Here is a 57,671-nt window from a genome sequence, read left to right as displayed (position 1 = left end):
CGTAGTACAACAGTTTGGTACGGTCTCCATCGGTAAATTATTCGGCCCTATCATGGTGATCTGGTTCTCCATGCTGGGCATACTCGGTCTGTCACACATCGTAGACGATGTATCCGTATTTAAGGCTTTCAGCCCGCATTACGCTATTAAACTGCTAACCACCTATCCACGTGGTTTTATGATATTGGGCGCCGTATTCCTCTGTACCACAGGGGCAGAAGCACTCTATTCCGACCTCGGCCACTGTGGAAAAGGGAATATACGCGTCTCCTGGACCTTCGTTAAAGCCTGCCTGATCCTGAACTACCTCGGACAAGGTGCATGGCTGTTGACACAGAAAGGTCAGATCATTCCAAAAGATACTAACCCATTCTTCGCAATTATGCCCGAATGGTTTGTCATCTTTGGGGTGTTGATTGCCACCCTGGCCTCCATTATTGCCAGTCAGGCCCTGATATCGGGATCCTTTACCCTCATCTCAGAAGCCATGCGACTCAACCTCTGGCCTAAATTAAAGATCAACTATCCCACAGAAATGCGCGGACAGCTCTACATCCCCGGTATCAATACCATGCTGTTTGTAGGTTGTGTAGCCATCGTACTGATCTTTAAAGAGTCCAGCGCCATGGAAGCTGCCTACGGTCTCTCCATCACCATCTGTATGCTGATGACCTCCTGTCTCTTCGCCTTCTATCTTTATACACGAAGGGTCAGGCTGAGCCTCATCCTGATCTATCTGGTGATCTATTTTACGCTCGAATTCTCCTTCCTTTTCGCTAACCTGGTGAAGTTCATGCACGGTGGTTATGTGACCGTTATCGTGGCCGGAATCCTCTTCCTGATCATGATGGTATGGTACAAATCCCGTAAGATCAAAAACCGGTACGTAGAGTTTGTCAGACTGGAAGATCATCTGCCGGTTATTCAGGAACTGAGCAATGACAGCACAATCCCTAAATATGCCACCCACCTGGTATATATGAGCAGTGCCGACAATCCAAAGGAGATAGAACATAAGATTATCTATTCCATTCTGAATAAAAAGCCAAAAAGAGCAGATATCTATTGGTTCGTACATGTGGACGTAGTAGATGAGCCTTACCTGAGTGAATACTCCGTACAAACCATCATTCCAAATGAGGTGATCAGGGTAGAATTCAGACTTGGTTTCAAAGTGGAACAACGTATTAACCTCATGTTCCGTATGGTGGTGGAAGATATGGTGCGTAACAAGGAAGTGAATATCACCAGCCGTTATGAATCACTGAGTAAGAACAATGTAGTAGGAGACTTCCAGTTTATTGTGATGGAGAAATTCCTGTCACACGACAACGATCTGCCATTGTACGAGCGACTGGTAATGCGCATGTACTTCTTCCTGAAGAAGATCAGTTTGTCAGAAGAGCGTGGTTTCGGACTGGATTCCAGTTACGTGACCATCGAGAAATATCCTCTGGTAGTGGCGCCTGTCACAAACCTGCAATTGCGACGAATCATACATTCTTAATAAAAAGAAAGGCCGGCATCATGACAATGCCGGCCTTCTTATTTTTTAGTCAATATAGAACCCAAATTTTCCCATCCTCTCATCACGCATCGCTTCCATAATTTCTGTCTGCGTATTCATCACATACGGTCCGTGCCATGCTACCGGCTCATTCAACGGTTCGCCGTCACAATACAATATGATCGCATCAGTATCAGCAGTAACATTGATCTCATCACCATCATTATCAAACAGTACCAGTGACCTGTCACCTGCTGCTTTATCATTCACTTTCACATCTCCCTTCAGCACATAAAACAGCACGTTTCTGCCTTGTGCTACCTGAATATCCGTCTTACTGCCGGCCTGCATTTTTATCAGCGAGGCATTGATATTCGTCAGTGAACTGATAGCGCCTTTATGGCCATTAAAACTACCACCGGCAACAGCTACCTGTACCTTATCGTCATCCGTTTTTACAACAGGAATATCCTGTTGCTGCAGACCTGTATATTTTGCCGGCGTCATCTTCAGCTTTGCCGGAAGATTGATCCACAGCTGTAAGATTTCCAGATCACCACCTTCTTCTTTAAAAGAGTTCTCTACATATTCATTGTGGATAAGTCCTCTGGCAGCAGACATCCATTGTATACCACCTTCATCGATCCTGCTATGATAACCATGAGAATCTTTATGCACCACATGTCCGCTGATGATCCAGGTAACTGTTTCGAACCCTCTATGAGGATGCGGTCCGAATGGCATACCACTGTTGTTGGGAGGTAGTGTCATTGGTCCATGGTGGTGTAATAACAGGAATGGGTCCGTTGCCTTACCGTCCTGATAGGGCAAAGGACTGTAAAAGTAATAATCGCTCAAAGAGCCGTTTATCGGATGGTTGTTTACAACCTTGTTTACTGTCTTTTGCATATAGCAAATTTACGACAGCAAAACAGTGTAAGGAATGGATAGAAGTCTGCAAAGGGTGGATGATTTTTTAATTATAGGTTATCCCGAAATCAATCGCCACATTATTGGTTTTTTCAGGTTCAACCGTGATCGTTGAATAATAAAACTTGTTGCTTAGCGATCGTGGTACTGTTGCTGCGGGAGACTGCTGATAAATATCAAATAATATCCGGCTGCTAAAGGAACTGAGTGAGTCTTCCATCTCTTTTCTCTGGTTTATCAGATTAACATAGTCATGAGTCGCACTGACATCTTTCACAAGAAGTGCGCGTATGCTATCTCTGAGTGTATTGAAATGGGCGGTAAAATTCAGCTTGCTTAAATCATGTTTAGTAACATAATTCACTTCAGCAAAATGATCAATGATATTCTGCAGATGATCTTTCGGTGATGCATTTGTGCTTTTCGAAGTGACTACAAGTATATAGTTGCCAACATTAATTTTATCAAACTTAAAATTGCCGTTTACGTCACATGTCGCCTTGTGTTTTATAGTATCCTTTGTTGAATATAATGCAACCGTTGCACCAGCATCAGGTTTATTACCAACATAGTCGTTGTATTTCCAAAATACATTGCCGGCCACATTGCCGGTTTTCGGTTTACAGGATGACACTGATATTATCAGTAATACTATGAATAATTGAATCTGGAATTTCATATCCGGGTTAGATTTTCTTTAAAGGTTATTTCTTCTCCTCCGCAATAACCGGATCATACTTCAAGGCTGCGTTCATCAACTGTTCTCCATAATCATAAATATCATCCACACTGCCAATTTCAATCCGCTCTTCATTGTCTTTATCAAACAGTGAAAGGTATTTCCGCTTACCGTTCAGATGTACTCTGCATAAGGGTTTTCTGTTATTATCATCCAGCAGAATACCAAAGTAGGACTGTGTATCTCTGAATACAATACGACCCGCACTTATCTTCTGTCTCAGCATAGAACGAACAATGTGAAATGCTTCAAGCTCTTCTTCTGTTGTGACGATTTTCGCATCATCACCGGTGAGCATTTCTGTTTCTACAGTCTCTTCTCTTACTTCCTGTTGTTGTTGTGTATTGAGTGCGGATTTTAGTCTTTCGTTGATGGTATCATTAATAAACTGATGATAGGATTTCTTGAGTAATCCTTTGAACTGCTCCAGTACTTTTGCGGTAACAGAGGAAGGATACACAAGCCTCGCGAAATAGCGTGTGAAATCGTCAGAGGGTTCATTGAGATCACTGGCGATGATGTTTTTTATTTCATTGGTGTATTTGAGTTCGCTGGCAGTTGTTAATATCTTGTCCAGATCGAAGTAGCTCTTATGAAATTCCTTCAGCTTTTCTGTCTGATTTTCTTTCAGATCATCGATGTAGAATTCGAAGAAGGGTTTCTCATCCATTTTATTAGGTTCTACCAGATCGGTGTAGAACTTATAATGAATGCCATTGGTCAGGATGCTGAATCTCGCGCTGGTACAATGGAAATAGCGGAACAACTGGCTATTATGCGGATTCAGATCTGTAGACCAGTGTTTGCATTCCACAAGGATAGTGGGTTTACCATTTTGCATAATGGCATAGTCTACTTTTTCACCTTTTTTAATACCGATGTCAGCGATGAATTCCGGTGTGACTTCCAATGGATTGAATACATCATATCCAAGGCATTGGATGAAGGGCATGATGAAAGCATTTTTAGTGGCTTCTTCTGTCAGTATCTGATCTTTTAGTCTGGCAACTCTGTCGCCCAGTTGTTTGAGCTGATCTTTAAAATCCATAGGAGGAGTTTTTTAATAATGAGGTCATAATGTTTAAAACGTTGCGGGGCCGAAGCATTACGACATCAAAAGTCAGCATATCCGTAAGGGAGAATTGTTAAACAGCTGTTAACAAGGAAAAATCCTCTCCTTCGACAGGGGATTTTTCCCCTTTTATAATAGAATCAGGAACGGCCTTTGCTGCTTTCTTCAAAACTCCCGCATATGGCTGAAACCAGACAAAAAGGAAGCGCAAGCGATCATCTTGCCAATGAGCGTACACTCCTTGCATGGACAAGGACCAGTATCGGCATTATGGCATTCGGCTTTGTAGTGGTCAAATTTTCGCTTTTCGTGAAGCAGCTATCTCTTGCATTAGGAAAGGAGTATATCATCCCTTCCAGGGGTTATTCTGCGATTGCAGGCATATTACTGGTTGCCGTCGGTGCAAGTACGACGGTATTTTCTTATATCAGGTATAAACGGACGGAGAAACAGTTAACGGAAGGGGTGTATAATCATTCTTCGCTGTTGATCACGTTATTAACAGCTTTCATTTTTCTGGTGAGCATGTTACTGATCGTGTATCTCGTAGAAAGTGCATAAAAAAAGTCCTCCGGGGAACCGGAGGACTTTCTTTAACACAACTAAAAAACAATCAAACGTCCGAATAGATCAATCGGGTTTTTTCCCATCTAAAAAGGTATTAATCGTATTGATTTCTGCCTGGTTATTCTGACCATCGGAAACAGTATAGTTAGAGTAGAAATTCTCTGCAGAACCTGCGCCGTTATCGAGATTGATATTGCGGCGGATGTAAGCAGGGATGTTTTCCATCTCAGCATTATTCTCTATGCCTTTCACGTTGAAGCTGATGCTGCGGAGTTTTGCCACGCGTTCAGCCTGTTTGCGTTTCTGCTCTTCCAGTTGTTCTTCAAATGCGTGCAGATGAATTTCTGAAGGAGCTCCTGGCGCCTGATCTTCTTCTCTGAAAACGATTTTCATTTCAGCGTCGGAAGCAGGAGTGTTGTTACCCGGTTCAATGTAGATGTAAGCGGGACCGGAAGGGTATCCACCTGCAGCCGGATTAGGCTGTATCACATTTACATTGCCGGCATTGTAACCTGCTACTGGTTGCTGGTGAGTTGTAACCGGCTCAACGTTGAGCGTATAGTTTTGTCTCTCCGGCTGTGCAGGTTGCACTGGCGGGTAAGTCGTTACTGGCTGGGTCACCACAGGTTCTACCAGACGGGGAGCCATATGGTCCGCTGGTTCGACGAACAACGGCGTACTTTGACGTGCGGTATTGTTCATCTTGTTTTCATCACCGTTCTGGCCCAGTTGCATTACGATTTTGGGCTGATTGAGGGAAGGATCCTGTGGCGTCATTTTTACCTGCTGGATCGGTTTCTGTTCAAAACCGGTAGCGATAATGGTAACGCCCAGTCTGCGGTCGAGGCTGTCATCATAGCCAACACCGAGGATCACATCGCAATCCTCACCTGCCTGGCTTTGAACGTATGCCTGGATCGTATCCATTTCATCCAGGGTGTGTTCGAACTCACCTTCCTGAGATGCAATGTTGATAAGGATCCATTTCGCACCGCGAATATCGTTGTCGTTCAGCAGTGGAGATGTCAGTGCATCTTCGATTGCTTTCTGTGCGCGGTTTTCACCTTCTGCAACAGCGGCACCGAGGATGGCTACACCACCATTACGCATTACTGTACATACATCGGCAAAGTCCACGTTGATCTGACCGGTGGAGTTGATCACATCTGTGATACATTTAGCCGCTGTAGCAAGTACGTTATCTGCTTTTTCGAAAGCTGCCTTGAATTTCAGATCGCCGTATTTCTGGCGCAGTTTGTCATTAGAGATGATCAGGAGTGTATCAACAGACTCTTTCAGTCTGGAGATGCCTTCATCTGCCTGTGCCATCCTTTTCTTCCCTTCGTAGGAGAAGGGCGTTGTAACAATACCCACCGTAAGAATACCCAGTTCCTTACATATACGTGCGATGATAGGTGCGCCACCGGTACCGGTACCACCACCCATGCCCGCAGTAATGAAGGCCATTTTGGTATTCACCTCTAAGATCTTTTTGATTTCTTCAAAGGATTCTTCCGTCGCCTGTTCACCGATGCGGGGATTGGCTCCCGCACCCAGACCCTGCGTCAAATGCGGTCCTAACTGAATCTTGTTAGGCACCGGGCTGTTCGAAATAGCCTGTGCATCGGTATTGCAGATGATAAAATTCACACCCTCGATGTGCTGGTTGAACATGTGGTTCACCGCATTGCTACCGCCACCACCAATGCCTATCACTTTGATGATGGAAGATTTTTCTTTGGGAAGATCAAAATGTATCATGACTCTATCTCTTTTATGGGTTAGTTTGTATAATTAATAATGCGCCCCACAGTTCATCTTACGTTATTAATTATCCGCTATTAATTATTTGATTTTTAAATCGTTTGTGGCTGCAACAATTGCGCCATATCCGATAATACCCCTGTTAAAGTTTCGCATCTTCTTCTTCCGTGAACATGTCTATGATCTTTGTCTTCATCCTGTCCAGGAATGTTTTCAGCGAAGCATTCCGTTCTTTAGCTTTTCTTTCCTGAATCTGCTCAACAGTAGGTTCATCGTCTTCCCAGCTCTCTTCCGGAAGATTGACAGTTTTAGCTGCCTGCTCTTTCGCAACGTAACTGGTGTTGATCTTTACATAGTTTTCTTCCAGTGCTCTGCGATCGTTCTCATAATCATTGTAACCTTTGAGTATGAGACCCACACAGGTAGCGTACATTGGTCTTGTCAGTTCATCGATATGACCGCTTGCCAGATGTTCGTTCGGATAACCGATACGTGCGCTTACACCAGTAGTATATTCTGTTAACTGTATCAGGTGTTTCAGCTGAGAACCACCACCGGTCAGGATAATACCGCCATTCAGCATTTTATTATCCATACCGATCTGTTTCAGATGATACACCACGAAGTCCATGATCTCACTCATACGTGCCTGTATGATGTGGGCCAGGTTCTTCACAGAGATCTCTTTCGGGCTTTGTCCACGCAGACCGGGAATGGTGATGTAGGCGTTGCTCTTGGCTTCATCAGCCAGTGCGTAACCGAACTGCACCTTCATTTGTTCTGCCTGTGTTTTCAGTACACCCAGACCGTTTTTGATATCGTTGGTGATGTTTTCACCACCGTATGGAATCACGGCTGTGTGCTTCAGTATACCTTCATAGAATACGGCGAGGTCTGTCGTACCACCACCGATATCTACGATCGCTACACCTGCTTCGAAGTCCATGTCACACATAACGGCTGCTGCGGATGCCAGTGGCTGCAGCACGAGGTCATGTATTTTCAGACCGGATTTCTCCACGCTACGGTTGATGTTACGGATAGCGTTCTTATCGCCGGTAATGATGTGGAAATTAGCGCCCACCTTCACACCTGACATACCAATAGGGTAGGTGATGTTCTGGAGGCTATCCACAATATACTGTTGTGGTATCACGTCAATGATCTGGTCACTGGCAGGGATCACCGTTTTATACTGGTCATTGATCAGCTGATCAATGTCTTTTTGCGAAATTTCTGCATCCGTATCGCTACGAACGATGTCGCCGCGTGTCTGCAAACTTTTTATATGATGACCTGCGATACCAACGTATACTTCATTGATCTCGAGATTCGGATTAGAAGCGTAGCAATTTTCGAGTGCTTGACGGATAGCCTTGATCGTCTGATCGATATTCAGCACCATACCGTGCTGTACTCCGAAAGACGGGGCTTTACCGAATCCCAGGATTTCCAGTTTCCCGTATTCATTCTTTCTTCCTGCTATGGCAGCAATCTTTGTAGTGCCAATATCGAGACCTACAATGATGGGAGCTTCCTGATTCATGGCGTTCTATTGTTTTTTGTTGTGTTGACAGATTTTTTAACCGGTTTATACACAGCCTTCGGAGCCTTCTTTTTATCTGACGCCGTTTCCTTTTGTACTTTCGGTTTTGAAAGCGAGGGCCTTGCTGTTACAACTCTGGCCGGCGCTTTCTCACTTGTTGTTGTTTCCGTGCGCTTTACGTCATCGCGGTGTATCAGATATCCGTCGGAAGAATCACTTAGTCTGGCAATACGTGCGCTGTCTTCTGTTGCCAGTTTTTTCGACAACTCTTCTCCTGTCCTTCTTGTACATACTACCTCATTGTCATAAGCAACATTAATCCTGGCGTAATTGTTCCAGCCTACTTTATTCAGTCCTTCTTTATAGAACGCCAGCAGTTTGCTGAACTTCTTTTCCACGTCAGTCCCGTCTCCGAATACGATCACATGATCGCCCAGTTTTGGGATTAGTTCAAACTCACGCCCCGGAGTGATCGTTATCTGTTCTATCTGTGCAGACCAGAACGGATCTTCCTGAATAAAGGTGCCGAGTGCCATGATCCCTGCTGCTACTGTGCTGTCTGCAGATGCAAGTTTTGCAGCATCAGTCGGGAAGTCTGTGAACACCGGTACGCGGGCGGCGTAACGGGTGGATACCGGTATACGGTCTCCGTCCCTGTCAAAGTAAAAGCTGTTGCCGCTTGTCGTGAATACACGTGCCAGTGGTTCCCGCTGTGTTACTTTGATATTCAGCCTGCGCTGATTGTCTATGAATATCTCCGCTTTTTTTACCCATGGATCACGTGATACGATCTGTTCCAGGCTGGCGGTGTTGATATCCTTGATAGCCTTGCCGACAGGGTTTTGTGCCTTGTCTGCAGCTACCAGTGCTTTGATATCTTTTTCTTCTACAAAAAAGTTAGCGTCATCTTCTCCCTGGAGTTTCACCACAATGCCTGTACACTTGCCGTCATTCTTGTCATGCACCGCCGATACCAGCAAGATGACAAAACCAGCCAGCACACCCATCCAGAGGAGGGTAGTACCGATTCGTCTTAATACCTTACGGGTCTTTGTTTGCATTGGGTGTTTCCTACAGTTTTAAGCTTTCTTTTTTACTTCTTCGTTTTCTACGATACCTTTTCCGTTCAGTATTTCCTCTACAGGCTCCCGGAACTGATCGATGTCTCCGGCACCTGCTGTGATAAATAGTGGTGCGCTGTTCGCTTTTACCCAGGAGAGCACATCTTCTTTCTGTACTACCTGAACGGGCTTTGTGATCATCCTCGCTATCATCTCACTGTGTACGCCTTCAATAGGCAGTTCACGTGCGGGATAGATTGGCAGCAGCAGTACTTCATCAGCCAGTGACAGACTCTCTGCAAAACCTGTTGCAAAGTCGCGTGTGCGTGTATACAGGTGAGGCTGAAACAGCACGACACATTTTCTGTCCGGGAACAATGCACGTGCACTGCTGATCAGCGCGCGCAGTTCTTCCGGGTGATGTGCATAATCGTCGATGTATATCTGGTAGTCATTTTTTACCAGGTATTCAAAGCGACGTTTGATGCCTTTGAAGTCAGCGATAGCTGCTTTGATCTTTTCATCTGTAATACCCAGCAGGTGTGCTACTGCAATCGCTGCTACTGTATTCTCGATGTTGTGTGTACCACCAATCGGAAGATAGATGTCTGTCAGTGTCCAGTTGTGCTGTATTACATCAAATCTGTATCCACCTTCATCCGGGCGTATATTGGCTGCATATATGTCAGCTTTGTTGTCTTCGAGGTGATACCATATGTGATTGTCCCCTTTCAGTTCTGCTGCGCGGTGTAATCCCAGCTTAGCCACCAGTGTGCCTTTCGCTTTGATGTTGCGGGTATACTGTATAAATGCTTCCTGTACTTCTTCTTCTGTGCCGTAGATATCCAGATGATCTGCGTCAATGGCAGTCAGTACTGCCACATCGGGATGCAGTTTCAGGAATGAACGGTCATATTCATCAGCTTCTATCACAGCGACCTGTTTGTCACTACTCCAGAAGTTACGGTCATAGTTGGCGCTGATACCTCCGAGGAAGGCGTTACAACCATAACCTGTATGTCTGAGTATATGGGCGATCAGTGTAGAGGTGGTGGTTTTACCATGTGTACCTCCAACGGTGATTGCATATAATTCTTTAGTGATCACCTGCAGCACATCGCTACGTTTCACTACTTCGAAACCTTTCTCACGGAACCAGATCAATTCTGAATGTGAAGCAGGGATAGCAGGGGTGTACACGATCAGGTCTGCCTGCTGGTCTGCCAGCTGCACATCATCTGTATAGTGGATCTGCATGCCTTCTTCTGCCAGCTGGCGTGTAAGCGCCGTTTCGGTACGGTCATAGCCGCTTACCTGCATACCCTTCTCATTAAAGAAGCGTGCAATAGCGCTCATGCCGATGCCTCCTATGCCAATGAAGTAGACGCGTTTTATTTTGTTCAGATCCATTTTCTCAATACGTGATTTACCCTATTAATGCCATTACCTGTTTTGCGATGACCATGTCAGCGTTGGTATTGCCCAGTTTTCCTATGTTCTCTTCCAGTTGTTCCATCAGTGCTTTGTTCTGCACCAGACTGAATAATGTTGTCCCCAGTTGTGTCGCCGCTTCATCATTTTTAATAATGAGGGCTGCCTTTTTATTCACTAAACTCTGCGCATTGAAGGTCTGATGATCTTCTGCCGCAAACGGATATGGTACGAATATGACCGGTTTTTTCACCACACATAATTCAGCAATTGCCAGCGCACCCGCACGTGATATCACCACGTCTGCGGCTTTGTAGGCAAAGTCCATGAGGTTGATGAACTCAAACACTTTTACGTGTGATGCATATGCGGCGGCTGCACTCTTTGCTGTTTCGAAATACGGCTTACCTGTCTGCCAGATCAGCTGAATATCCTTTTCCACAAAACTCGCCAGCATAGGATGCAGTGCTTCGTTGATGGCTTTAGCCCCAAGGCTGCCACCTACTGCAAATACGGTTGTTTTACCGCTCTGCAGACCGAAATGCTGCGCTGCTTCTTCACGTGTCACGGATGACTGTGTAATGTTGCCTCTTACAGGATTACCGGTTACCACGATCTTATCAGCAGGGAAGAATTTTTCCATGCCATCGTAGCCGGTACAGATCTTTTTTGCTTTCTTACCCAGCGACATATTAGCCTTGCCGGCGAAAGAGTTCTGTTCCTGTATCAGTGTGGGAATGCCTTTACTCTGCGCTTTTCGCATGATCGGAAAGCTGGCGTACCCACCTACACCAACCACTGCCTGTGGCTGGAATTGATCGATGATACGACGTGCCTGTCCGAGGCTCTTTAATATCTTAAACGGTAATAACAGGTTTTTCAACATGTTACTACGATTGAAACCAGCTATTTCCAGTCCTTCGATCTTGTAGCCCGCCTGTGGCACTTTCTCCATCTCCATCTTTCCTTTGGCGCCTACAAAAAGGATCTCCGTTTCCGGATCTATCTTCTTCAACGCATTGGCAATGGCAATGGCCGGGAAGATATGTCCTCCTGTACCGCCACCTGCTATGATAATTCTGCGTTGCATCTGTTTTTATTTACTTTTTTTAGTTCTTTTTAAGCTGCTGGTTGCATACCATTCTGTTCCATCACTTTCGCTATTCTTTCCTGTTCTATCCTTTTGCCTTCAAGGTCTTCTACGTTGCGCGATACACTCAGTATAATACCTATTGCAAGACTGGTAAATATCACGGACGAACCACCCATACTCACCAACGGAAGCGTAACACCTGTTACGGGAAAGAGCCCTACATTCACCGCCATGTTAGTCAGTGCCTGTATGGCAAGTGTGACGCTGAGACCTACTGCCAGAAATGCGCCAAATGCATAGGGACATTTTCTGTAAATGCGGATACTACGTAACAATAGCAACATATAGGCCATCAATATCAAAAAGGCGCCAAATATACCATACTCCTCAATAATTGTTGCGTAGATGTAATCACTATACGCATGAGGAAGAAAGTTTCTTTGGGTGCTGTTGCCCGGACCTTTTCCGATAACGCCGCCACCTGCGATGGCGATGTTAGCCTGTTGTACCTGATAAGGCAGTTCGTCTTTGTCTTTTGACACGAAATGTTCCACCCTTTTCTTCCAGGTTTCCAGACGCATCGGGTTACCTGTGGCTACAGCAATACCTATTATCAACATGATCATTACGAGACCGGCTATTACCATCGAAGCCAGGAACCTGACAGGTACCCGGCCAATAAAGCACAGTATCATACAACTCGCGCCCAGCAACAATGCAGTTGACATGTTAGCCGGCATGATCAGCGCACATACTATAGCTACCGGTATAATGATCGGCAGAAAGCCTTTCTTAAAATCGGTAATGATGTGCTGGCGTCTTGACAGCTGACGGCTTACATACATGAATATGGCCAGTTTAGCCACATCCGATGTCTGGAAGGTCAGATTGATCACCGGCAGACGGATCCACCGGCTGGCATCGTTCAGACTATGTCCGAATGCCAGTGTGTATACAAGCAAAGGAATTGAGATGATAAACCCTATCTGTGCAGCACGGGAGTAAATAGTATAATTTACCCGATGCGCGAAATAGATGATCAGCAACCCCATTCCCAGTACGCTCAATTGTTTGAACAGATAATACTCCGTATGACCACCCTGCTCACGATACGCCAGGGACCCCGTGGCGCTGTAAACAGCGAGCAGGCTTACCAGTGACAGGAAGATCACGATCGTCCATATCACTTTGTCTCCTTTTGTCCTCTGAAGTACATCCATCTCAACTTTTTTGGTGCCTGTCTATCTGGTACGAAACCCCGATACAGGCTGGTTACAGTTCTTTTACTGCTTCCTTGAACTGCCGGCCTCTGTCTTCATAATTCTTGAAGAGATCAAAGCTGGCGCAGGCAGGAGAGAGCAGTACCACATCTCCTTTAGCCGCATACTGAAAAGCTGCATTGACTGCATCTTTCATACTACGTGTATCTATCATCACCGGTGTATAACCTGATAATGCATCCTGTATAGGTGAATTATCAACGCCAAGACAGATGATCGCTTTTACTTTTTCTTTTACCAGATCGCGTATTGCACTATAGTCATTGCCTTTATCCACACCTCCCATCACAAGGACTACCGGGTGTTCCATGCTTTCCAGGGCAAACCACAGAGAATTAACGTTTGTTGCTTTACTATCATTAATGAAATCCACGCCGCGTACCGTTGCCACATACTCCATCCGGTGCTCGAGGCTCTTGAAAGAGGTCAGGCTCTCCCGAATCTTCTCCTTTCTGATGTCCATCGTTCGCCCCGCAATACCAGCTGCCATCGAATTGTACAGGTTATGTTTGCCTTTCAATGCGAGATCATACATAGATACGATCATTGGCTCATCATTAACCTGGATGTTCACCTGTTCGTTTGCCATAAATCCTCCTTGCTTTAATGGTTCCATGATAGTAAACGGTATTGTTGTTGAATAAATAGTATGTTCCTTCAGATAATTCGTGATTTCAGGATCATCTATACAATACACGAAATAATCTTCCGGTCCCTGATTCATCGCTATGCGGAATTTTGACGCCACATAATTCGCCATTTTGTAGTCATAACGGTCCAGATGATCTGGTGTTATGTTCAACAGAATAGCGACGTTTGGTTTAAAATCCCTGATATCGTCCAGTTGAAAACTACTCACTTCTACAATGTAATAATCCGCCGGCGCTGTCGCTACCTGCCTCGCGTAACTGAGGCCGATATTTCCCACCATTGCAGCATGTAGTCCTGCTGTTTCAAAGATGTTGAAGGTGAGCGCCGTTGTTGTGCTTTTGCCGTTGCTCCCGGTGATAGCAATGACTTTGCTGTCTTTGCTGAACCGGTAAGCGAATTCTATTTCAGAGATCACAGATACCTGTTTTTCGCGAACCTTTTTCATCAATTCGCTCTTCTCAGGAATACCCGGACTCTTAATGATCTCATCTGCATTCAATATCACATCCCAGGAATGTTGACCCTCCTCAAAAGGAATGTGGTTAACTGCCAGCTCCTGTTTATAGATGTCTTTTATAGCACCGCCATCAGAGACAAATACATCATACCCCTGCTGCTTACCCAAAAGGGCAGCACCGATACCGCTTTCACCGGCTCCAAGTATGATGAGTTTCTTTTGCATGTTTATCTCATTTTTAACGTTGCTATTGATACTGCTGCACAGATGATGGTCACGATCCAGAATCTTACCGCAATTTTACTTTCATGATATCCCAGTTTCTGATAGTGATGGTGAAGCGGAGACATTTTAAATATGCGTCTGCCTTCGCCATACTTTTTCTTGGTGTATTTGAAGTAGGACACCTGCAGCACTACGCTGAGGTTTTCTATCAGGAACACACCACAGAAGATCGGGATCAGGAGCTCTTTTCTCACGATAATCGCGATAGAAGCAATTATACCACCCAGTGCAAGACTTCCGGTATCACCCATGAATACCTGCGCCGGATAAGCGTTGTACCAGAGGAAGCCCACACACGCACCCACAAAGGCTGCAATGAAGATGGACAATTCACCCAGGTTGGGGATGTACATAATGTTCAGATATTCGGCAAACTGTATGTTACCGGATACATAGGCGAAGATCCCAAGACACACACCTATTACTGCGGATACACCTGTTGCCAGCCCATCCAGTCCGTCTGTCAGGTTGGCCCCGTTAGACACTGCCGTGATGATCACAATCACGATCAGGATGTAGAGAATGAATGTATATTTCTCAGCACCTGGTCCCATCCAGGAAATCAGTTTGGCATAGTTGAACTCATGATTCTTTACAAAAGGGATGGTGGTGATCGGTGTCTTTACATCTGCAAATCTGTGTCCATCTTTTGTAACTCTCTCCTGATGATTCACTGTTCTTTCATACGGAGCGAGTTTTTTACCGCCGATGATCTCACGTGAAATCACTACGTTATCGTTGAAATACAGTGTACTGCCTATGATGATGCCCAGACCTATCTGTCCGAGCACTTTAAACTTACCAGCAAGTCCTTCTTTATTTTTTTGAAGACTTTGATATAGTCATCCAGAAAACCAATCAGTCCCAGCCACACTGTACAGAGCAGCATCAGCCAGATATACACCGTTTTGATCTGTGCAAACAGCAGGGTAGGAATGAGTATGGAAGACAGGATGATGAGACCGCCCATTGTAGGGGTACCTTTTTTGGAGTTTTCTCCTGCCAGTCCCAGATCACGGATGGTTTCACCGATCTGTTTACGCTGGAGATACTTCACAATGCGTTTACCTAATAACAGGGAAATCGCTAACGACAGCAGCAATGCCATGGTCACCCGGAACGTGATGAATTGAAACATCCCGCTACCGCTGAAGTTTAATGATTTGAGATAGTTAAATAAGTAATATAGCATATTGTTAGTTAGTCTCGGTCAATAGCCTGTAGTCGTTACTTACAGGAGTTGTCAGTTAGTTGTCTCAGTTGTCAGTTGTCGTTATTTCCCCATTAGTTCCAGCATCTCAAGCAATACCTTTTTATCATCGAAGGGATGTTTTACTCCCTGAATCTCCTGGTATTTCTCGTGGCCTTTGCCGGCAATCAGGATGATATCATCCGGATTAGCGAGGCTGATAGCTGTCTTGATGGCTTCTTTTCTATCTGTAATAGACAGTGCCTTTCTTTTCTGATGCACCGGTATACCTGCTTCCATCTGTTGTATGATGGCTACAGGATCTTCCGAGCGCGGATTGTCAGATGTCAGGATCACCTTGTCACTATGTTCTGTGGCTGCTGCTGCCATAACAGGGCGTTTAGCCGTATCACGGTCACCGCCGCATCCTACTACAGTGATCACCTGCTCGTTGCCTTTGCGCAGGTTTTTAATGGTAGCAAGTACATTCAGCAATGCGTCAGGCGTATGTGCATAGTCCACAATACCGATGATCCTGTCTTTTGCAGAAGTGATATAATCAAATCTTCCTTCTGCGCCTGACAGGTCGCTAAGCGCCTGCAGTACTTCGTCTTTATCCTGTCCCAGCAATATGGCTGTGCCATATACAGCCAGCAGGTTGTATGCATTGAATTCTCCGATCAGGCGGAAGTGTACTTCCTTTTCATTCACCGTCATGATCAGTCCTGTCAGGTTGTTCTCCAAAATTTTACCCTTGAAGTCGGCCACTGTTTTCAGACTGTATGACTGTTTCTTCGCCTTTGTGTTCTGCAGCATTACATTTCCCCGCTTGTCATCCAGGTTGGTGAGTGCGAAGGCCGTTGCAGGCAGTCCGTCGAAGAAAGCTTTTTTCACCTTGATATACTCGTCAAAGGTCTTGTGGTAATCCAGATGATCATGTGTGATGTTGCTGAAAATACCACCGGCGAATTTCAGTCCTGCGATACGTTGCTGATGCACCGCATGTGAACTGACTTCCATGAACACATATTCACAGCCTTCATCCACCATGTCTGCCAGTAAAGCATTCAGGTGGATAGCGTCAGGGGTGGTATGTGTGGCCGGTACGACCTTATCACCGATCTGATTTTGTACAGTAGACAGCAGTCCGCAATGGAAACGCAGCTTACTGAACAGGCGGAACAGGAGGGTAGCGATGGTAGTTTTACCATTGGTACCGGTCACGCCAACCAGTTTCAGTTTATGAGACGGATTATCGTAATAGTTACCAGCAATCACACCTGCGGCAGTCGCGCTGCTGTTGACCAATACATAGGTAAGGCCATCGTCAAGGTTTTGTGGCAACTCTTCACATATGATGACTGCTGCTCCCTGTGCGATCGCCTTGTCAATAAACAGGTGACCATCCGCATGCACGCCTTTGATGGCGATAAATGCGCCTCCCTGCGTTACCGCTCTGGAGTCGATGCTCAGCGAATTGACAGCAGTATCTGTACTGCCGTGTACTTCACGGATGCTCACATTGTATAATATGTCTCGCAGCGTCTTCATCATGCTCTTTTAGCTCAGTTCTATTACGATAGTCTGGTTTCTTTCCAATAAGGAGCCGCCTGGTATTGACTGGTTAGTCACTTTTCCCGCGCCTCTGACAATCACCCGCATTCCTGCATTCTCCAGCAGATACAGTGCATCTTTCAGTCCCATCCCCGTTACATCCGGCACACCACCTTTTGCCTGTTTGATGGCGGCGAAGGTGATCTTCTTATCATTCACTCTGGGACTTACCCAGTTGCTGTTACCTACAGCACCCTGCATGGGCAGATCGAGTGTGTTTAATATGGTTTTCCATTCGCGTCCCTGTCCGTTTTTAAACGCCAGCAATGTATCTATTGCAACAGAGGCGCGCATGGGTCTTTGTTTTTCTAATGCGATTGCGTACAGTTTGTCTGCCACTTCGCGGAATACCGGTCCTGCTACTGCGCCTCCATAGAACTTCACCGCATTTAGCTTGTTCTTGATCACGACTACACAGGTGAACTGTGGATCGTTGGCGGGGAAGTATCCGGCGAAGGAAGACTGATAAATCTTTTCCTTATAACCGTCTTTACCGTTTGCTACCAGCGCTGTACCCGTTTTACCGGCGAGCTTGTAGTAAGGTGTCCAGAGTGCGCGGCCTGTACCATTTGTTACTACGCCTTCGAGCATGGACCTCACTTGTCTTAAAGTGTTCTGTGAACAGATACTGTCCATGACCACTTCAGGATCGAAGTCTTTTACCGGCTGACCGTATTCCATGATGGCGTTTACGAGGTAAGGCTTCATCATTTTGCCATTGTTGGCGACTGCGTTATACAGCATACAGGTCTGCAGCGGACTTACCAGCACTTCATAACCGAAAGACATCCAGGGTAAGCTGGTAGCGCTCCAGGTCTTGGATTTTGTGCTTTTGATCACCGGTTTACCTTCTCCTACGAGATCAATACCAGTTACTTTATCCAGGTTCAGTTTACGCAGGTGTGCCACAAAGTCATTGGGCTTTTTTGCGTAACAGCGCATGGCCAGCTGGGCCATCCCCACGTTGGAACTCAATTCGAAAGCGTGTTTGATGCTAACGTTTGTTTGTCCCGGGTGAGGCTCAGAATCAAAAACAGTTCTTTTACCTATCTGGAGGCGTCCTTCATTCAGGTTTACCTGATCGTTCATGGTGACATACTGGTCTTCCAGGGCAGCGATCACGGTAGCCAGTTTGAAAGTGGAGCCTGGTTCACCTACACGGAGGGCATAGTTCATATCCTCCCAGTAGCTGCCATCAGGCTGACGTCCTAAGTTGGCAATAGCTTTTATCTTTCCGGTTTTCACTTCCATGAGGATGCAGGTTCCGTTTTCCGCTTCATTGCTTACCATCATATTCATGAGGGCTGTTTCAGCGATGTCCTGCATATTCACGTCGATGGTGGTGATGATATCACGGCCGTTTTCAGGTTCGATATCGTATCCTTCCACGGGAACAAATGTTCCACCGGCGATACGGCGCATCAGTCTTTTACCGGTAACGCCTTTTAAAAAGTTATCGTAGGTCCTTTCGAGACCTACGTTCTGTGCATTTTCCCTTGACAATCCTATTGTGCGGTTAGCCAATAGTTTGAAGGGGTTAATACGTTTGTTTTTCGTTTCTGCGATCAGGCCACCTTTATTCTTTCCGAGTCTGAACATGGGAAAGTTGCGGACTGCCTGATATTGTACAAACAGTACATCTCTTTTCAGGAGGTAGTATCTGTCTTTACGTGTGTAGCCTTCATTCAGAATATTTCTATATTCTTTTGGCGTATGGTCTTTGAAGAGTTGAGAGAGGCAGATAGCCAGGGAATCAACGTTCGCCTTGAATATCTTACCATTTTTTTCTCTCAGGCCATCAGCAGCGAAATCCACCCTTAAATTGAAATAAGGAATGGATGTGGAAAGCATACGGCCTTCTTCAGAATATATAGTACCCCTGTCTGCCTCGAGGGAAACGTAGCGGGTATGCAGGCTATCTGCCATACTGCGCCAATAGTTGCCTTCGATGTTCTGTACCAGGAATATTTTTATCAGGATTGCCACACCAAACAGTCCCATGCCAATAAAGCACAGATACACACGCCACAATATGTCTTTCTTTACTTCCACTGTTTGTTATGTTAAAAAGGTTTATTCCTTTTTCTCCAGTTCAATTTTTTGTGGCGGAGAGCTTAGCGGTTTTAATCCGAGTGGATCGACGGCTTTGCTTACTTCGCTCATTTTGCTCTGGAACATCAAATCACTTTTAACGTTCAGGTACTCCCATTTTAATTCTTTGATTTCCCTTCCAAGCTTATTGATACTTCTGATCTTTTTTTCTGCAAGATGACTGTTGGCAATATATATCAGGGCGAGCGCAGACAGGAACAGTATGAAGGGCATGTTTTGTGTGATCGCCCTGTAATTAATACGCAGGCGCCATTCCTTCCTGTGTTCCGGTTGTTCTGATAGTTCCGGTTGTTCTTCCGGGGTTTCATCTTCAGCTGATATGTATTCTTCTTGTTCCTGCAACACGTTATATCATTTATGCTGCTAAGCCAATGTTACCTGTCGGGTGACAAGCACATTGGCATAGCGGATTCATAATCAGTTTATATTTTTTCGGCTACCCTCAGTTTTGCACTTCGGGACCTTGTATTGCGCTTTAGCTCTTCGGGGCTTGCTGTAACCGGTTTTTTGGTGACTAACTTGAATAATTTAGGAGGTGTTTCGTAAGAGAACGTGTCTTCCTGTGCTTCAAATTGTCCCGTCTTCATGAAATTTTTCACCAGCCTGTCTTCCAGAGAGTGAAAGGTGATAATTGCCAGTTTTCCACCGGGCTTTAACACTTCTGCTGACTGGGTCAGCATATCTTTCAGGGCACCAAATTCATCATTTACAACAATTCGCAGTGCCTGGAAAACCTGTGCCAGATATTTCTGCGGATTGCCTTTTACTATCGGCTGAATTACAGATTTGAATTCGTTTATCGTACGCATTGGTCTTGCCTTGCGTTCCTGCACGATGGTCTTTGCGAGTGTACGGGCGTTGGTAACTTCCCCGTAATTCTGAAAGATCAGATGCAGTTCTTTTTCGGTAGACGACTGGAGCAGAGAAGCGGCGGTCAGTGCATTACGTTTGTCCATCCGCATATCCAGATCTCCGTCGAAACGGGTACTGAATCCTCTTTCCGCGGTATCGAACTGCCACGAGGATACGCCAAGGTCAGCAAGGATACCGTCTACCGGTACAGACTTGTATAAGCGGAGGAAGCGCTGGATGTGCCGGAAGTTCTGCTGAACAAAGGTGACCCTTGGGTCATCTATCCGGTTGTTATAAGCGTCTTCGTCCTGATCGAATACGATTAGTCTGCCATTCTCATTTAGCTTCTCCAGGATTGCCCTGGAGTGCCCCCCGCCACCAAAAGTGGCGTCTACATATACACCGTCAGGTTGTATCTGCAGGTTTGTGATCACTTCCTGCAGTAATACGGGCAGATGATATGCTGAAGCTTCTTCCATACAGTCAATTAAATCGAAATATTATTATCCCCGCCTCCCATTACTTGCTGGGCCAGGTCACTAAATGCTCCTGGTGAGAAATTTTCAAAGAACTCCTGGTACTTACCTTTATCCCAGATTTCAATCTTATTTGTCGCCGCAGCCAGCACAATGTCTTTCTCGAGTGAGGCGTAGGCCATTAAGTTTTTTGGTACTAATAATCTCCCCGCGCTATCCAGTTCACATATTGTTGCCCCATTTAAAAAGTAGCGCCTGAATTCTCTGACTTTCGGATCGAAGTCGTTTAACTTGCTGATCTTCTCAAAAATTGGCTGCCATTCGTTCATGGGATACAAAGACAAACATTTTTCAAAACCCCTGTTGATGACAAACTGCTCTCCTGCGCTTTCTGCCAGTTGCTTTTTGAAGCCTGCCGGGAGTAGAAAGCGACCTTTTGCATCCAACGTAGCTTCATATTCACCGAGAAAGCCTGTCATAATTGGGGGCGAAAGTCCTTGAAAAACATTTTCTAACACAAAATAACACTTTTTCCCACTCTCTAACGATAAAATGAAATATAAATTTTTTCCACAGCAATATTTTGCCTATTATATTGAGTCGCATGGCATTTATTATGCATTGATTGTGAGTTAATGTTAGTAACGTGTAGATAGTGTGTGAATAAATGTGCATTACGTGTTTATAACCTGAATTACATAGGATATTCAAAGTCCCAATAGGCTCCGCCAGTACGTAGTTCTACGTATTTCGCCCATATTTAACATCAGTTATTCACATTTTCGAACTTTTCACATTCACATGACAGTGAGGTTAACGGTGTTTAAGCAGTATGTAAGTAACTTTTTTGTGTAGTTTTTGTAAGGCTTCCTTAAATTCACCACCGGGGTATATCCGGATGAAAAAAGAGGAAAAGGAAGTCCGGAGTACCACTAAAAGGGTGGTGATATAGCTTATGAATCAATATGCCGAAACAATAAAACCCAGTTTTAATTCTGATTTGATATTAGTTTGATAATACTCATCCTTCGTTGATCCTTCGTTCATGAACGAAGGATCAACGAAGGATGAGTATTATCAGGAGACGATCTGAGTAACAACAGATCAATATCTGGTCATGATTTCTTTGGGAGCTTCCTCCAAAACCATCTCGCTGTGGTAAAATGTGGAAAACCGCGTTTCTGGTGGAAAAAAGTGGCAATTCCGGTTTCCGGATCCTCCGCTTTTACAAAATTTTAACAGCTTCAATTCTTGCCCTACCTTACATTTACATTTAATTCTTAACTTTGCCCTCTTTTATGCGGAAATTAGTTTTATACATTTGTCTCTTTGTAGCGGCCACAGCTGCGGTATCATGTAATACCGAGCTGCGCAGAATTGAAAAAAGCAAGGATTACGAAGCGAAGCTTGCGTACGCCGATAAGCTGTATGCGAAGAAAAAATACATGACTGCTCAGACTTTGTATGAATCTTTATTCCAGGTATACAAAGGAACTGACAAGTACGAACCCATGTACTATAACTACTGCTACTGCTCCTACAAAATGAAGGATTATGTGCAGGCCGGGTTCTATTTCAAAAACTATCTGGATAACTTCCCAAACAGCCCGCGTGCGACCGAAATGGACTACATGCAGGCTTATTGCTACTACAAACAATCTCCTAAAGTAGCACTGGACCAGACCAATACCCAGAAGGCAATCGCTGCTATGCAGACCTTTATCAACAACTATCCGACGTCCGATAAAGTACCTGAAGCTAATCTGGTAATTGAACTGTCCCGGAGGAAACTGGAAAAGAAAGAATACAACAACGCTGAATTATACTATAACCTGGGTCACTATCAGGCAGCTGCCATCACTTTTAAAAGCCTGATGCGTAATTTCCCGGATTCTGACAAGAGCGATTCTTATAAGTATATGGCTATCAAGGCCTATTATAACTATGCAAAGAATAGTGTATGGGAAAAACAGAAAGAGCGTTATGAAGATGTACTGAGCGAGTATCTGGACTTTGCAGACCACTACTCCGCCAGCAAACTGAAAGGAGATGCCGAAAAATATTATACCTTAGCGCAGGGTAATATTAAGACGATAGATAGCTACAACAAGCCCGACCGTAGCAAAAAAGAAGAGAAAAAGGCGAAAAAAGCAGTGAACAAGGCAGAAAAAGATACTCAGACGAGTACTGAATCTAAAAACAATTAATAATCACAATAATTCCCTGGAGAATGAGCAAAATAAAAAGAGGTCTCACCAGCAGCATTAATCCGATGGTTGAAACTAAAAACACCACCGAGATCAAGAGCAAAACTGGCAACCTGTATGAGTCTATTGCAGTTATCGCAAAGCGCGCCAACCAGATCAACATATCTGTGAAGGAAGAACTGCACTCCAAGCTGGAAGAATTTGCCAGCCACACAGATAACCTGGAGGAAGTGCATGAGAACAAAGAGCAGATCGAAATCTCCCGTTTCTATGAAAGAATGGCTAATCCTGCCATTCAGGCAACCATGGAATTCCTGGAAGATAAGATCTACTTCCGCAGAAACGACGACGACTTATATAGCTAAGTAGTTTGGCTGAAAAATATCTAACTTCATGGCGGCAGAATACACTTTCTGCCGCTTTTTTTGTTTAATAGCCAATACGGTCATGCTTCAAGGAAAGAAAATATTACTGGGTGTATCCGGCAGTATCGCTGCCTATAAAGCTGCTACCCTCGTACGCCTGCTGGTAAAAGAAGGCGCTGACGTAAAAGTGGTTATGACACCCTCCGCCTGTGATTTTATTACGCCGCTAACCCTGGCTACGCTCTCCAGACATGAAGTGCCCGTTACAATCAGCGATAACCAGAGCTGGAATAACCATGTAATGCTGGGGCGTTGGGCTGATGTGATGCTGATAGCACCCGCCTCTGCCAATACACTTTCCAAAATGGCTAACGGCGCCTGTGATAACCTGTTGATGGCAACCTATTTATCTGCAACCTGTCCGGTACTTTTTGCACCTGCCATGGATGAAGATATGTGGCATCACCCGGCCACCCGCGCTAACATTTCCAGACTCCTGTCATACGGTCACCAGCAGTTGCCGGTGGAAAAAGGCGAACTGGCCAGCGGTTTGTTTGGAGAAGGAAGAATGGCAGAACCTGAGCATATTGTACAATTCCTGCATACACATTTTAATAATCAGTCATCTGCTGATAAATCAGTGCCTGCTACACAGTCGGCTGATCAACAATCATTTAATGGCAATGAGCAGCCCCTCAAAGGAAAAAAAGCGCTGGTGACGGCCGGTCCGACGCAAGAACCGCTGGACCCTGTACGTTATATCAGCAACCATTCCAGTGGTAAAATGGGGATCGCTATTGCCGATACCCTGGCAGCCGCCGGAGCAGAAGTGACGTTGGTACTCGGACCAACAGGTTTATCGGCAGGTCACCCCTCCGTTAAAACGATCCGGGTGGTGACGGCAGAAGACATGTTCAAAGGCAGTGAAGCGCATTTTTCTCAGTCCGACGTCATCGTGATGGCAGCTGCCGTAGCCGATTATCGTCCGAAACATGTAGCTGACATCAAAATGAAGAAAGGAGAAGGGGACGCCCTGACCCTCGAACTGGAGAAGACCAAAGACATCCTGCGTACATTAGGGGCTACCCGGACTGACAAACAGGTGCTGGTAGGATTTTCTCTGGAAACCAACAACGAACAGGAATACGCATTAAAGAAGCTCCGTGAAAAACATCTGGACCTCGTAGTAATGAATTCCCTGAATGATAAAGGCGCCGGCTTTAATCATGATACCAATAAAGTAACCTTGTTCAGCAAAAAAGGCGATGCAAGAGAACTACCGCTGAAATCCAAACAGGAAGTGGCACAGGATATTGTACGCTCAATTGTAGATATCCTGCATACAAATGCTGCTCCTCTGATCGTATAAATACATTGCTCTATATAACTCAGAATGATCACAATGGCAACGAACGCTTACTTATGGTGCGCAAAGCATAAATCCCATTGCTTTGCCCTGCTGATGTCGATGATGGGCATTTTTCTGGGCTTGTCTGCTGTACAGGCACAGGAGCTCCGTGCAAATGTGACCGTCACTACCGGCGGTAAGGTAAATAATAATACCAGCAGAAAGGTATTTACCACTCTCCAGAATGCAATGAAAGAATTCCTGAACGGCCGCAGATGGTCGGATGAAGGCTTTGCACCGGGAGAGCGTATTGAATGTAATTTTCTGCTGACCATTACTGAGGATCTGGGTAACAATACATTCCGGGCCAATCTGACGGTACAATCCACACGTCCTGTGTATAACGCCGGATATCTGAGCAGTACGCTGAACATGCAGGATGTGAATGTGGCTTTCCGCTATGTAGAGTTCCAGCCACTGGAATTCAGTGATAACAGGGTGGTGGGTAATGATCCGCTGGCGTCTAACCTGACAGCGATTCTGGCTTATTACACCTATATTATCCTCGGACTGGATGCTGATTCTTTTGCACCAAGAGGAGGAGATGACTATTTTAAGAAAGCGCTGAATATCGTGAGTAATGCACCCGATGGTAAGGAAATTTCCGGATGGAAACCTTTTGAAGGCAACCGTAACCGTTACTGGCTGCAGGACAATCTCCTGAATGTCAAATTCAGCCGTTTCCATGATGTAATGTATCAGTATCACCGTCAGGGAATGGATATGATGTATGAGGATATGAATAAAGGACGTAATGCAGTAATGAACTGTCTCAGTATGTTGTATGCCGTATATCAGGATATCCCCAACTCTATGCTGATGGCTGTGTTTTTCAGTGCAAAGTCGGATGAACTGCAGAAGATCTTTGCGAAAGCACCTCCACAGGAAAAAACACGTGCAGCACAATTGCTGGCACAGATGGACGTAACGAATGCTGCGAAATATCAGCAGATGAAATAGCTTTGCATCCTTGAAGAAGAAAATCTGTATGTATAGAATATTAGTGGTTTGCCTTGTATTGCTGTTGGCAGCATGCGGGGAAGCAGAAAAAGTACCGAAAGGCGTTTTATCCAAAGAGGAAATGCGTGACGTATTACTGGATATGAACATGGCTGATTCCTATGCCGGTCTTGAAGAAGATGGGGTAAGTATCGTTGTAAATGATTCCATCCGTAAAGAACGTCTGAAGGTCTATTATCGTCAGATCCTCGATCTGCATAAACTCACTCCACAGGAGTTTAACCACAGCTATGCCTATTATGAATCTCACCCCGACAGATTCAAAGCGGTATATGATATGATGTTTGCGGTGATCTCCAAACAGAAAGAAGGGCTCGATGCCGATGTGCGCAATAAAGAATATACTACCAATATCAACTCCCTTTTGCCGGTTAATAATAATACCATAATTTGGAGTGGACAGGACACATTAATTCCATTTGTTAAGAAAAATAAGAGAAGTATCAGTTCGCCCGTTATTCCGCCTGCCAGCAGGTTACCAGAACCGAAGCCGGTGAAACTACGCTCCTGATCTGCTCTTGATAAACATCACCAAAACATGAATAAAGTTGTAGCCAATGCCGACGAGGCATTGCATGACATCCGCGATGGCGCAACCCTGATGCTGGGCGGATTTGGTTTGTGCGGGATCCCTGAAAACAGTATCGCAGCGTTGGTACGGAAAGGTACCCGTGAGTTAACATGTATCTCCAATAATGCCGGTGTAGATGAATTTGGTCTGGGTCTCTTACTCAAAACGAGACAGATCAAAAAGATGTTATCATCCTATGTAGGCGAAAACGCTGAATTTGAAAGACAGTTGCTCTCCGGAGAACTGGAGGTAGAACTGATCCCACAAGGTACGCTGGCAACACGTATTCAGATGGCCGGGATGGGTATTCCTGCATTTTTCACACCTGCAGGTTACGGGACAGAGATCGCGGCGGGAAAAGAGGTACGCGAGTTCAATGGTAAACACTATCTCATGGAAATGGCCCTGCATGCTGATTTTTCTATCGTTAAAGCATGGAAAGGTGATACTATGGGCAATCTGGTATTTCGCAAGACAACGCGCAATTTCAGTACTTCTATGGCCAAAGCAGGCAATATTACCATTGTTGAAGTGGAACATCTGGTACACCCCGGCCAACTGGATCCTGACCAGATACACGTACCGGGTATCTATGTACACCGCATCTTCCAGGGAAGTAACTATGAAAAACGCATCGAGCGGAAGACCGTAAAAATGGGTTAATCCCTTTTGTTTACTGCAACCTCAAACCGGAGAATCAATATGTCTTTAGATAAATATGGCATCGCCAAAAGAATAGCGCAGGAACTGCGCGATGGAATGTATGTGAACCTTGGAATAGGCATTCCTACACTTGTTGCGAACTTTATTCCAGCGGATATATCTATCATGCTGCAATCTGAAAATGGATTGCTGGGCATGGGACCTTACCCGGAAGAACATGATATAGATCCTGATCTGATCAATGCCGGGAAGGAAACAGTTACTGTGCTGCCGGGAGGCGTATTTTTTGACTCAGCGGAGAGCTTTGGTATGATCAGGGCCGGCAAGGTAGATCTGACTGTATTGGGCGCTATGGAGGTATCTGATACAGGCGATATCGCCAACTGGAAGATACCAGGTAAGATGGTGAAAGGAATGGGTGGTGCAATGGATCTCGTAGCTGCTGCAAAAAATATTATCGTTGCCATGATGCATACGAACCCGAAAGGAGAGAGTAAATTACTACCAACGTGTACGTTACCTCTGACAGGCGTGTCTTGTGTGAAAAAGGTGGTAACGGAATTGGCTGTACTCGATATTACACCTGCAGGCTTCCGTTTACTGGAGCGTGCACCGGGTGTCAGTGTGGAGGAGATCATAGCAAAAACGGCGGGAAGACTTGTTGTGGAAGGGGATATACCGGAAATGAAACTGAATTAGGAATTAACAATCAGAAATCAGGAATTACATGCGGTGAAGATTGTCGTGGCGTAAATTCCTGATTCATGACGGTTAATTCGTAATTGAATAAACGTTGTTACCAAATTTTTTTAATCTTCATAAGTATTATCCCTCATATTTGCAATACCCTTAACTTGCTATTGTATAATAAAACTAATTCAGCATCTTTGCTGAGTCAACAATTGTTAGTAACGAGAGCAGCAATTGTTGAGAGTAAAACAGAAACGGCATTCTAACTATTAGCGTAAACAGAGAAAAAAGTTCTTCTGTAGTAAACCAAAATAAATAAATCGTACAATGCGCAAGCATTGTTTATTGTCTGTGAACTAAAGAGAATCAAGCAACACTATAAATCGAGTTACCACGTATGTACCTAATTTAAAATAGGAAAGAAATTATTGAATAGTTATCAGTTTGGACTTATATATGCAAGAAGTATATATGTTCATGTCATGTGACTGTTCGTCGTGTCCTATTTATCCTATACTGTTTATTTTATCAAGTAATACTGTTTAACATGTAGCTGTGCGCATCAGCCTGAGGGCTATCCTTGCGTATGCAGATCCGGTGCGGATATCGTGTCATCAACAGCTTTATTACAGGGTTATTGTCATAGCAGGCGTTCGTCCGGGCACAGGGCCGGGAAGGACCCCTGTCCTATGTGAAAAAAAGACGGTTATCCGGTTTTATGCCGGGTAACCGCTACCCATTTTTACCCCATGAAATTTCCGTAACTTAACAGTCCAATTAACGCTAAAGTGTTCGAAGTGCAATCGGGGTTTCTATGTTATAACGGTAAATTTATTGGGGCGTCCGAACCTATATTAACGGCCGACAACCGTTCCTTCCGCTATGGAGATGGTTGTTTTGAGACCATGCGGGTGTATCAGGGACGGGTCCTGCTGGCAGATCTGCACTTCGAAAGACTCATGGCCAGTATGCATCTGCTGCATTTTGATGTTCCCCAGCATTTCACAAAAGCATATTTCATCAGACTGATTACAGAGCTCTGTGTGCGTAATGGCAATGAGCGGCTGGCAAGGGTAAGGCTGACGGTATTCCGTTCAGACGGTGGTTTGTACGATCCTGTCAACAACCTGCCTAACTTCATTATTCAGAGTTGGGAATTGAATCGTCAGGTACTGGAATTAAATACAACAGGACTGGTACTGGATATCTTTCCGGATGTCAGAAAGTCGAGCGATAAATATTCTTCCATCAAGTCTAATAATTGTCTGCCGTATGTAATGGCTGCCATGTATGCCAAACAACACCGCATTAATGAAGCAGTGTTGCTGAACCCTTGCGGCAGGGTAGCAGATACTACCATTGCAAATCTTTTTATTGTACATGGACGGCAAATTATTACACCTCCGTTATCAGAAGGAGGGGTATGTGGCGTGATGCGTAAACAGCTGTTACGGATGGAACTTCCATTTACTGTGTCAGAAAATCCCATTACTGTAGCGGATCTGGAGAATGCAGATGAGATATTCCTTACGAATGCAGTGACTGGTATCAGATGGGTCAGCTCATTCCGTGACAGTAGTTATGGCAATGCTACTGCAGTGATACTACATGAACTCATACATGAAGGATTATAAATCCGGGACAATTACTATCATAAATACAACTTAAGCCTGAAACCGCATGGCAGTGGCACATTTTTAGCGACACTATTTTATATTTTTCCAATTTATCTTGGTGCCGAGATTGCTTACTAGCTAATTAACGTGAATGCAAAACTAACCACCTTTATGCCTCCAACTGTAAATTTATGCTGGTTGCGGCGTGATCTGCGTTTGCTTGATCATGCAGCATTATACCATGCGTTGAAATCAGGGAATCCTGTAGTACCGGTGTTTGTATTTGACACCAATATTCTGAATGATCTGGATGATAAACACGACAGACGTGTCACATTCATTCATGATGTACTGGAAGATCTGCAGGAAAAGCTCAGTAAACTGGGCAGCACGCTGGACGTATTTTATGGTACGCCACAGCAGGCATTTGAACATTATACCAAAGAGTATGATGTACAGGCAGTTTTTACCAACATCGATTATGAGCCTTATGGAGTAAAACGCGACAACGACATCGCAAAGATGCTGAAGGCAAAAAACATCCACTTTCATCTCTACAAAGATCAGGTGATATTTGGTCCTTCAGAGGTATTGAAAGATAACGGTCAGCCATATACGGTATTTACTCCTTACAGTAAAAAATGGAAAAGTCTGTTGACTGATTTTTACTTAAAACCTTATCCTGTTGAAAAGTACTTCAGGAACTTTTACAAACAAAAAGTAAAGAAAATTCCCAGTTTGCGCGCGCTTGGATTTCAGGCCGGATTCAGGGGCTTTCCACCTGTGAAGGTAAAAGACAGTATCATCAAAAATTACGACAAAACACGCGATATTCCGGGCATAGAAGGTACTTCACATCTGGGTATACATCTGCGTTTTGGTACTATCAGTGTCCGTGAACTGGCAGATCGTGCGAATACCCTGAATGAAACTTATCTCGGAGAACTGATATGGCGTGATTTCTTTCAGATGATCATCTGGCATTTTCCACATGTAGTCACACAGGCTTTCCGTCGTGAATACGACAACATTCAATGGCGGAATAATGAAAAAGAGTTTCAGCGCTGGTGTGACGGAGAAACAGGCTATCCGATTGTGGATGCCGGTATGCGGGAACTGAATACCACTGGTTTTATGCACAACCGTGTGCGTATGATCACAGCCAGTTTCCTCACGAAACATCTGTTGATAGACTGGCGTTGGGGAGAAGCTTATTTCGCGAAGAAACTACTCGATTATGACCTTGCTGCCAATAATGGTAACTGGCAGTGGGCAGCAGGTTGTGGTTGCGATGCAGCACCTTATTTCCGTGTGTTTAATCCTACTTTACAGACACAGAAATTTGATCCTGATTTTCAATACATCAGGAAATGGGTCCCTGAGTTTGAGGAACTGACATACGTAAAACCAATGGTGGTACACGAACAGGCGCGAAAGAGAGTATTAGAAGTTTATAAAGCAGCTTTGGCTTCATAGGGTCAACGTAATAAGAAGCCCGCCTTTACATACCATTAAGACGCAAAAGAGTCCCATAGATTTCATCATCTGTGGGACTCTTTTTATGTCATGAGACAATACTAACGTTTATGCATATACAGACATGAGTCTGTCCACTGCTGCTTTACCTGTTTCTCCCAGTCCGAGACTGAAATCATTTACATAAAGATCGATATGCTGACGCATCACTTTTTCATCCATTTCCTGTGCATGTGCGGTAACATAAGACGACAACTGCGGATAATGTTTGAAAGAATATTGTAAGCTATCATGAATCAGCTGATCTATTTCCTGTTTGATATGATCAGGGATGTCTTTGCGGATGAAGATACCTCCTAATGGAATAGGGCTGCCGGTTGTACTTTCCCAGTATTCACCAAGATCGATGATCTTTACAAGACCTCGTTGCTGATAAGTGAATCTGTTTTCATGAATGATCACACCTGCATCTACTCTGCCATCCAGTACTGCATTTTCGATGTCTGAAAATAACAGTACTTCTTTGTTCTTCGCTTCAGGAAATGCGATAGAGAAGAGCAGATTAGCTGTTGTGTTTTCGCCGGGAATAGCGATTTTGCAGTTTTTGATTTCTTCCTGCGGAATATCTTTTTTGGCAATCAGCAGTGGTCCGCAACCTCTTCCAAGCGCACTACCGCTGTTGAGCAGTTCATACTGATCTTTTACCTTCTGATAAACGCCGAAGCTCAGTTTTGTAATTGCCAGTCTACCCTGCATGGCCCATTTGTTCAGCGTCTCAACATCTTCCAGTTGTGTGTTGAACGTTAAGCCTTTTGTGTCAATTTTATTGTTCACCATCGCATCGAAAATGAAAGTATCATTCGGGCACGGTGAGAATCCCAGTGTTAGTTCCATCGTTCAATATATTTAATCAATGCATCATTCAATACTTGTATAGCCAATGGTATTTTCCATTTGCTTTTGTCTCTCACCTCCACATAGTTGGAGATGCTGCGCAGCTGGAAAAAAGGTATTTTTTCCTGCAGACAGGCATAGTGAAAAGCGGCGCCCTCCATACTTTCTACTGCTGGTGCATACTTGTCGAGCAACAGCTGACGTGTACGTTCACTGCCACTTACGGTGTTAATCGTGACACCTGCTGCCTTCGGCAGTTCAGGAAGAGCAGGAACGCCAGCGAAAGTATTGATTAACTGACGGTTGGTAAAAGGTGCCTGATCTGGCTGCCAGAGCTGTATATCGAACAGATCTTTGTAAGCCTGATCATCTTCTACGCCCATGTCACCCAGCTGTTCGCGGTCAATAATCACTACTTTTCCCATTTCCCACGAATGATCAAAGCAGCCGGCAATACCTGCCTGTATCACAAGATCAGGCTTGCTGGTGGCAAAATACCGGCCCAGCTGGTAGGCAGTGTGCATCATACCGATACCGCAAACGAGCGTGCTTATCTGGCAATTCTGGTATTGGCGACCAGCCAGATGATCTATAAGTGGTTGGATTTCAAAGGGAGTGGCAGCGATGACCAAAATTTTCATGTTGCAAAGGTAGGGCTTTTGGTGCAGCGATCGACTATGATCGAATTATTGTAACTTTGCGAAAAATATAGAGTTAATAATGATCTATTTAACGCGTGTGGAGAACTTCAATGCGGCGCATAAGTTATCCAATCCCGCTTGGAGTAAGGAAAAGAACGAGGAGGTGTTTGGCAAATGTGCTAATGAAAACTGGCACGGTCATAATTACGAATTACACGTAACTGTAAAAGGTACACCTGATCCGGAAACCGGATTCGTCTTCAACGCAAAAACGCTGGGCGTTCTTATCAAGGACTTTATTGTAGAGAAAATAGACCACCGTAATCTGAATATGGACGTGGATTTCATGGTGGGTAAATTTACTTCTGCTGAAAATCTGGCGATTGGCATCTGGGACCAGCTGACACCACATTTACCGGAAGGTGTGCAGCTGCATTGTATCAAGTTATATGAGACGCCCCGCATCTACGTGGAATATTTCGGCGTAAAATAAGTTGCGGTAGCAAGTATCCCATACCCTGCACGGGCATTCAGAAATGTTGATTATCAGATTAAGTTAATTATAGAAATGGCTTATAATAAGATCGAAACGTATGATGAAAAGGTAACTAATGACCTTATTCAACATTACAAGAGCAGCATAGAGTTATTAGGCGAAGATGTAGAGAGAGAAGGCTTACAAAAGACGCCGGAGCGGGTTGCCAAAGCTATGCAGTTTCTTACTGAAGGCTATCAGATGGATGCGAAAGCAATCCTTGAAGGTGCTAAATTTACTGAAGCATATAGTGAGATGGTGATTGTAAAGGATATAGAATTATATTCTTTATGCGAGCATCATATGCTGCCATTCTTTGGTAAAGCACATATCGCATATATACCGAATGGATATATCACCGGTCTGAGTAAATTGGCGCGTGTGGTAGACGTATTTGCCCGCAGATTGCAGGTGCAGGAACGTCTGACGCATCAGATACTGGACGCGATTCAGGAGACATTGCAACCGCTGGGTGTAGGGGTCGTGATTGAAGCGCAACATCTTTGTATGATGATGCGTGGTGTACAGAAGCAGAACTCCGTTACTACTACTTCTGCTTTCTCCGGTCAGTTTGAAGACGGCAGAACCAGAAACGAGTTTATGCGTTTGATTACGAAATAATATTCTTGCTATAATAAAAACAGAAGAGCGCCTGGCAGTAGTCGGGCGCTTTTCTTATTATGCAGACGTGTTATTTCAATGCCTTGATTGCTTTTTCGTAGACCAGCTGGCAATAGGTACTGTCTTCGATAGCAGCAGGTAATACCAGTGTATAGTTCCATGTATCGTGCAGTATGAGTACGGCCGGATAAGGATCTATGGCTTCTTCAACTTCCTCTTCTGCTTTATTCATAATCTCCATTTTATACTCCAGGTTATTGACCCTGCGGGCAATGATGCTGAAACAACCTTCGCCATGTTCATTGGTGACATAGCCGTGTTGTTCATAATCGTCGTACGTCTGTCTGTCTTTAGCCAGAAAGTATTCGTAGACTTCCTCTTCAATGGCAGCTATTTCTTCGACGATCAATTGTCTGTCGTTTATTTTCAGATCATCAACGAAAGACGAAAAGAACTCGTCAAACCCTTTGTTCGAAATAATGCTGTAATCATTTCCTGTAATCATGGTCTCAGTCATTTTAATCCTTTTTAAATAGCATTTTTCCTTAAGATGATAAGCGAACAGTGCAGGAGTAGGGATGGTAGGGGCAAGTAGATGCAATTTACTGAACCGATGTTAATAATAGCTGCTTTTGAGCCCGGAATTTTGATATATCATAAAGAGTATGAATATTTGCAATCCAATGACCAAGATATATGTATTAATAATAATGCATATGGGAGTCAGGTCATTGTAAACCAAATCAGATGAAACACGCTTACGTTTTTCCAGGACAGGGTTCTCAGTTCCCGGGTATGGGCAAGAATCTGTACGATAGCAATCCAAAGGCAAAAGAGCTTTTCGAGAAAGCTAATGAGATATTAGGGTTCCGTATATCAGATGTAATGTTTACCGGTACAGAAGAGGACCTGAAACAGACCAAAGTGACACAACCTGCTGTGTTCCTGCACAGTGTGATCGCTTTCCTGTGTGCAGAGCCTGCAGCTCAACCAGATATGGTAGCAGGTCACTCACTGGGTGAATTTTCCGCTCTGGTAGCAAATGGTACACTCACATTTGAGGATGCTTTACGCCTGGTATTTATCCGTGCTACGGCCATGCAGAAGGCCTGTGAACTGCAGCCATCCACAATGGCGGCTGTACTGGCACTGGACGATGCGAAAGTAGAAGAGATCAGTGCTGCGGTGACCGCAGAAACCGGTGAGGTAGTGGTTGCGGCTAACTATAACTGTCCTGGTCAGCTGGTAATTTCCGGTTCCATCAAAGGGATCGAGGTGGCTTGTGAGAGAATGAAAGCTGCCGGTGCAAAAAGAGCATTGGTATTGCCTGTAGGTGGTGCATTCCACTCTCCGCTGATGGCACCTGCCAAAGAGGAGCTGAAAGCAGCTATCGATAAGACAACTTTCAGTCAGCCATCCTGCCCGGTATACCAGAACGTGGTTGCCAAAGCAGTAAACGATCCTGCTGAAATCAAGCAGAACCTGATCGATCAGTTGACAGGTGCTGTACGCTGGACACAGTCCGTACAGGCAATGGTAGCTGATGGTGCAACAACATTTACAGAAGTTGGTCCGGGTAAGGTATTACAGGGTCTGGTGGTGAAAATCCAGAAGGATGCTGTAGTTAACGGAATCAATTAATAAATCATTAATTAACAATCAGGAGTCAGGAATTTACTCCGCAGCAATCTTAGCTGCATTATAATTCCTGATTCCTGATTGACAAATTCCTGATTAAAAATCTATGCTGGCATTCCACCACTCAGGATCGAATGAGGCATTCAATTTCTTATAAAACCTGATAGCCGGCTCATTCCATTCCAATACCTGCCAGTTGATGCCATTGAACTTCTTTTCCTTTACCTCTTCGAATAGTCTTTCAAATAGCATATGGCCAATACGTTTTCCACGGAAGCTTTCGGTTACAACCAGATCTTCCAGATATAAACGGCAGCCTTTCCAGGTAGAGTAACGAATGTAGTAGAGGGCAAATCCGACAATGGTCTCAGTTCCATTGTCAGTATGAACGGCGGCAAATGCTTTCCATACCGGATTTTCACCAAATCCGGCAGCTTCAAATTCTTCGAATGTAACGGTAACAGCGTCAGGTGCTTTTTCATACACTGCGAGCTCCTGTATGAGCTCCATGATCCTCGGACAATCTTCTTTTCGTACGTCCCTGATAGTAATTTTTTCCATGATCCTTCAGGATTATTTGACTGCAACTGGTGGCAGGTGCAATATTTTTGGTATTTTGGTGAAGATAGTAAACTAAACTTATATCCATGAAGGATATCCTGCTCAGCTATGCAGCTTATAACCTTTGGGCTAACAATAAGATAGCGGATGTATTAAAAAAGCTACCGGATACACAGCTGGACCAGGAAACAGGCAGCAGCTTCGGCACCTTGCGTAAGACGGTTTACCATATGTGGGATGTGGAAAGTCTGTGGTACCAGCGTTTGCATCTGGTAGAACAGGCAGTTAAACCTTCTCCCGCATTTGAAGGCTCCTTTCAGGATGCCTGTGCCCGCTGGCAGGAACAGTCGGTGAAGCTCGCAGACTGGGTCAGGACGGTACAGCCCGTCAGACTGCAGCATGTAGTGGCTTATTACGATACCCGGAAACAATATTGTAAATCAACCGTTATAGAAATACTGATGCAGGTGTTCAATCATGCCACGTATCATCGCGGTCAGCTTGTAACCCTGTTGCGGCAGGCCGGTATTAATAAAATTCCCGTTACTGATTACAGCGAGTTTACGAGAGGCAGAAAATAAGCCTCCTGACTGCTGATCAGCACAAAGGCAGACAACTATATTTCAATGAACGCTCAATCATTTTACGCGAATGTACCTCGGCATCTGGTAGCAGTAGATTGTATTATTTTTGGATTCCAAAACAGCAAACTTAAGCTGCTGATCATGCAGCGAAAAGTAGACCCCATGCAAGGTGAGTGGTCGCTGATGGGTGGTTTCCTCCAGAATGATGAAAGCGTGGATGAAGCCGCGGGAAGGGTGTTGAAACAAACAACAGGTCTCGAAAATATCTACATGGACCAATTGTCCTGTTATGGCGACGTGACCCGTGACAGTGGTGCAAGGGTAATCTCCATGGCATACTATGCCCTCATCCGCATCAGCGAACATGAGCAGAACCCTACCCAGCACTTCAGCGCGCACTGGCTGGAACTACATCAGATACCAGACCTCATATTCGATCACCGCCAGATGATTGCTGATGCACTGAAAAAACTCAGGGATAACGCACACTTTCATCCGATCGGATTTGAACTGCTGCCGGAGAAGTTCACACTCTCTCAGCTGCGTAGCCTGTATGAAGAGATCTATCAGAAAGAACTGGATAAAAGGAACTTCCGTAAGAAAATACTCTCGATGAACGTGCTCGAAAAGCTGGAAGAAAAAGATAAAACAACCTCAAAAAAAGGCGCACATCTATACCGTTTTGACAAAGAGAAATATGAAGAATTAAAGAGAAGAGGATTAGTCTTTGAGATATAGCAGTATCTTGTAACTGAAGAAGCTAAGTCATGAAAAAACCGGAAACAGCGCTTCCCAAACCCGTAAAACTATGCTATAGTCATATCGGCGGCAAATTTGGTCAGCTACTGGCAGAAGCGTTTATTGAAAATGGTTGGATCGCAAAGAATGGACCTGATGACAAACATTATTACATCACAACAACTGGTGAACAGGAATTTGCCCGCATGGGTATCGATCTGTCTCAGATCCGGCCCTGAGCACCGTTGGCTAGCAGCTATCGGGAGATAGCTTATCACATCTTATTGTACATTTCTTATAAGCTGCACATATTAATTGGTCTTATGATCGCCCTCGCCGGCTGTTTTATCCGGCAGGAAAAAGCTTTCGCACAGGTCAACGTCATCCGTCAGCTGGAAGGAGCCACCCTCACCACCACTGACAGCGCCCGTTATGTAGATCTCATGAATCAACTGGCAGGGCAATACCAACATCGCCAACTCGATACCTGTTTCTTTTACCTGTGCCGCGCAAGGGAAGTCGCTCAGCGCCATGGCTATAAACGAGGAGAGGCTGCCGCCTACCGCGGTCTGGGAAGTTATTACACCTACCGAGACAATAGTTACCTGTCTTTTCGCTTCTATATTGACGCCCTGAACCTGTATAAAGAACTGGGGGATAGTGCCGGAATTTGTCAGACCAGCATGCACCTCGGCGTATACTATCAGTTCGAAAAGCAGTATCAGGAAGCCGCCAGTTATATGAAACGGGCCATGGGAATGAGCGATCGCCTGAAAAATGATACCATCCTCCGCATGCTGCTGGCCAATTATTACTTTATTTATGCCAATGATCTGCGTGCAAACCGCAGCAGTGACTTCATTGATAAAAAACGGGCTTATCAGGCACTGGCTACTGCCCGACGGATGGCTACCAAAGCAGAAGATGAGCGACTGCTCATTTATACCGGTATGCTACAGGCGCAGGAGCTGATATACGCTAACATGGACGTTGCCGAAGGACTCGCCAGACTGACTGCACTCACCACTGAGGCAGAAAAAAAAGGTTATATCTATCACGCGATGTATGGCTATTCCCATCTGGCCTCTTATAAAGCCCGTAACAAGCTGGCGGACTCTATATCCGCACAGCGGGAGATGGCACGTCTGGCCACTATCGGCGGGTTCCGGGAACTGGCACTGCCGGTTGTTGCCAAACTATATAACTGGTACGATGCCCGCCATGATGAAGATTCTGCGCAACTGTACGCGAATATGATGCTCGAAATCGTAGAAAAAGACGAGCAGAGTAAAACGCAGGGCGAACTGGATTACATCGATTATTACATGCAGGAGAAAAAGCTCCGGGCCTTACAGCTGCAACATGATTATCAGCAACAGATACTTGATAAGAAAGCGATGGAAAGCCGTAACCGCTACGGCGTTATTATCTTCCTGACTGTACTGTTAGTGCTGATCATCCTGTTACTCGCAGATGTCAACCGCTCTCACCGTCGTTCCCGCGAAAACGCAGCCAGACTGGGAGAAAAGAACCGGGAGATCAGTGAGAAAAATGCCCTGCTGCAAACACAGGATGATTTTAAAAATAAACTGATCTCTTTAATCGCACATGACTTCCGGGTACCACTGAATCATATCATAGATATCACCAATCTGCTGAAAGATCATTCCCTGTCTTTTGAAGAAGCAACGGCCCTGTTCAGAAGACTGGAAACGAAATCAGCACATACCCTCCATATATTCGATAGCATTCTGCGCTGGATCAGATCACAACTGAGCGGATTTGTCTATACGCCTGTTGTTTGTCAACCGGCAGATATGATACAGGAAGCACTGGAAATATTGAAGGACAACTGTATTGAGAAAAGATTACTGGTGACAGTAAACATTCCGGACGAGGTGGCCTTAATGGCTGACAGGGAAATGCTGCAGTTCGTACATCGGAATCTGTTACACAATGCCATTAAGTTCAGTCCTGCCGGTAGCGAATTAAAAATCACTTCTTCCGTTACCGGCGACTACGTTACCATCGCCATAGTAGATGAAGGCAGAGGGGTAGATCCGGAGATGCTGCCACATTTATTTGAATACCGGAACCGTGAAAAGGGAAGTGGGAAATCCAAAGGAGGCGCAGGCCTGGCACTTATTATCTGTAAGGATTTTATGGACAAAATGGGTGGCGTTATCCGGGGAATGAACAACACAGGAAAGGGTAGTACGTTCAGTTATACTCTGCCCGTGGCGAAAGCACAGCAATAGCATACAAATTTGAGACGCGTCTATATACATATCATTTTCTTCCTGCTGGCCGGTATACTAAGCGGCGGGCAACTGACTGCACAAGATAAAGTGATCCGTCAGCTAAGGAATAATTTGTTACAGCAGACCGACAGTATTGCCTATACGGATGTGCTGAACCAGCTGGGTATGCAGTATCATCTGAGTAATATCGACAGTTGTTTCTGGTATGCCGTAAAAGCGAGAGGTATTGCCACCCGGCAGCATGACACCCGGGGACTGGCAGGAGCACTGAATAACCTCAGTATTTTCTATGCCCTGAAAGACAACCAGAAGCAGGCAATCGAATATGGGTTTAAAGCCTTGTTGTTGTACCGCGAACTGGAAGACCAGCCCAATATCTGTCAGATGCTTATGAATCTCAGTGTATATCATTTCTTTGAAGGTATGAAGCCGGAATCAGATCAGTATCTGTATCAGGCCATGAACCTCGGAAAGACGCTGGCGCTGGATTCTATATATAGTCTGGTACTGATCAATTATGCCAGCCGTTTTCAGGATGACAGCACCCATCGGGATTCGGTGAAATGGGCTGTGGAAAAGTCAAAGGAGATTATTAGAAAATACCCCGGCAACAGAGATATTTACTATATACAGGCTTTTGAGGCGGATGAATGGATGAAAGAAGGAGAAGGTGCCAAAGCGGTGCAACGTATCAATGAACTGGCAGATAAAGCCCTGAAAGAGGGCCTGATCGTGGTGGCTATTGACCTGATGGACCATATTGATATGTACCGCCAACACGGATATCCTGCAGATGCTGTGCCGGCAAAAGAAAAGGCCTTTGCCATTGGTGTTCAGGCAGGTTATCTGAACATGATGCTGCCAACCGTGATTAGCCTGTACCGTCACTATGCGAATAGTAATAATGAAGCTAAGAAAGCTTATTACGGAAAGGCATTACTGGAGATTGTCCGGCAACGGTTACGGTTGAGATCCAGTAATCACATGAACTATCTGGATTATTTTCTGAAAGAACAGGAGCTGAATGAATGGCAGCTGAGTAATAAAGTACAGGAGCAAAGAATTGCCCGTACCATCCTGAAGCGAAAAAACCGTCAGCAGTTAATAGGCTTCCTTGCCGGATTCCTGTTACTGATGGCTGGATTTACACTGGCACGTTACCGGTCTTATAAGAACCTGCGCAGACAGGAACAGTTGTTACGCGAGATGAATGATGCGATCTCAGAAAAGAATCAGCAGCTAAGTGTACACGATGATTTCAAAAATAAACTGATTGCAATTCTGGCGAGGGATTTCCGGGAGCCACTGAATGATATTATCCGGGTATCAGCCCTGTTCCGCAATAAAGACATGGAACAGGCGCCAATGCAGCAAATCATTGATGAAGCGGTAATATCTTCCAGAAAAACACTGGTGATCTTCGATAATATCCTGCGTTGGATCAGGTCACAGTTATCCGGTTTTGTGTATAGTCCGGCGCCCTGCGATCTCCTTCAACTGTTTGAACAGGCCCTGCACCATACTGATCCTCAGCCGGTATCGCTGAATATCCCCCAAGGATTGTTCCTCGCCGGCGATCAGGAAATGCTGTTGTTCATCAATCGTAGTCTGTTACATTGTGCAGTAAAGCTTTCCGGTGGGCGCGGAGTTGTGGTTGTTAATGCGGAGGAGGAAGAGCTGGTAAAAGTGAGTGTTATATTCGACGTAAACGGATTGACACCTGCTATGGCGGCACATTTGTTTGAATACAGGAGAGGAGATGACCTGTCTGTAACGCTGGTGATCTGCAAGGATTTTATGGATAAGATGGGCGGACAGATCAGCGCGGAAGTTGTAGGACAACAGATGGTGATAAGGTATGGACTGCCACTGTTCAGTTAAGGCAATGTTTGTAATAAGGTGTTGAAATACAGTGAAGATGAACAGGGGAAAAAGACAAAAACAAGAGATCTGTCAAAAAATAAAAGGACAGGCGTTTCTGTAGCAGAAGCACCTGTCCTTCATAATTTTAATACTTAGTACTGAATTACTTTGGATCGTAAGCCCATTTCAGATAGCTCGCTCCCCAGGTAAATCCACCGCCAAATGCAGCCAATACCAGGTTGTCACCTTTCTTCAGGTGCTTTTCGTAATCCCAGAGGCACAGTGGTAATGTACCAGCAGTGGTGTTACCATAGCGCTGGATATTCATCATCACTTTTTCTTCCGGCAGACCCATGCGCTGTGCTGTAGCATCGATGATACGCTTGTTAGCCTGGTGAGGTACCAGCCATGCGATATCATTTGCTGTCAGGTTATTACGCTCCATGATACCTGCAGCAGCTTCAGCCATGTTAGCAACAGCATATTTAAACACCATTTTACCTTCCTGGTATACATAGTGTTCTCTGTTAGTAACGCTTTCGATGCTGGCTGGCTGTGCAGAACCACCCGCTTTCATGTGCAGGTATTCACGGCCATGACCGTCGCTTTTCAGGATACTGTCTACGACACCAAGACCTTCATAGTTTGGTTCCAGCAGCACGCCTGCGCCTCCATCACCGAAGATGATGCAGGTGGTACGGTCTGTATAATCAATAATAGAGCTCATTTTGTCGGCACCGATCACCATAACTTTCTTGTAGCGGCCGCTTTCGATGAAACGGGCGCCTGTATCGAGGGCATAAAGGAAACCGGAACAGGCTGCGCTGATGTCAAAACCGAATGCATTTTTTGCACCTATTTTATCCGTTACAATATTGGCGGTGGCGGGAAACACCATATCCGGCGTAACGGTGGCCACGATCAGCAAGTCAATTTCTTCCGGGCTGATCCCTCTTTTACGGCATATTTCCTGCGCTACCGGTACACATAACTCAGAGGTCCCCTTACGTTCTCCCTTCAGAATTCTTCTTTCAGTGATCCCGGTACGGGTGATGATCCATTCGTCTGTTGTATCTACCAGTTTCTCTAATTCTTTATTAGTGAGCACGTAGTCAGGTACATAACCACCTACCGCTGTAATAGCGGCCGTTATTTTGTTCATATTAATAAAATAGATGTTTTAAACGAGCCGTAAAAATACATAAGAATTTGTAAATGTAAGTATAACGTTAGTTACTGCCCCGTTCTTGCTAAATTTTTACTAGGTTTGCCGAATATTAGAAACTATTCTACTCCTGTATGATTGCTTACCTCAACGGAAAACTGTCCTATAAATCCCCTGCCATGGTACATATTGACGTACAAGGGGTTGGATACGAAGTGCAGATCAGTCTTAATACCTATTCCCGCATACAGGGATTGGAAAGCTGCAAATTGCTGACCTATCTCCATATTAAAGAGGATGCGCATACCTTATATGGTTTTGCTGATGATGCAGAACGTCAGATGTTTCTATTACTGATAAGTGTCTCAGGCATAGGAGCTAATACTGCCCGGATGATGTTATCTTCCCTTCAACCAGAAGATATTCAGCGGGCTATCGCGATGGAGAATGAAAAAATGCTGGAAAGCATCAAAGGTATCGGCGCCAAAACGGCGAAAAGAGTCATTCTGGAGTTAAAAGATAAAATAAAGAAACAAAAAGACGTCGGCAACCAAATATCTGTAACACCAAACAATACAATTCAGGAAGACGCGTTAAATGCATTAGTCACTTTGGGAATAGCCAGAAACGTGGCCGAACAGGCTATAAACAAGGTGCTTAAAGCTGAACCACTATTGCTCGACCTTGAGGCGCTTATTAAAAAGTCGCTGAAAGGTCTATAAACATTTATTACCCTGACCTCTATAAAAACCTATTTCTCTTGTCAAGAAAGACATATTATGGTGCTATTGCAGTAATAGGAGTTGTTTCTTTGTTTATTTTCGATACTGCGGCAAGGAATCGTTCGGGTTATAATAACAACTATACTAACAGATACTACTGGCAACCAGACAATAATTATACCACACCTTTAGATACCGTCAAAAAGGATACACTCAAGTACCCGATAAAGGACCGGTATGGGACAGGTATTACTGATCCCGTCAAAAACCAGATAGATCTGAAAGATCCTGCAGGTATATCCCGTACAGTTGATTATGACCCGGTAACCAAGCAATATACAGTAACAGAAAAGATAGGCGACCACTATTACCGCAATCCTACCTACCTCAGCTTCGATGAATATTATAAACTCCAGTCCAAAAAGAGCGAAGATGATTACTGGATGAAACGTGCCAGTACCCTTGGTTCACTGAACCAGAAGGGGAACGGTCCGGAGCTTTATAAAGGCAGCAAGCTGTTTGACAGGATCTTTGGTGGTAACAAAGTAGATATCAAACCCCAGGGTAGCCTCGAGCTGACCTTCGGTTATGAAGGCCAGAATATCAAAAACCCCGTGCTGACAGAACAGGCCCGTAAAACGGGAGGTTTCGCATTTGATATGAATATCAATATGAACCTGACCGGTAAGATCGGGGACAAACTGAAACTGATCACTAACTATAATACCCAGTCAACTTTCGACTTCGAAAACCAGATCAAACTGGAATATACCGGCTATGACGATGAGATCATTAAAAAGATCGAAGCCGGTAACGTGAGCTTTCCTTTGCGCAGCTCACTCATTTCAGGGGTACAATCCCTTTTCGGTATTAAAACCCAGCTGCAGTTTGGTCGTCTGACCGTTACCAGCGTACTGTCCAACCAGAAATCTCAGAAACAGAACCTGATGATTAAAGGCGGTACACAGGTACAGGACTTTAACCTGCGTGCAGACGAATATGAAGACAACCGACACTTCCTGCTCGGTCAGTTCTTCCGAGATACCTTTAACTATGCCATGAGCAACCTCCCGGTGATCCGCTCCCTCGCATATGTAAACCGTGTGGAGGTTTGGGTAACCAATAAAACAGGTGCTACCACCAATACAAGAGATATCGTCGGTTTGATGGACCTTGGTGAATACCGTCCCTTCAATACCTCAATTAATGTGTTATCTAACTCAAGGCTGACTGATAACAAGCTGAACGACCTCTACTCAAAAGTAATCTCTGACCCCATGAGCCGGTATACGGGAACGGTCGTCAGTCGATTGCAAAACCTCGGACTACAAGCGGTACAGGAATATGAAAAGACCTTTGCCCGAAAACTGGACTCCACAGAATATACGATCAACCGACAACTAGGCTTCATCACGCTGAATCAACAATTGCAGGCGGATGAAGTTTTGGGCGTTGCATATCAATATACTTATAATGGTCAGGTACATACGGTGGGTGAGTTCTCACAGGATATTCCCCCTGATCAGAACAACAGTGCCAACCAGCGTATCCTGTTCCTGAAATTGCTGAAAGCTACCTCCGCGCGTCCGAACCTCCCGATCTGGGACCTGATGATGAAAAACATCTACGCGACAGGCGCTTATCAGTTGAACAGAGCTGACTTTAAACTGGACATATATTATAAAGACCCTGGTACCGATACCCGTGCTCCAAGTGATAAACGTTATCTGCCGGATGCACAGGGGCCATGGGAAGGAGCACCGCTTATTTCCATTCTGAGCCTCGACCGCTTGAATAACCAGAATGACCCGCAGCCGGATGGGGTGTTTGACTATGTGGAAGGATACACCATCAACTCACAGACGGGCAGGGTGATGTTCCCGGTACTCGAACCATTCTCTCAGGGGATACAGAAAGCCTTTAATGGTAATGCCGCCCTTGAGCGACAGTATATGTACAAGGTATTGTATGACTCCATTAAAGTAGTAGCACAGCAATTCCCGCAATTGAACCGCTATATCCTGAAAGGGTCTTATAAATCCAGCAACTCTTCCGAAATACAGCTGGGTGGTTATAACATTCCTCCGGGATCAGTAACCGTAACCGCCGGCGGACAACAACTCCGTGAAAACGTAGACTATATCATCGACTATAACCTTGGCCGTATCAAAATCATCAATGCCGGTATCCTCAACTCCGGTGTGGCGATCAACGTACAGTTTGAGAACAATGCCGCGTTTGGTACACAGGTACGAAACTACTTCGGTACCCGCTTTGACTATGTCGTAAATGATAAACTGACTTTGGGATCGACCATCGCCAGAATGAGCGAAAGACCTTATTACCAGAAAGTGAACTATGGAGAAGATCCGATTAAGAACACGGTAGTAGGTCTGGATGCGAACTATAACTCTGAATGGAAAGGGCTGACCCGCTTCCTGAATAAGCTGCCTAACTACCAAAGCAATACCCCTTCCAACATCATGTTCACCGGTGAGGTGGCCAAGTTGTTCCCGGGTCACAGTAAACTGGTAAATGCGGCAGGTAGTAATCAGGGCCAGATCTTCATCGATGACTTTGAAGGCTCCCAGAGCGGATATGACCTGAAATTCCCGGCTACTTCATGGGCACTGGCATCCACACCAAAAGAGGCTTCTGACAGTAACGGTACAATTCTCTTCCCGGAAGCAGACAGAAATGACCAGCTAAGCTATGGTGCAAACAGGGCGAAACTGGCATGGTACATTATTGAGCCTACCCTTCAGATACCGAAATCACCTTCCCTGCCGGATGGCATTACAGATCTGGTGCAGTCAGACCCACGTGTGCGTCTGGTGTATCAGAAAGAGGTATTCGCTAATCGTTCCACCGACTTCGGACAGAGCCAGCTGAGTACCCTTGACCTGGCTTATTATCCTGAAGAAAGAGGGCCGTATAACTTTACCGCAGGCAGAGATAGTATCACAGCAACAGGACGCCTCCTCAATCCGAAAAGGAAATGGGGTGGTATTATGCGCGCGATTGATAACAGTGACTTCCAGACACAGAACGTTGAGTTTATTGAGTTCTGGATTCAGGATCCTTTCCTTGGTGATTCAACCAGTACAGGTGGTCAGTTATATTTTAACCTTGGTAACGTATCTGAGGATATCCTGAAAGACTCCCGTAAATTTTTCGAGAACGGATTACCTAATCCTAATACCGATCTTAATAAGACAGACTCTTCTGCATGGGGTCGTATCCCGAAATTCCAGCAGCAGATTACGCAGGCATTTGATAATGATCCGGAGATCCGCCGTTATCAGGATGTGGGGTATGATGGTTTACAAAGCGCGGATGAGAATAACTTCCGCAGGTCTTATCTGGATAGACTCGCCGCCAACTTCGGACCGAGTTCTCTTATCTACCAGCAGGCAATTGCGGATCCTTCCAACGACGATTATAAACACTACAGAGATGAGTCGTATAATTCAGCGAAGGCAGACATCCTCCAGCGTTATAAACGTTTCAGCAACCCGGAAGGTAACTCCCCGGTTTCTACAGGAAACAGCATTTACTCATCTGCCGCTACTAACATTCCGGAGTCAGAAGACCTGAACAGAGACAATACCCTGAATGAAACGGAAGAATACTTCCAGTATCGTGTGAACCTCCGTCCGAAAATGGCGGTAGGAACCAACTACATTGTAGATAAGATCACAACAGAGGTAACACCTGCAAATGGTATAAAGAGGTTGGAGAACTGGTACCAGTTTAAAATTCCTATCAGCGAATTTGATAAGAAGGTCGGTAGCATTCCTGATTTCAAATCCATCCGTTTCATGCGTATGTTCCTGACAGGATTTGAAGATTCAGTAGTGGTACGTTTCGCTAAACTGCAACTGGTGCGTAACCAATGGCGCCAGTATAACTATAAACTGCAGGCAGGCGATCCTATCCCGAATGACGACAATACCGTTTTCAATACGTCTGCTGTAAATATTGAAGAGAACTCTTCCCGTAAACCAGTTAACTATGTGTTGCCTCCGGGAGTAGTTCGTCAGAATACACTGAGCACCAACAGTACTGTATTGCAGCTGAACGAACAGGCAATGTCTATACAGGTGTGCGACCTGAATGATGGTGATACCCGTGGGGTTTCTAAAAACCTGAGCATGGACCTCCGTCAGTACAAAACCCTGCAGATGTATCTGCACGCGGAAGCATCGACAGATCCTAACTCACTCAAAGATGGTCAGCTCCGCGCAATCATACGTATGGGTAGCGACTTTGTGGAAAACTACTACGAATACCAGATACCACTGAAAGTAACTCCATGGAATACTGCCAGTCCGACGGAAGTATGGCCGGAAGTAAATGACGTGAATCTGTTGATGAGTAAACTGACCACGCTCAAACAGAAACGTAACCAATGTGACAACTGTTCTCCGCAGGTACCATATGTCGAAACAGATGAATTAGGTAACTATATGAGTGTGGTAGGTAACCCGAACCTTGGTGATGTGAGAACCATCATGTTGGGTGTTACCAACCCGAAAGACGATGGACTCCCACGATGTGGTGAAGTCTGGTTCAATGAACTACGTTTGTCTGGTCTGGATGAAAAAGGTGGTTACGCTGGTATGGGCCGTGTAGATGTACAGCTGGCCGACCTTGGTACTGTCAGCGTATCTGGTAACATGCACACCGCAGGTTTTGGTAACCTTGACCAGCGTGTAAATGAACGTTTCCGTGATAACTACCTGCAATACGATGCAGCGGCAAACCTTGATCTGGGTAAACTGCTGCCTAAGAAAACAGGCCTCTCTATCCCGGTATATGCCGGTTATTCACAGGCGGTAAGTACGCCGGAGTATGATCCGTATGATCTGGATATCAAACTGAAGGATAAGCTGAGAATGGCACGGAGTGATTATGAACGTGATTCTATCCGCAAAGCTGCACAGGACTTTACCGCTATAAAGAGTCTGAACTTTACCAACGTACGTCGCCTCAACCTGAACCGAAAACATAACAGGCTGTGGGATATCGAAAACTTTGACATCAGTTATTCTTATACACAAACAACCAGTCATAACCCGATCATTGAAAGTGATGAGTTGGTGAAGCACCGTGCGGGCCTTGGTTATACCTTCACCGGACAGAGTAAGTTCATTACACCATTCAAGAAGTTGTTTAAAACGAAGACACCCTGGCTGGATCTGATCCGTGACTTCAACTTTAACTACATACCGTCTCTGATCAGTTTCAGAATAGACGTGACCCGTCAGTTTGGTGCTACCCGTATCCGCAACGTCGGAGGAGATAACTCTAACTATAAACTGCCGGAAACGTACAACAAGTACTTCACCTTTGACCGTTACTATGGTTTGAAATGGGATCTGACACGGAGTCTGACCATCGACTTCAATGCGGTGAATAACGCACGTATCGATGAGCCACAAGGCCGTCTGAATTCAAAAGAAAAGAAAGACAGCGTATGGGGTAACTTCTTCAAATTAGGTAGAACGACCAACTATTATCATACAGCAAACATCACCTATACATTACCAACGTCTAAAATACCTGCGCTTAGCTGGACAAGTATCGCGATAGGTTATTCAACAGATTACCGCTGGACAGGCGCTTCGCTGCTGGCAAAATATCTGGGTAATGCGATAGAAAACTCCAACCAGAAAACAGTGATGGCGGAGTTCAAGTTTGCAGAACTGTATAGCAAGTCACCTTTCCTGCGGGCCATCACAGGTACGCAACAGAAGAAGCGACCGCAACCGACGAATAATAACCGACCGGGTGCTCCTGGTCAGAATAAACAGCCGGTCAAACAGGAGAAGAGCGTAGAAGTATCGCCTATTCTGAAAGCGGTGATGAAACCATTATTGTCATTGAAACGTGTGAGTCTGGATTACTCCGAAAATGGAGGAACCCGTTTGCCGGGTTATATTGACAGTACCAAGCTGCTGGGTATGAACTGGGCAAGCTGGAATCCCGGTGTACCATTCGTCTTCGGTATGCAACCTACCAAGGTATGGCTGGATGATTTTGCAAAGAAAGGCCTGATCACACCGGATACTACTTTCAATATTCAGTACCAGCAACAGTTCACACAACGTTGGCAATTACAGGCGCAACTGGAACCGGTTAATGACCTGCGTATTGACCTGAGCATGACCAAATCATTCAGCAAGACACATACTGAATTGTTCAAGAATGTGAACGTAAATGATAGCCTTGGCTTCCAGCACTTAAGTCCGTATGATGCAGGTGGATTTGAGATTTCTTATGTAGCGATAAAAACCATCTTCGGAGGCATTGATAACGAAACAGGTACAACCAAAACGTTTAATGATTTCCAGCGTTATCGTATGAATATCTCTAACCGTCTTGCTGCGCAGAACCCATACAATAATGATCCCGGAGTGCCAACGTATAATCCGAAAGATCCTACTTATCGTTATGGCTATGGCCGTTATGCACAGGATGTACTCGTACCGGCCTTCCTCGCTGCTTATACCGGAAAAGATCCTGATAAGATCGGATTACTGAGAAGCGCAGGTCTGTCCAATGTACGCAGCAATCCATTCAGCAACTATATACCACGTCCGAACTGGCGTGTGGCTTATAATGGTCTGACAAAACTGGAACCTTTCAAATCACTCTTCACCAACGTATCACTGACACATGCTTACGTCGGTACGCTGAGTATGAGTTCATATAATACAGCGATGTTGTATGAGGATCCTCGTCTGGCAGGTTATCCGGGATTTGTAGATACCGTATCAGGTAACTATATCCCTTACTTCCTGATCCCGAACCTTACTATGACTGAGCAGTTCGCACCATTACTGGGCATAGATGTGACCTTCGTAAGTAGCCTGAACCTGCGTGTGGAATTCAAGAAGAGCCGTTCACTGAGTCTTAGTCTGATCGACTATCAGCTGACAGAACTGCGTTCTACTGAGCTGACACTGGGTGGTAGCTATCGTCTCCGTAATGTGCAGTTTGCATTCCTCGGTACACAAAAGATGGCAAGAAGGTGCAGAACGATATGAACTTCCGTCTGGATATGAGCTTCCGTGATGACCGTACCGTGAACAACAGGCTGGATGCTGATCTGGTGATACCAACCAGCGGGCAGAAGGTAATTGGTATATCACCGTCTATAGATTATGTGGTGAACAACCGTTTGAACCTGCGTTTCTTCTATGACCGCAGACAAACAATACCAGTGATTTCGACGGCTTATCCGATTACAAATACAAGAGGTGGATTGACCTTGCGATTTATGTTGGCACAGTAGTCAGTTACGAATTAAAAATTACGCATTAAGTTATAAGAAAAGCCTGATCGCGCAGATCAGGCTTTTCTGTTGTCAGGGGTTTGTATTATTTGCTACGAATGGTGGAGGCCAGACCGCATTACAGTCAGAAAAATGTAAGTGATGCTTTATTCTGCAGGCATGGTATTTTTTTTGCCGGAATGCTACATGACATATATCATTTGCAATTACTCATCTATTGACATACTTTTGCACCGTGAGATATCTTTTCGCCATAATCATATTGTTCGGGCTGTTGTTGCAAAACTTCAGTCAGGTGGTAATTATGGTGAAGTATAAGATGGATCAGGCCTACATTGCCAGTGTATTGTGTGAGAACAGAGATAAACCTGACATGCATTGTAATGGTAAATGTTATCTCAGAAAGAAACTCAAACAGGACGAGCAGCAGCAACAGAACGGTAGTATCGGTAAAGAGAAGTATGAAGTAACATACATTGATGCACTGCTGGAATTCAACTTTGCGCCTATTGCGCCATCAACAGACCTCTTTGTTTATTATCAGGATCCTGCAATACATACCCCGTTATTCTCCTTTTTCCATCCACCCCAGGCTTAATCATAGCCAATTTATTTTCATTGCATTTATTGCGCGGATGTTTCCGCATTTTGTCTGATGTGTCTTATCGTGAGTAATGCCATGGCTATGTGCTATGACAGGTCTCATTCGTATCCATCCATCCTTATTTACTTACCAACAGCACTTGCCTGTGAGCATGGGCAGTTGCGTACCGGCAGTGATGTAGTATCAGCTGTCCGGCATCGCTATGCCTGATCATCAGGGAAGGAACTTATTGTGATCATGAAATATTTATTACTGATAATAACGGGCGTATTATTCTTTATGCATTCAAGCGCGCAGATGCAGGGCAGCGTGGTAGATGCGCAGACAGGAGAAGTGTTGCCGGGTGTGACTGTGCAATTGCTACATGCTGATAAAGGTTGCCAGACAGACGTACGTGGACGCTTTACGTTACAACAGGGCAGTGCAGCTGATTCCATAAAAGTATCATTTGTCGGTTATCAGACGCGAAAGCTGATATTGTCTTCACAGCCGTCCGCTATCATTTCACTGACACCCGCAACAGCCAGTCTGAATGAAATTATTGTGACCAGCAGCCGTGATAAACAATCGCGTACAGATGCACCTATAGCGATCAGTACCATCTCCACACAGGAAATGAGAGATACCAAAGCCACTTCACTCGAACAATTAATGAATAAAGTGAGTGGTGTATATATGGTGGATCTGGGTAATGAACAACATACTATGGCCATCCGTCAACCCATCGGTTACAAGAGTTTATTCCTGTATATGGAAGATGGTATTCCTATCCGCACTACCGGCGATTTCAATCACAATGCCTTAATTGAAATCAACATGGCAGCACTGCGTAATATCGAAGTAGTAAGAGGACCTGCATCATCTCTGTATGGTAGCGAAGCCGTAGGTGGTGCAGTGAACTTTATCACGGCTGCACCTTCATTAAAACCAATGGCACGGGTACAGGCAGAGATCAGTGACCGTGGATATAAACGCACTGATTTCAGTGCTTCCAGTACATTTAATAAACTGGGTATTGTCGTTGGTGGATATTATGCTGATCAGCGGAATGGTTATATGGATCATAGTGATTTTCATAAACTGGCACTGACAGTACGAGCAGATTATCAGATCAGCGATCGTACCAAATGGATCAATTCAATGACGCTGATCGATTATTATACAGATCAGGTAGGCGGATTGGATAGTGCCCATTTCTATGCAAAAGACTATCGCAACTTTCAGACTTTTTCCTATCGTAAAGTAAATGCACTGCGTTACAGAAGTACACTGGAACAGAACTGGAACAATACCAACAAGACAACAGTGACTGCCTTTTTTCGCAACAATACAATTGAACAGAATCCATTCTATGCACTGAAGAATCTGTCAGATCCATTGAAGGCAGCTGGTGAAATCAATGATGACAGCTTTAATAGTTTTGGTCTGATCATGCAACATAAAAAACAGTTTGCGTGGAAACATGCTTCAATCATTGCTGGTATCAGCGCTGATTATAGTCCGGCAACTTATTATGCTGAATTCATCGATGTTACAAAAGATGCAGCCGGTTATTTCAGAAGTTATCGTACAACAGATTCTATATTGACAGATTACAATGTTGGTTTACTGAATACAGCTGCCTATGCACAATTTGATATGGAGTTGTTAAGCCATCTGAAATTAGTTGCAGCGGTACGTTATGATAGAATGGATTATGATTTCGATAACCATCTTACACCATCTGCATTTACCGGCGCACCAGATGAAACCAATCATTTTAATAAGCTGACACCAAAGCTGGGATTGACATATGACTTCGGACAAAACAGAGGGATGTATGCAAACTATAGCGTGGGTTTTGCGCCTCCGAATATATCTGAATTATACAGAGGTGTGAAAGTGCCTGTACTGAAACCGGCTACTTATCGCAACTATGAGGCAGGTGGTTGGTTTGGTTTTGCAAATGATAAAGGATACGTTGATATTGGCGTGTATGACATGCAGGGCACGAATGAAATCATCAGTGTGAAACTGGACGATGGTTCTTATGAAAATCGTAATACTGGTCGTACAACACACAGAGGTATTGAATGGAATGTGCGGTATGCTCCCTTGCCATCTATATGGATTCGTTGCAGCGGACAATATGCAGAACACTTCTTCAATGAATATGTGGAAAAAGGGGTGAGTTATGACGATAATAAAATGGCAGGTGCACCAAAGGTTATCACCAATACAGAGATCACCTGGAAACCCCACTTCTTAAATGGATTCCGCCTTGCAGGAGAATGGCAGCACGTAGGCAGCTATTATATGGATCCACGCAATACAGGCACATATGGTGGATATGACCTGCTGAATTTCCGTACAGGTTACAGCTGGAAACAATTTGACTGCTGGGTAAACTGTCGTAATGCAGGAGATGCTATTTATTCTACCACTACAGAAAGAACAACTTACAGTACAACATACAGACCGGGACCTAAACGCACTTTCAATATTGGTTTCGGATATACATTCAACGGCAAAAAATAATCACGATGAGCATCACAAGATGGATAGCCTTTATAGCAATATGTGCAGTTGCCTGTAACAGTGAAAACAGCAAAGAGCAATTGCTTTCGCATGCTACACAGGATGCTTCCTGTCCGTTTGTAACAACGACTACTGACGGACGCACTGTAATCAGTTGGGTTGAGACAGCAAAAGGAGCGGATACAGGCACTTTGTATTATGCAATATCTACGGACAAGGGGAATAGTTTTTCATCGCCTGTGAGAGTTGCTACTGCGAATGGGATATTGCCTCATGCAGAGAATATGCCTAAAATGGTTTTTAAGCCTGATGGAGAGGTGATCGCTATTTATGGCGTGGAACAAGACGATGCACGTAATAAATACGCAGGAAGGGTGTTTTATACGCGTTCTTTGAACGGAGGTAAGACATGGCTGCCGGCAGCGCCATTGGTAACAGATACCGGTAGTTATGATCAGCGGTATTTTGATGTGGCTTTATTACCCGGAGGGGAAGCTGCTGCAATCTGGCTGGATAATAGAAAGGCGGTGGATGCAGAAGGCTCTTCGCTTTACTTCGCTGTAACTGACGGACATGCAGGTTTCCGGAAAGAGAAAGCATTGGCAGAAACGGTTTGCCAATGCTGCAGAACTGATCTGTATACCGATGATAAAGGCGGTATTCACATTGCCTTCAGAGATATCATCAATGATTCTATCAGAGATATGGTGCACATGGTATCAGTGGATGGCGGTAATACCTTTTCCGATATGAATCGTATCAGTGCAGATAACTGGGTGGTAAGAGGTTGTCCACATACCGGCCCTGCCATGGTGAAGAATAAGGAAGGAATGCATTTTGCGTGGTTCACAATGGGTGGTGGAGAAGGCGTGTATTATTGCCAGTCTGCCGATAACGGTCAGACCTATTCACAAAAGCAGAAAGTAAGTTCGGCCCCGATAGCCAAACATCCGCAGATCACGGCATTGCCGGATGACAAGGTGCTGATCGTCTGGGACGAACCGGTGAAGCTGCCCAATAATACGTTCAACAGTCGTGTAGGTTTTCAGTGGAGAGATAGCGAGGGGAAGGTATTACATACAGGATTGCTGACCTCCGATTCGGCATATTCCACATTTCCGGTGATCAGGAGTGTGGATAAAGGCACTGCTTTGATGGCTTATACACAGCGTGCGGGCGATCTGCAACAGGTACGTTGTATGCTGATAAGAGAGTAAATAAAAATCCCGCCGGCATGCACCGGCGGGATAAGTTAGATTCATTTCTCAGCACTAAAAGCCCCAACTCCAGTCCTGGCGTGTAGCCCAGCGACCGTAATTATTTCTTTTAGATCTGTCGGAGTAAAAGCGCCATTCTGCTTTCCATCTCGGATAGTAGAGGCGCAACAAATACAGTGTTGCAAATGTAAGCATAGGGATATGGTTTTTTAGGATAGATAGTCGGCATTAAAAAAGCATTAAAAAACGGTCATAGTTAGTATCACCTCCGTCCGGAGGTATTCCGCACCCTACATACAGCACATCACAAAAGTCCTCATATACGTTAATTGTTTCAAATTTAAAAACAATGTGTTGTATATGAAATAACATCTACGTGTTATATTATGTTTTTTTACTCTTTATCGAAGTAATAAGCATTGGCCTGTTGCAGGCAGGTGATGACCAGATCATTGATACATACATGTGCCGGCAGGGTAGCACAGTAGTAGATCGTATCAGCTACATCCTGTCCTGTCAATGGCTGAAAGCCTTTATAGACGTTATCTGCCTTGTCTTTATCTCCTTTGAAACGTACTTCAGAAAACTCTGTTTCGGCGGCACCGGGATGTACGGCTGTCACCTTGACACGATATGGAAGCAGGTCAATCCGCATACCCTGTGAAATGGAATCTACCGCGGCTTTGGTCGCACAGTATACATGTCCTTTTGCATAGACCTGTTTAGCGGCAGTAGAGCCGAGGTTGATAATATGTCCCGCACGTCTTTGTTTCATCCATGGCATTACAACTCTGGATACATACAACAATCCTTTTACGTTGGTGTCGATCATAGTATCCCAGTCGGAGAGATCGCCATCTTCAATTGAGCTGAATCCGAGTGCGAGTCCGGCATTATTGATCAGGATATCTATGGCTTTCCATTGTTCCGGAATATTGCCCAGTATATCACTGACAGCCTGTTGTTCTCTTACATCAAAACAAAGTGGCAATACGGCAATCTTATGTTCCTGCTGCAATTGCTGTTGTAAAGCTGTTAATCTTTCCTGTCTTCTTCCGGTGATAATCACATCATAACCGTTCGCTGCGAACTTCTTTGCGCATGCTTCACCAAAGCCTGAGGTAGCTCCGGTCACTAGAACTATTGCCATAAACCCGATTTTATTTCACCAAAGTTACTGTGCCTTTCTTTAAAATACTTTTACCGGTTAAATCTTTTCCGGCAAGTATCCAGATATAGGTGTCTACAGGCGCAGGTGCTCCTTTGATAGTACCATCCCATCCCTGACGGAAGTCGGTAGAGGAATAGATCTCTTGTCCCCAGCGGTTGAAAATGCGGAAGTATTCGTATTCAGTAATACCGACCGGAATAAAGCGGAAGCGGTCGTTCTGCCCGTCGCCATTAGGACTAAAAGCGGTGGGGATATATATTTCAGGTCCGGCGTAGTATTTTACACTGACAGAGTCGTAGCCGACGCAGCCCTGTGAGTTGGACACTTTTAACAGATAGGTCATATCCACGTCTCCGCTGACTACCGGATCAGGGATAGCTATATTACTGAGTCCCAGTGGAGGTGACCACGCATAGAACTCCCCACCGCTGGCATTGAGTTGCAATTTTTGTCCTTTGGCAAGAATGGTATCATTGCCCGCAAAAGGATTGACTTCATACACCGTGATTTCTTTGGCGAGTTCGGCACTGCATGACCGGTCGGTCAGGATACGAAGTGTGACGGTATACGCCCCTCCATCCTTGTAGACATAGTTCAATTGTGAGCTGACAGCACTCGAAAACTGTGGTGCATCAGTCACACCAATGTCCCAGCGGCGGCTGGTTATCTTTCCATATCTGTAGGTAGATACATCATTGAAGCGGATCGGTTCTCCCCGGCACAGGCCTTCCATGGTGAAATCGGCTTTTAAACCGGGATAATTATGCACGAAGCCAGTTACGCTGTCAGTACAGGACAAACCACGATTTACGACCAGTTTAACCTTATAAATGCCGGTATCAGGGTATTGATGAGAGAAGACGGTCTTATCGAAAGTAACGGTATCGGTACCGTCTCCGAACTCCCAGTAGTAAGCAGAGGTAAATCCGGCATTACTGTAGTTGGGAATAGTGACAGCAAGATCCGGATTTTCAACACAGTTCATCAGCACGGAAGGAAAACCTGCCTTGATATTGGTCTTACAGTTAAAGACAGTCAGCAGCAGATCTTTATGATGAGTGCCCAGCAGTATTTTGGTCCGCCGGTCATATTCATTGACGCAGACAGAGATCACGAATTTACCTTCCCGGTTGGGAGTACCACGTAGTATACCATTGTTGTCAATAGATATCTGTGGCGCTCCCCCCATGGGATTAGCGCCGGAATAAGGTGCAACGTAATTGACGGTGTTGGTATATGGTGGCGGTGTGGTAGACATTGCTTCGCTGCGGGTGGCACCACCTGTAAGCGCACTGCAAAGTGTGTAGGTCAGACTGTCGCCGTCAGGATCGGTGGCAGAGTAATTAAAGGTAAATGGCAGGGAATTACAGATCACAATGGCGCCATCGTGATTAAAACGTGCGCTGCTATTGGTAGCCCGCTTGTCGGTGCCGGGTATGACGGTATAAAAAGTAGAACCTTCATGTTCGGAGTCATATATATTCACCAGCTTTTCCCCACGGCAGCAACGTTGATAAGTGACATAATAACCACCCGGACTTGCCGGTAATTCAACTGTATCTCTGTAAAAGGCAACTTCGAGGTTTTGCGTTCGGGGGGCGAGGCAGGGATTCTTGAGCGTATCCCGGAGGGCTTTGGTTTGTTTGATATACAATTGCATGGCGTTGGTGATGCGCTGTCCGCCGGCATTGTATATATTGATGGGGACAGGGTCTTCGAAGTGGTCGAGACAACCCTGTATGGGTCCGCAGGTAAAATCAGCGTCCCGGTATAATTTGAGCACAATTTCATAACGGAATATTCCGTCTCCAGCAGTCCCCACATAAGTGTAGTAAATCTCACCGCCAATTATATGGTAAGCATCTGCTCTAACGTGGACAAAGGTGCAGCAAATAGCCAGAATAAGGAATCTGTACATTCAAAGGGGTGCAAATCTGTAAAATGACTTTCGTATAGGAATTTACAAAAAAATTGCCGTACGAACAATCATTTTTTCC

The 57,671-nt window shown here is 44.9% G+C and carries 50 protein-coding genes (1 of these 50 cut by a window edge); 25 read left to right on the top strand and 25 right to left on the bottom strand.

The features are described from left to right. A protein-coding gene (locus FEF09_RS02880; protein WP_186774175.1) for a KUP/HAK/KT family potassium transporter crosses the window boundary here: on the top strand, positions 1-1,507 show its 3' portion. It extends 449 nt beyond the left edge of the window; the window shows 1,507 of its 1,956 coding nt (coding positions 450-1,956); its start codon lies off the left edge, out of view; the stop codon is at positions 1,505-1,507. A 45-nt stretch (positions 1,508-1,552) separates the two neighbouring features. On the opposite strand, the gene FEF09_RS02875 is transcribed toward FEF09_RS02880, so the two are convergent. The 3 genes from FEF09_RS02875 to FEF09_RS02865 all read right to left on the bottom strand — a co-directional run bounded on the left by FEF09_RS02875 (position 1,553) and on the right by FEF09_RS02865 (position 4,224). Beyond that, the gene (locus FEF09_RS02875; RefSeq protein WP_146303590.1) at positions 1,553-2,416 is read right to left on the bottom strand and encodes a pirin family protein; all 864 of its coding nucleotides are present in this window, start codon (positions 2,414-2,416) and stop codon (positions 1,553-1,555) included. 67 nt (positions 2,417-2,483) lie between these two features. Beyond that, on the bottom strand, positions 2,484-3,041 hold the full coding sequence (locus FEF09_RS02870) for a carboxypeptidase-like regulatory domain-containing protein (protein WP_146303589.1): 558 nt from the start codon (positions 3,039-3,041) through the stop codon (positions 2,484-2,486). Between the two features lie 100 nt (positions 3,042-3,141). Then, positions 3,142-4,224 (bottom strand): type I restriction endonuclease, encoded by a 1,083-nt coding sequence (locus FEF09_RS02865; protein WP_146303588.1) that lies wholly within the window; start codon positions 4,222-4,224, stop codon positions 3,142-3,144. Positions 4,225-4,428: 204 nt separating this feature from the next. Here FEF09_RS02865 and FEF09_RS02860 point away from each other — a divergent pair, with 204 nt between their 5' ends. Further along, on the top strand, positions 4,429-4,809 hold the full coding sequence (locus FEF09_RS02860; protein ID WP_146303587.1) for a YidH family protein: 381 nt from the start codon (positions 4,429-4,431) through the stop codon (positions 4,807-4,809). Positions 4,810-4,878: 69 nt separating this feature from the next. Here the strand turns inward: FEF09_RS02860 and ftsZ are convergent, their stop codons facing one another. The 14 genes from ftsZ to mraZ form a co-directional block, all read right to left on the bottom strand. After that, positions 4,879-6,576: a cell division protein FtsZ gene (ftsZ, locus tag FEF09_RS02855; protein WP_146303586.1), complete on the bottom strand. Its 1,698-nt coding sequence runs from the start codon at positions 6,574-6,576 to the stop codon at positions 4,879-4,881. 145 nt (positions 6,577-6,721) lie between these two features. Next, a complete protein-coding gene (gene ftsA / locus FEF09_RS02850) occupies positions 6,722-8,125 on the bottom strand; it encodes a cell division protein FtsA (RefSeq protein ID WP_146303585.1) in 1,404 nt (467 codons plus the stop codon). Beyond that, on the bottom strand, positions 8,122-9,186 hold the full coding sequence (locus FEF09_RS02845; RefSeq protein WP_146303584.1) for a cell division protein FtsQ/DivIB: 1,065 nt from the start codon (positions 9,184-9,186) through the stop codon (positions 8,122-8,124). The genes ftsA and FEF09_RS02845 overlap by 4 nt, the downstream gene beginning before the upstream one ends. Positions 9,187-9,204: 18 nt before the next feature. After that, positions 9,205-10,596 carry a UDP-N-acetylmuramate--L-alanine ligase gene (murC, locus tag FEF09_RS02840; protein WP_146303583.1) on the bottom strand — a complete coding sequence of 464 codons (1,392 nt, stop codon included), beginning with the start codon at positions 10,594-10,596 and terminating at the stop codon, positions 9,205-9,207. A gap of 16 nt (positions 10,597-10,612) precedes the next feature. Further along, positions 10,613-11,707 carry an undecaprenyldiphospho-muramoylpentapeptide beta-N-acetylglucosaminyltransferase gene (murG, locus tag FEF09_RS02835; RefSeq protein ID WP_012794542.1) on the bottom strand — a complete coding sequence of 365 codons (1,095 nt, stop codon included), beginning with the start codon at positions 11,705-11,707 and terminating at the stop codon, positions 10,613-10,615. Between the two features lie 29 nt (positions 11,708-11,736). Then, positions 11,737-12,930, bottom strand: coding sequence for an FtsW/RodA/SpoVE family cell cycle protein (locus tag FEF09_RS02830; protein WP_146303582.1), 1,194 nt, complete (start codon positions 12,928-12,930; stop codon positions 11,737-11,739). Between the two features lie 52 nt (positions 12,931-12,982). Then, positions 12,983-14,323, bottom strand: a complete 1,341-nt coding sequence (murD, locus tag FEF09_RS02825) for a UDP-N-acetylmuramoyl-L-alanine--D-glutamate ligase (protein WP_146303581.1) — start codon at positions 14,321-14,323, stop codon at positions 12,983-12,985. Between the two features lie 2 nt (positions 14,324-14,325). Continuing rightward, positions 14,326-15,174, bottom strand: coding sequence for a phospho-N-acetylmuramoyl-pentapeptide-transferase (mraY, locus tag FEF09_RS02820; RefSeq protein WP_261387305.1), 849 nt, complete (start codon positions 15,172-15,174; stop codon positions 14,326-14,328). After that, entirely contained in the window at positions 15,159-15,521 is a 363-nt protein-coding gene (locus FEF09_RS32685) for a hypothetical protein (protein WP_261387304.1), read from the bottom strand. Before FEF09_RS32685 ends, mraY begins: the two co-directional genes overlap by 16 nt. 135 nt (positions 15,522-15,656) lie before the next feature. Further along, on the bottom strand, positions 15,657-17,123 hold the full coding sequence (locus FEF09_RS02815) for a UDP-N-acetylmuramoyl-L-alanyl-D-glutamate--2,6-diaminopimelate ligase (RefSeq protein ID WP_146303580.1): 1,467 nt from the start codon (positions 17,121-17,123) through the stop codon (positions 15,657-15,659). A gap of 9 nt (positions 17,124-17,132) precedes the next feature. Beyond that, complete coding sequence (locus tag FEF09_RS02810) at positions 17,133-19,238, bottom strand: penicillin-binding protein (RefSeq protein ID WP_146303579.1); 2,106 nt, start codon at positions 19,236-19,238, stop codon at positions 17,133-17,135. A gap of 21 nt (positions 19,239-19,259) precedes the next feature. Next, positions 19,260-19,643 carry an FtsL-like putative cell division protein gene (locus FEF09_RS02805; protein WP_261387303.1) on the bottom strand — a complete coding sequence of 128 codons (384 nt, stop codon included), beginning with the start codon at positions 19,641-19,643 and terminating at the stop codon, positions 19,260-19,262. A 77-nt stretch (positions 19,644-19,720) separates the two neighbouring features. After that, on the bottom strand, positions 19,721-20,629 hold the full coding sequence (rsmH, locus tag FEF09_RS02800; protein WP_146303578.1) for a 16S rRNA (cytosine(1402)-N(4))-methyltransferase RsmH: 909 nt from the start codon (positions 20,627-20,629) through the stop codon (positions 19,721-19,723). An 8-nt stretch (positions 20,630-20,637) separates the two neighbouring features. After that, positions 20,638-21,144: a division/cell wall cluster transcriptional repressor MraZ gene (gene mraZ / locus FEF09_RS02795; protein ID WP_261387302.1), complete on the bottom strand. Its 507-nt coding sequence runs from the start codon at positions 21,142-21,144 to the stop codon at positions 20,638-20,640. A gap of 780 nt (positions 21,145-21,924) precedes the next feature. Here mraZ and FEF09_RS02790 point away from each other — a divergent pair. The 9 genes from FEF09_RS02790 to FEF09_RS02750 all read left to right on the top strand — a co-directional run bounded on the left by FEF09_RS02790 (position 21,925) and on the right by FEF09_RS02750 (position 30,642). Continuing rightward, positions 21,925-22,833, top strand: a complete 909-nt coding sequence (locus FEF09_RS02790) for an outer membrane protein assembly factor BamD (RefSeq protein WP_146303577.1) — start codon at positions 21,925-21,927, stop codon at positions 22,831-22,833. Positions 22,834-22,856: 23 nt separating this feature from the next. Beyond that, on the top strand, positions 22,857-23,198 hold the full coding sequence (locus tag FEF09_RS02785; RefSeq protein ID WP_012794531.1) for a DNA-directed RNA polymerase subunit omega: 342 nt from the start codon (positions 22,857-22,859) through the stop codon (positions 23,196-23,198). Between the two features lie 82 nt (positions 23,199-23,280). Beyond that, on the top strand, positions 23,281-24,567 hold the full coding sequence (coaBC, locus tag FEF09_RS02780; RefSeq protein WP_146303576.1) for a bifunctional phosphopantothenoylcysteine decarboxylase/phosphopantothenate--cysteine ligase CoaBC: 1,287 nt from the start codon (positions 23,281-23,283) through the stop codon (positions 24,565-24,567). Between the two features lie 33 nt (positions 24,568-24,600). Next, entirely contained in the window at positions 24,601-25,566 is a 966-nt protein-coding gene (locus FEF09_RS02775) for a DUF4835 family protein (RefSeq protein ID WP_261387301.1), read from the top strand. A 28-nt stretch (positions 25,567-25,594) separates the two neighbouring features. Further along, positions 25,595-26,137 carry a DUF4296 domain-containing protein gene (locus tag FEF09_RS02770; protein ID WP_146303574.1) on the top strand — a complete coding sequence of 181 codons (543 nt, stop codon included), beginning with the start codon at positions 25,595-25,597 and terminating at the stop codon, positions 26,135-26,137. 27 nt (positions 26,138-26,164) lie between these two features. Further along, the gene (locus FEF09_RS02765; RefSeq protein ID WP_146303573.1) at positions 26,165-26,860 is read left to right on the top strand and encodes a CoA transferase subunit A; all 696 of its coding nucleotides are present in this window, start codon (positions 26,165-26,167) and stop codon (positions 26,858-26,860) included. Positions 26,861-26,899: 39 nt separating this feature from the next. Then, positions 26,900-27,559 (top strand): 3-oxoacid CoA-transferase subunit B, encoded by a 660-nt coding sequence (locus tag FEF09_RS02760; protein ID WP_146303572.1) that lies wholly within the window; start codon positions 26,900-26,902, stop codon positions 27,557-27,559. A 788-nt stretch (positions 27,560-28,347) separates the two neighbouring features. After that, positions 28,348-29,184, top strand: a complete 837-nt coding sequence (locus FEF09_RS02755; RefSeq protein ID WP_146303571.1) for an aminotransferase class IV — start codon at positions 28,348-28,350, stop codon at positions 29,182-29,184. Positions 29,185-29,337: 153 nt separating this feature from the next. Beyond that, positions 29,338-30,642 carry a cryptochrome/photolyase family protein gene (locus tag FEF09_RS02750; RefSeq protein ID WP_146303570.1) on the top strand — a complete coding sequence of 435 codons (1,305 nt, stop codon included), beginning with the start codon at positions 29,338-29,340 and terminating at the stop codon, positions 30,640-30,642. Positions 30,643-30,750: 108 nt separating this feature from the next. Here the strand turns inward: FEF09_RS02750 and FEF09_RS02745 are convergent, their stop codons facing one another. Both FEF09_RS02745 and mqnB read right to left on the bottom strand, forming a co-directional pair. After that, the gene (locus FEF09_RS02745) at positions 30,751-31,536 is read right to left on the bottom strand and encodes a 1,4-dihydroxy-6-naphthoate synthase (RefSeq protein ID WP_146303569.1); all 786 of its coding nucleotides are present in this window, start codon (positions 31,534-31,536) and stop codon (positions 30,751-30,753) included. Continuing rightward, positions 31,527-32,177 carry a futalosine hydrolase gene (gene mqnB, locus FEF09_RS02740; RefSeq protein WP_146303568.1) on the bottom strand — a complete coding sequence of 217 codons (651 nt, stop codon included), beginning with the start codon at positions 32,175-32,177 and terminating at the stop codon, positions 31,527-31,529. The genes FEF09_RS02745 and mqnB overlap by 10 nt, the downstream gene beginning before the upstream one ends. A 79-nt stretch (positions 32,178-32,256) precedes the next feature. Here mqnB and FEF09_RS02735 point away from each other — a divergent pair, with 79 nt between their 5' ends. Beyond that, the gene (locus FEF09_RS02735; protein ID WP_146303567.1) at positions 32,257-32,670 is read left to right on the top strand and encodes a 6-pyruvoyl trahydropterin synthase family protein; all 414 of its coding nucleotides are present in this window, start codon (positions 32,257-32,259) and stop codon (positions 32,668-32,670) included. 75 nt (positions 32,671-32,745) lie between these two features. Next, positions 32,746-33,333 carry a GTP cyclohydrolase I FolE gene (folE, locus tag FEF09_RS02730; protein WP_146303566.1) on the top strand — a complete coding sequence of 196 codons (588 nt, stop codon included), beginning with the start codon at positions 32,746-32,748 and terminating at the stop codon, positions 33,331-33,333. Positions 33,334-33,403: 70 nt separating this feature from the next. On the opposite strand, the gene FEF09_RS02725 is transcribed toward folE, so the two are convergent. After that, a complete protein-coding gene (locus FEF09_RS02725; RefSeq protein ID WP_146303565.1) occupies positions 33,404-33,850 on the bottom strand; it encodes a hypothetical protein in 447 nt (148 codons plus the stop codon). 230 nt (positions 33,851-34,080) lie between these two features. Between FEF09_RS02725 and fabD the strand changes: the two genes are divergently transcribed. Continuing rightward, positions 34,081-34,974: an ACP S-malonyltransferase gene (gene fabD / locus FEF09_RS02720; RefSeq protein WP_146303564.1), complete on the top strand. Its 894-nt coding sequence runs from the start codon at positions 34,081-34,083 to the stop codon at positions 34,972-34,974. A 93-nt stretch (positions 34,975-35,067) separates the two neighbouring features. On the opposite strand, the gene FEF09_RS02715 is transcribed toward fabD, so the two are convergent. Then, positions 35,068-35,532: a GNAT family N-acetyltransferase gene (locus FEF09_RS02715; protein ID WP_146303563.1), complete on the bottom strand. Its 465-nt coding sequence runs from the start codon at positions 35,530-35,532 to the stop codon at positions 35,068-35,070. A gap of 86 nt (positions 35,533-35,618) precedes the next feature. Here FEF09_RS02715 and FEF09_RS02710 point away from each other — a divergent pair, with 86 nt between their 5' ends. The 5 genes from FEF09_RS02710 to FEF09_RS02690 all read left to right on the top strand — a co-directional run bounded on the left by FEF09_RS02710 (position 35,619) and on the right by FEF09_RS02690 (position 40,996). After that, complete coding sequence (locus FEF09_RS02710; protein WP_146303562.1) at positions 35,619-36,113, top strand: DinB family protein; 495 nt, start codon at positions 35,619-35,621, stop codon at positions 36,111-36,113. Positions 36,114-36,158: 45 nt separating this feature from the next. Then, positions 36,159-36,854, top strand: coding sequence for an NUDIX hydrolase (locus FEF09_RS02705; protein WP_146303561.1), 696 nt, complete (start codon positions 36,159-36,161; stop codon positions 36,852-36,854). Between the two features lie 29 nt (positions 36,855-36,883). Beyond that, complete coding sequence (locus tag FEF09_RS02700; RefSeq protein ID WP_146303560.1) at positions 36,884-37,093, top strand: ArsR family transcriptional regulator; 210 nt, start codon at positions 36,884-36,886, stop codon at positions 37,091-37,093. 84 nt (positions 37,094-37,177) lie between these two features. Beyond that, a complete protein-coding gene (locus tag FEF09_RS02695; RefSeq protein ID WP_146303559.1) occupies positions 37,178-39,112 on the top strand; it encodes a tetratricopeptide repeat-containing sensor histidine kinase in 1,935 nt (644 codons plus the stop codon). Between the two features lie 9 nt (positions 39,113-39,121). Beyond that, positions 39,122-40,996 (top strand): sensor histidine kinase, encoded by a 1,875-nt coding sequence (locus FEF09_RS02690; protein WP_146303558.1) that lies wholly within the window; start codon positions 39,122-39,124, stop codon positions 40,994-40,996. A 145-nt stretch (positions 40,997-41,141) separates the two neighbouring features. Here FEF09_RS02690 and FEF09_RS02685 read toward each other — a convergent pair whose 3' ends face one another. Further along, the gene (locus tag FEF09_RS02685; protein ID WP_012794512.1) at positions 41,142-42,140 is read right to left on the bottom strand and encodes a beta-ketoacyl-ACP synthase III; all 999 of its coding nucleotides are present in this window, start codon (positions 42,138-42,140) and stop codon (positions 41,142-41,144) included. A gap of 137 nt (positions 42,141-42,277) precedes the next feature. On the opposite strand from FEF09_RS02685, the gene ruvA reads away from it, so the two are divergent. From ruvA to FEF09_RS02655, 6 genes are all read left to right on the top strand, one after another. Further along, on the top strand, positions 42,278-42,865 hold the full coding sequence (gene ruvA, locus FEF09_RS02680; RefSeq protein ID WP_146303557.1) for a Holliday junction branch migration protein RuvA: 588 nt from the start codon (positions 42,278-42,280) through the stop codon (positions 42,863-42,865). 38 nt (positions 42,866-42,903) lie between these two features. Further along, the gene (sprA, locus tag FEF09_RS02675; RefSeq protein WP_186774174.1) at positions 42,904-49,917 is read left to right on the top strand and encodes a cell surface protein SprA; all 7,014 of its coding nucleotides are present in this window, start codon (positions 42,904-42,906) and stop codon (positions 49,915-49,917) included. Next, complete coding sequence (locus tag FEF09_RS02670; protein ID WP_146303555.1) at positions 49,902-50,165, top strand: hypothetical protein; 264 nt, start codon at positions 49,902-49,904, stop codon at positions 50,163-50,165. Before sprA ends, FEF09_RS02670 begins: the two co-directional genes overlap by 16 nt. 235 nt (positions 50,166-50,400) lie before the next feature. Further along, positions 50,401-50,763 (top strand): hypothetical protein, encoded by a 363-nt coding sequence (locus FEF09_RS02665; protein WP_146303554.1) that lies wholly within the window; start codon positions 50,401-50,403, stop codon positions 50,761-50,763. Positions 50,764-51,006: 243 nt separating this feature from the next. Then, positions 51,007-53,286, top strand: a complete 2,280-nt coding sequence (locus tag FEF09_RS02660) for a TonB-dependent receptor (protein ID WP_146303553.1) — start codon at positions 51,007-51,009, stop codon at positions 53,284-53,286. Between the two features lie 5 nt (positions 53,287-53,291). Beyond that, positions 53,292-54,503: a sialidase family protein gene (locus FEF09_RS02655; protein WP_146303552.1), complete on the top strand. Its 1,212-nt coding sequence runs from the start codon at positions 53,292-53,294 to the stop codon at positions 54,501-54,503. A gap of 54 nt (positions 54,504-54,557) precedes the next feature. On the opposite strand, the gene FEF09_RS30580 is transcribed toward FEF09_RS02655, so the two are convergent. From FEF09_RS30580 to FEF09_RS02645, 3 genes are all read right to left on the bottom strand, one after another. Continuing rightward, entirely contained in the window at positions 54,558-54,698 is a 141-nt protein-coding gene (locus FEF09_RS30580) for a hypothetical protein (protein WP_186774173.1), read from the bottom strand. A gap of 199 nt (positions 54,699-54,897) precedes the next feature. Continuing rightward, on the bottom strand, positions 54,898-55,653 hold the full coding sequence (locus tag FEF09_RS02650) for an SDR family NAD(P)-dependent oxidoreductase (RefSeq protein WP_146303551.1): 756 nt from the start codon (positions 55,651-55,653) through the stop codon (positions 54,898-54,900). Positions 55,654-55,663: 10 nt separating this feature from the next. Further along, positions 55,664-57,496: a PKD domain-containing protein gene (locus tag FEF09_RS02645; RefSeq protein ID WP_186774172.1), complete on the bottom strand. Its 1,833-nt coding sequence runs from the start codon at positions 57,494-57,496 to the stop codon at positions 55,664-55,666. Positions 57,497-57,671 lie beyond the last annotated feature (175 nt).

It is taken from the genome of Chitinophaga pinensis (assembly GCF_007896845.1).
Lineage (GTDB): Bacteria > Bacteroidota > Bacteroidia > Chitinophagales > Chitinophagaceae > Chitinophaga > Chitinophaga pinensis_C.
The sequence above is the reverse complement of the archived record's forward strand: the minus strand, read 5'-3'. Positions and strand labels throughout refer to the sequence as shown.

Coding starts and splice junctions, on each gene's coding strand:
- FEF09_RS02875 (WP_146303590.1), bottom strand. CDS start 2,416: ATGCAAAAGACAGTAAACAAGGTTGTAAACAACCATCCGATAAACGGC.
- FEF09_RS02865 (WP_146303588.1), bottom strand. CDS start 4,224: ATGGATTTTAAAGATCAGCTCAAACAACTGGGCGACAGAGTTGCCAGA.
- FEF09_RS02860 (WP_146303587.1), top strand. CDS start 4,429: ATGGCTGAAACCAGACAAAAAGGAAGCGCAAGCGATCATCTTGCCAAT.
- ftsZ (WP_146303586.1), bottom strand. CDS start 6,576: ATGATACATTTTGATCTTCCCAAAGAAAAATCTTCCATCATCAAAGTG.
- ftsA (WP_146303585.1), bottom strand. CDS start 8,125: ATGAATCAGGAAGCTCCCATCATTGTAGGTCTCGATATTGGCACTACA.
- FEF09_RS02845 (WP_146303584.1), bottom strand. CDS start 9,186: ATGCAAACAAAGACCCGTAAGGTATTAAGACGAATCGGTACTACCCTC.
- murC (WP_146303583.1), bottom strand. CDS start 10,596: ATGGATCTGAACAAAATAAAACGCGTCTACTTCATTGGCATAGGAGGC.
- murG (WP_012794542.1), bottom strand. CDS start 11,707: ATGCAACGCAGAATTATCATAGCAGGTGGCGGTACAGGAGGACATATC.
- FEF09_RS02830 (WP_146303582.1), bottom strand. CDS start 12,930: ATGGATGTACTTCAGAGGACAAAAGGAGACAAAGTGATATGGACGATC.
- murD (WP_146303581.1), bottom strand. CDS start 14,323: ATGCAAAAGAAACTCATCATACTTGGAGCCGGTGAAAGCGGTATCGGT.
- FEF09_RS32685 (WP_261387304.1), bottom strand. CDS start 15,521: ATGTTTCAATTCATCACGTTCCGGGTGACCATGGCATTGCTGCTGTCG.
- FEF09_RS02815 (WP_146303580.1), bottom strand. CDS start 17,123: ATGAAGACGCTGCGAGACATATTATACAATGTGAGCATCCGTGAAGTA.
- rsmH (WP_146303578.1), bottom strand. CDS start 20,629: ATGGAAGAAGCTTCAGCATATCATCTGCCCGTATTACTGCAGGAAGTG.
- FEF09_RS02790 (WP_146303577.1), top strand. CDS start 21,925: ATGCGGAAATTAGTTTTATACATTTGTCTCTTTGTAGCGGCCACAGCT.
- FEF09_RS02785 (WP_012794531.1), top strand. CDS start 22,857: ATGAGCAAAATAAAAAGAGGTCTCACCAGCAGCATTAATCCGATGGTT.
- coaBC (WP_146303576.1), top strand. CDS start 23,281: ATGCTTCAAGGAAAGAAAATATTACTGGGTGTATCCGGCAGTATCGCT.
- FEF09_RS02775 (WP_261387301.1), top strand. CDS start 24,601: ATGGCAACGAACGCTTACTTATGGTGCGCAAAGCATAAATCCCATTGC.
- FEF09_RS02770 (WP_146303574.1), top strand. CDS start 25,595: ATGTATAGAATATTAGTGGTTTGCCTTGTATTGCTGTTGGCAGCATGC.
- FEF09_RS02765 (WP_146303573.1), top strand. CDS start 26,165: ATGAATAAAGTTGTAGCCAATGCCGACGAGGCATTGCATGACATCCGC.
- FEF09_RS02760 (WP_146303572.1), top strand. CDS start 26,900: ATGTCTTTAGATAAATATGGCATCGCCAAAAGAATAGCGCAGGAACTG.
- FEF09_RS02750 (WP_146303570.1), top strand. CDS start 29,338: ATGCCTCCAACTGTAAATTTATGCTGGTTGCGGCGTGATCTGCGTTTG.
- FEF09_RS02745 (WP_146303569.1), bottom strand. CDS start 31,536: ATGGAACTAACACTGGGATTCTCACCGTGCCCGAATGATACTTTCATT.
- mqnB (WP_146303568.1), bottom strand. CDS start 32,177: ATGAAAATTTTGGTCATCGCTGCCACTCCCTTTGAAATCCAACCACTT.
- FEF09_RS02735 (WP_146303567.1), top strand. CDS start 32,257: ATGATCTATTTAACGCGTGTGGAGAACTTCAATGCGGCGCATAAGTTA.
- folE (WP_146303566.1), top strand. CDS start 32,746: ATGGCTTATAATAAGATCGAAACGTATGATGAAAAGGTAACTAATGAC.
- FEF09_RS02725 (WP_146303565.1), bottom strand. CDS start 33,850: ATGACTGAGACCATGATTACAGGAAATGATTACAGCATTATTTCGAAC.
- fabD (WP_146303564.1), top strand. CDS start 34,081: ATGAAACACGCTTACGTTTTTCCAGGACAGGGTTCTCAGTTCCCGGGT.
- FEF09_RS02715 (WP_146303563.1), bottom strand. CDS start 35,532: ATGGAAAAAATTACTATCAGGGACGTACGAAAAGAAGATTGTCCGAGG.
- FEF09_RS02710 (WP_146303562.1), top strand. CDS start 35,619: ATGAAGGATATCCTGCTCAGCTATGCAGCTTATAACCTTTGGGCTAAC.
- FEF09_RS02705 (WP_146303561.1), top strand. CDS start 36,159: ATGAACGCTCAATCATTTTACGCGAATGTACCTCGGCATCTGGTAGCA.
- FEF09_RS02700 (WP_146303560.1), top strand. CDS start 36,884: ATGAAAAAACCGGAAACAGCGCTTCCCAAACCCGTAAAACTATGCTAT.
- FEF09_RS02695 (WP_146303559.1), top strand. CDS start 37,178: ATGATCGCCCTCGCCGGCTGTTTTATCCGGCAGGAAAAAGCTTTCGCA.
- FEF09_RS02685 (WP_012794512.1), bottom strand. CDS start 42,140: ATGAACAAAATAACGGCCGCTATTACAGCGGTAGGTGGTTATGTACCT.
- ruvA (WP_146303557.1), top strand. CDS start 42,278: ATGATTGCTTACCTCAACGGAAAACTGTCCTATAAATCCCCTGCCATG.
- FEF09_RS02660 (WP_146303553.1), top strand. CDS start 51,007: ATGAAATATTTATTACTGATAATAACGGGCGTATTATTCTTTATGCAT.
- FEF09_RS02655 (WP_146303552.1), top strand. CDS start 53,292: ATGAGCATCACAAGATGGATAGCCTTTATAGCAATATGTGCAGTTGCC.
- FEF09_RS30580 (WP_186774173.1), bottom strand. CDS start 54,698: ATGCTTACATTTGCAACACTGTATTTGTTGCGCCTCTACTATCCGAGA.
- FEF09_RS02650 (WP_146303551.1), bottom strand. CDS start 55,653: ATGGCAATAGTTCTAGTGACCGGAGCTACCTCAGGCTTTGGTGAAGCA.